The sequence below is a fragment of the Agromyces fucosus genome (assembly GCF_004134865.1).
Taxonomy (GTDB): Bacteria; Actinomycetota; Actinomycetes; order Actinomycetales; family Microbacteriaceae; genus Agromyces; species Agromyces fucosus.
The window spans coordinates 789,814-846,937 of the sequence record NZ_SDPO01000002.1 but is presented as its reverse complement, the minus strand read 5'-3'; the positions used below and the strand labels follow the sequence as shown (position 1 = coordinate 846,937).

The window sequence follows — 57,124 nt, the reverse complement described above, 5'->3', positions numbered from 1 at the left end:
GGTCGCGGGCCGCGGCAAGCAGATCACCCGGATGACCGAGCTGCCGGCGATCATCGACGCCGACACCGGCTTCGGCGAGCCGATGAACGTCGCCCGCACCGTGCAGGAGATGGAGGACGCCGGCCTCGCGGGCCTCCATATCGAGGACCAGGTGAATCCCAAGCGCTGCGGCCACCTCGACGGCAAGCAGGTCGTCGACGAGGCGACGGCGCTGCAGCGCATCCGCGCCGCCGTCGATGCCCGCCGAGACCCGAACTTCCTCGTCATGGCGCGAACCGACATCGCCGCGGTCGACGGGCTCGCCGCCGCGGTCGATCGCGCGAAGGCGCTCGTCGATGCCGGCGCCGATGCCATCTTCCCCGAGGCGATGCGGTCGCTCGCCGAGTTCGAGGCGGTCCGCGCCGCGGTCGATGTGCCGCTGCTCGCCAACATGACCGAGTTCGGCAAGAGCGAGCTCTTCACGGTGCGCCAGCTCGCCGACGTCGGCATGAACATCGTCATCTGGCCGGTGTCGCTGCTGCGCCTCGCGATGGGTTCCGCCGTGCGCGGCCTCGACGAGATCGAGGCGACGGGCTCGCTCGTCGGCAAGCTCGACGAGATGCAGCACCGCGCCGATCTCTACGAACTCATCGACTATGAGGGCTACAACCGCTTCGATACGAGTATCTTCAACTTCACGGTCAGCAAGACGCCGGTCGAGTAGGCGCGCCAGCGCCGTATCGAGACCACGCCAACGCAAGGGAGCACACATTGGCTGAGCACGAGATCGCAGTACCGCCCGAGATCTACAAGGGCCTGGCCGGCGTCCCGGTCGACTACACCGCGATCTCGAAGGTGAACCCCGAGTCGAACTCCCTGCTCTACCGCGGCTACCCGGTGCAGGAACTCGCGGCGTCGTCGACGTTCGAGGAGGTCGCCTACCTGCTGTGGAACGGCGAGCTGCCGGATGACGCGCAGCTGGCCGAGTTCGAGGAGCGCGAGCGCTCGCTCCGCGGCCTCGACCACGAGGTGAAGCGCATCATCGACGAGCTGCCGCTCACCGCCCACCCCATGGACGTCGTGCGCACCGCGGTCTCGGTGATCGGCGCGAGCGACCCCGCGACCCCCGACGACAGCGTCGAGGCCAACCTCGACAAGTCGATCCGCCTGCTCGCGAAGCTGCCGTCGATCGTCTCGTACGACCAGCGGCGCCGGCACGAACTCGAGTTCGTCGAGCCGCGCGGCGACCTCGGCTTCTCGGCGAACTTCCTCTGGCAGACGTTCGGCGAGCTTCCCGAGCTGCCCGTCGTGAGCGCCTTCGACGTGTCGATGATCCTCTACGCCGAGCACTCGTTCAACGCCTCGACGTTCACCGCCCGCGTCATCACCTCGACGCTCGCCGACCTCTACTCCGCGGTCACCGGTGCGATCGGCGCACTCAAGGGCGCGCTGCACGGCGGCGCCAACGAGGCCGTCATGCACACCTTCGAGGAGATCGGGGCAGGCCCCGGCGGCGCCGAGCGCGCGGTCGCCTGGCTCGACACCGCACTCGCCGAGAAGCGCAAGATCATGGGCTTCGGCCACCGGGTCTACAAGAACGGCGACTCCCGCGTGCCGACGATGCGCGATGCCATGGAGCGCATGGTCGAGTACTACGAGCGGCCCGACCTGCTCGAGCTGTACGTCGCCCTCGAGCAGGCGATGGGCGAGCGCAAGGGCATCAAGCCGAACCTCGACTACCCGGCCGGCCCGGCCTACCACCTCATGGGCTTCGACACCCTGACCTTCACGCCGCTGTTCGTCGCGAGCCGCATCACGGGCTGGACGGCCCACATCATGGAGCAGGCGGCGTCCAACGCCCTCATCCGCCCGCTGTCGGTCTACAACGGCGTCGACGAGCGACACGTGCCCGTCAAGGGCTGATCCCCGTGTCCCACGTCTTCCTCGAGATGACGATGACCGTCGACGGATTCACCGCGGCGGTGGGCGTGAGTCTCGAGCATCCGTTCGGGCTCGAGGGGGAGCGGGTGCACTCGTGGATGCGCGACTCGGTGTTCGCCGGTTCGCCCGGCGATGACGACCGCGACGGCCTGATCGACGACTCGGCTGAAGAGGTCGATCGCGACGCCGTCGCGCACCTCTACGAGTCGACCGGCGCCTTCGTGCTCGGCCGACGCACGCTCGACGTCCGGGAGGCCGTCTGGGGCGACGAGCCCGTGTTCCAGGGACGCCCGTGCTTCGTCGTCACCAGTCGACCCCACGAGCCGTACTCTCGAGGCGGTTCGCGCTACGAGTTCGTCACCGGTGGAGTGGGCGAAGCGATCGCCCGTGCCGGCGCGGCTGCGAGCGCGGCATCCGTCTGCGTCATCGGCGGTGCGGATGTCGCGAGGCAGGCCCTCGCCCTCGGACTCGTCGACGAGGCGCGTCTCCACATCGTTCCGGTGCTGCTCGGCGGCGGCGACCGGCTCTTCCCCGACGCGGCTCCGCATCGGGTGGAGCTCGAGCCGATCTCCGCAGTTCAGGGAGCACGGGCGACGCACCTGCGCTACCGCGTGCCGACCGTCGCCGAGTAGTCGTCGCGGGCTCGCACAACGAGAGCCGCGGCATCCGGTCGCGCGACTGTGGCTTCCGCCAATGTCGGATGATCCACCATGAATTCGTCATACAGTCGTGGATCATGCACATGTTCTTCCGCACCCTGCTCCACGTGCTGTTCCTGTCTCGGCGCAAGCCCGACCTCGGGCACTGGGATGTCGCCCGCACGAACTTCATCACCCTGCCGACCGACCTCGACATCAACCGGCACATGAACAACGGCGTCTACTTCTCGATCATGGATGTCGCGCGCTTCGACATGCTCGTGCGCAACGGCGTCTGGGCCATGATGCGCGAGAAGAACTGGTACCCCGTCGTCGCGAGCGAGACGGTCACGTTCCGCAAGTCCCTGCAGTTGTGGCAGCGCTTCACGATCGAGTCGCGGCTCGTCGGCCACGACGACAAGGCCGTCTACATGGAGCAGCGCTATGTGCGGCCCGGCGCCGACGGCGAGCCCGAGATCTACGCGCAGGGGTTCATCCGCGCGCGGTTCCTCAAGAAGGGCGGCGGCACGGTGCCGATGTCCGACATCGTCGAGGCGCTCGGTGTCTCGGACGCCGACGACATCCCCGATTGGATGGAGCGATGGGGCACGGATGTCGCGCTGCCCGCCACTCGCGCGGCGGCGCCGTCGATCTGGAACTGACCGCTAGCTACGCGCCTTCTTCGGCACGACGACCTCTTTGATGATGAGCAGGATGCCGGCGGCGACGGGGATCGCGACGAGCGCACCGGGCAGCCCGCCGAGCGTGCCGCCCGCGAGCGCGGCGATGAGCACGATCGAGCCGGGCACCTGCACGGCCTTGCTCATGACCTTCGGCGTGAGGATGTAGGCCTCGACCTGCATGTAGATGAGCATGAAGACGAGCACGATGAGGGCCGCCACCGGCGAGACGAACAGGGCGATCACCGTCATGACCGCCGTCGTCAGCACCGTTCCGATGAGCGGGATGAGCGTGATGAAGAATGCCGCCACCGCGATCACGAGCGCGAACGGCACTCCCACGAGCAGCAGCAGGATGAAGCTGTAGACCGCGTTGAAGAACGCGAGCACGACCATGCCGCTGAGGTAGCGGCCGACGTTCTGCATGATGCGCTCGGCGTAGCCGACGACGCGCTCGCGGTGCGACGCCGAGATGAGTGTGTAGATCGCCCGCTTCGACGAGTCGAGGGTCGCCGTGAAGTAGATCGTCAGGATGAAGATGAAGAACGCGCTCGAGAGGCCGCCGATGATCGCGAAGCCGACGTTCAGTGCGCCGCCGCCGATGGTCGCCCAGAAGTTCGGGTCGCTGATGGTGTCGACGACCCACTTGTAGACGGAGCCGAGCACGCCGCCCGAGCCGGCCTGCGCGTCCTGGAACCAGTCCTGCGTCTGCAGGTCCTTGTACATGGCGGGAAGGCTGTTGATGAATGCGCTCGCCTGGGTGATGACGATGGGCAGCACGAGCCAGAGCATGCCGGCGATCACGACGATGAACAGGATGATGACGGTGACGATGGCGGCGCCGCGCTTCAGGCCGCGGCGCTCGAACCAGCGCACGAGCGGGTCGAGCCCGAGCGTGACGAACGCGGCGGCGAGCACCGAGAAGACGACGCTCGAGATGCTCGCGAACGCGGCGGCGATGCCGAGCGCGACCACGACGCCGAGGGTCGCGACGAACGCCCACTGGAACGGCTTGTCGGCCATCAGGTTCGCGTTGCGTGCGCGCCAGCCCGCGGTTTCCGTGGACTCGCGGGCCTGGCGTTCGATGCTCTTCACGGCGTCAGTCTAGGGCGGGGCCGTTCCGCCGCCGGGGAGCGCGCCGGAGCGTGCTTCAGCACGGCGTCGGTCGAGGGCGGCGCGGCTCCGCCGCAGGGGAGCGCGCCGAGGCGTGCTTCAGCTGTTCGCGGCGGTCGGAACCTGGAGCTCCCGGTAGTGCCGGGCGAACGCCGGGTAGTAGGTCTCCCATGCGGGCTGCGGCATGCCGGCGCGGGCGGCCGCGAGTCGGTCGAGGTAGTAGTCCCACCCGGGGCCCATGTCGGCCGATTCGGCGGGGTCGCGCAGGCGCTGACCGAGCGTGAGCGTCGTCATGCCCCCGCCCTCGACGAGATGGCAGAAGACTCGGATGCCCGTCGGGCCGGGGCCCGAGTCGGCGGTGAACCGGTGCGGCGCCGCGCACTCGAGGATCGTGACATTCTGCCACTCGCCCTCGCCTTCGGCCTCCATGCGGAACCGCACGCCGCCGGTCGCCGGGCTGCCGGTGTACGTGCCGATCCAGGCGCGCATGGCGTTCGGATTCGTGAGGCTGAACCAGACGTCTTCGATGGGAGCGTGGAAGAGGCGGTCGAACTGCAGGTACAGGCCGTCGTCTTTCAGCACGTAGTGCCCGGTCGGTCTCGCGGTCATCTCGGCCCCCCGTTCGCTCGTTCCCTCAGGCTAATCCCGCTGCGCGCCAACCGCCAGAGCGGCCCGCCGCCCACTAGAGTGTGGCCATGGGATCGAGTGGGGGACGCAAGCGTGCGTCGAGTGGGCAGACATCATCGGGCGTGAAGACGTCGTCGAGCGGGCGGTCGGCGAGTAGAGAAGAGACGCTCGACATCGACCCCGAGAACAACAAGGCCGGCCTCTGGGGCGCACTCGCCGGTCTGGTCGTGTTCGCATTCATCGCCATTCCGCTGTCGGCCGCGTTCACGTTCGCGACGACGCCGCACTCCCAGCAGCTTTTCGCCGGTCGACTCTCCGAGGCGACCCAGGGCGGCTACCAGTTCTTCTGGTGGACCGTGACGATCTTCCTGTTCGCGCTGCCGTTCCTCGTCGGCTACCTCGTCGCGAAGCTCTCGGTGAAGTCGCTGGCGGTCGTGGGCGCCATCATCGCGCTCTTCATCATCGCCATCATGGTGCTCGGCCAGGTCTTCGTCTTCTAGGTCACCGAACTCAACTGGTTGAGCCTGTCGAAACCCGGTTTCGACAGGCTCGACCCACAGAACAGGCTCAACCCGGTTTCGACAGGCTCGACCGAGAGCACCGCGTTACGCACCTCGTGGTGCGTCACGCACGGTGAAGTGCGTGGCCTCCATGCGTTAGTGTCACCGTTCGTGCGTTACGCACGAACAGTAACCAACACTTGGAGAGACCTTGCTCATCGCACTCTGGATCGTCACCGGCCTGCTCGCCCTCCTGTTCGGCATGGCCGGCACCATGAAGGCGACCAAGTCGCGCGAGGCCGTGCTCGCGAACATGCCCTGGGTCGAAGACGTGAGCGCCGGCCAGCTCAAGACCATCGGCCTGGTCGAGGTGCTGGGAGCGATCGGCCTCGTGCTGCCCGCCGCCACCGGCATCCTGCCGTGGCTCACGCCCGTTGCGGCGTTCGCGCTCGCGATCACGATGGTGTTCGCCGTCGCCCTGCACGTGAAGCGCAAGGAGGCGTTCGTTCCGAGCCTCGTGCTCGGCATCGTCGCGGTGGTCGTGGGCGTCGGCTGGGTCGCGCTCGGCTGATCAGCCGGCGGATGCCTCGAGCACCGCCATCGCCGCGTTGTGGCCGCCGATGCCGCTCACGGCCCCGCCGCGCACGGCACCCGATCCGCAGAGCAGGATGCCGGGATGCGCCGTCGCGACGCCCCAGCGCTCTGCCGGCGTCGAGAGGGCGGCGCCCGGCTCCGCCCACGGCCAGGACAGCCCGCCGTGGAAGATGTTGCCGCCCGGCATCGCGAGCGCCTCCTCAAGGTCGAGGGTCGTCTTCGTCTCGATGCAGGGGTTGCCGGCGGCATCCGTCGCGATGACGCCCTCGATCGGCTCCGCGAGCACCGAGTTCAGCGAGGCGAGCACCGCCGCCTGCAGTCGCGCCCGCAGCTCGTCGTTGCCGAAGCGCTCGAGCAGCCGGTGCGGCACGTGCAGGCCGAAGACGGTCAGGGTGTGGGCGCCGGATGCCGCGAGCTCGGGCGAGAGGATCGACGGGTCGCTCAGGGTGTGGCAGTAGATCTCGCACGGCAGCTGCGAGGGAATGCGACCGCGGGCCGCCTCGCCGTAGGCGGTCTCGAGCTGCGACGCGAGTTCGTTGATGTGGAACGTGCCCGCGAACGCGGCCTCTGGGGCGACGGTCGAGTCGCGCAGTTCCGGCAGCCGGGTGAGCAGCAGGTTCACCTTCACCTGCGCGCCCTCTGGCGCGTTCAGGTGGCGCAGGCGTTCGCGCACGACGGAGGGCACCCCGGTCGTCGTCGCCGAAGCGGGTGAGGCCTGCGCACCCGCTTCGAGCAGCCGGTCGAGCACCGCGGGCGCGACGTTCGCGAGGATGACGCGCGCCTCCGACATCCGCTCGCCCGGTTCGTCTCCGGGTCGCCAGCGCACCTCGCCCGACGGATCGACCGCGACGACCTCTGCGCCCGTCACGAGCTCGGCGCCGGCCTCGCGGGCCGCGCGCGCGAGTTCGCCGGTGACGGCGCCCATGCCGCCGACCGGCACGTCCCAGTCGCCGGTGCCGCCGCCGATCACGTGATACAGGAAGCAGCGGTTCGCGTCGAGCGACGGGTCGTCGAGCTCGGTGAACGTGCCGATGAGCCCGTCGGTCGCGACGACGCCGCGCACGAGGTCGCTCGTGAACCGGGCGTCGATCACCTCGCCGAGCGGCCGCTCGACGAACTCGCGCCAGAGCCGCTCGTCGCCGAGCAGCGCGCGCGCCTCGTCGCGGGTCGGCAGGGGTTCGGTGAGCGTCGGGAAGAGGCGCTCGGCCAACCGGGCCGTGTCGGCGTAGAACGCCTGCCACGCGGCCGCGTCGGGTTCGGCGTCGACCCGGGCGAAGGCGGCCGCCGTGCTCCCTGAGCCTGTCGAAGGGGCCTCGGCGTCGACGAGCAGGCCGCGCGACGGGTCGGCGGGGTCGGGAGTGTACGACGAGAAGCGCCGGCGCACGAGGCGCACGTCGAGGCCGAGGTCGTCGATGATGCGCTGCGGCAGCAGGCTCACGAGGTACGAGTAGCGCGAGAGGCGCGCGTCGACGCCCTCGAACGCGTCGGCCGAGACGGCGGCGCCGCCGAGGTGGTCGCTGCGCTCGAGCAGCAGCACGCGCTTGCCCGCTCGGGCGAGGTAGGCGGCGGCGGTGAGGCCGTTGTGGCCACCGCCGAGGATCACGACGTCGTGGGGCATCCCACGAGCGTACGCGACGGCGACGGCGCGGCCCCCGGCCCCGGAAATCGGGCGATCCCGGGGCTGCATCGCCGAACGCTATGGCGCCGATAGCGCCGATCTGGGTTCCCGCATCGCACGTCGGTGATCAGAGTGGACTCAGCCCGAGCACAGCGAGGAAAGAGAGAACCGTGACCGCCGAGACCTTCACCGTCAACGACCGCACCTACACGACCCCGGAGGCACCGGTCGTGGTCATCTGCATCGACGGCAGCGAGCCCGACTACCACCTCGAGGCGATCAAGGCCGGCCGCATGCCCTGGCTCGCGCAGTCGCTCGAGTCGAACACCAGCTCGTGGGAGGCGCACTGCGCCATGCCCGCGCTGACGAACCCCAACAACATCTCGATCGCGACGGGTCAGCCGCCGGCCGTGCACGGCATCAGCGGCAACTACATCTTCGACACCACGACGGGTGAGGAGGTGCTCATGAACGACAAGAAGTTCCTGCGGGCCCCCACCATCTTCGGTGCCGCGAACGACGCCGGGCTCGACGTGGTCATCGTCACCGCGAAGGACAAGCTCCGCCGCCTCCTCGGCGCGGGCGTCGTCGAAGCGGGGCCCAGCCTCGACGGCAGCGGCGAGTTCGTCGAGCCGCGGCGCACCGGGATCTGCTTCTCGGCTGAGAAGGCCGATCAGGTCACCCTCGAAGACAACGGCATCGAGAACGTGCTCGAACTCGTCGGCAAGCCGCTCGCGAGCGTCTACTCGGCCGAGCTGTCGATCTTCGCGCTCGCCGCCGGCGTCGAGATCCTGCGCAGCCGGCACGTCGACCTCATGTACCTGTCGCTGACCGACTACATCCAGCACAAGAACGCACCGGGCACCGAGCCTGCCAACGACCTCTACGCCGAGATCGACCGCTACGCGTCGGAGCTCGAGGCGCTCGGGGCGATCGTGGTGCTGACCGCCGACCACGGCATGAGCGCGAAGACGGATGCCTCGGGCAAGGCCAACGTGCTCTTCGTCGAAGACGAGGTGCGCACGATCCTCGGCAGTTCCGACGTCGAGCCGGGCACCGACGGGCTGCGGGTCATCCTGCCGATCACCGATCCCTACACCGTGCACCACGGCGCGCTGGGCTCGTTCGCGTCGGTCTACCTCCCCGAGGGCGCCGACCGCGACGCGACGATCGAGGCGCTGCGCCTCATCCCCGGCGTGCAGGTCGCGCTGACCCGCGAGGAGGCCGCAGAGACGTTCTCGATGCCGGCCGACCGCATCGGCGACATCATCGTGCTCGGCGAGGAGGGCACGGCCGTCGGCCGCTACGCCGCGTGGCACGACCTGAGCGGCCTCGACGCGCCGCTCCGTTCGCACGGGGCGCTCGGCGAACTGCAGATCCCGTTCATCATCAACCGGCAGCTGCCCCACCCGGAACAGCTCGACGAGCCGTGGGGCCGCCCCGCCTACATCCACAACTACGACGCGTACTGGGTTGCGACCACCCTGGTCTCCCAGCACGAGCACACGGCACTGACCGCCGTGTGACTCTCTCCCCCCACCCCCTGAAACCCGCAGGCTGACTGCGACTTGGAGATTGGTAACCATGTCAAGCACCATCGACCGGCCAATGGCGACCGGTAAGCAGCTCGACGCACCGACGTTCCGCAAGATGGCGTGGCGAATGCTGCTGGCGTCCATGTTCATGTACCTGTTCTTCTATACCGGGCGCCAGGCCTTCGGCTTCGCGATCCCCGGCATCCAGGAGGAGTTCGGCTGGACCAAGGCGACGATCGGCGCCATCAGCGGCATCGCGCTCTGGTCGTACGCCGTCGGCCAGCTCATCAACGGCAACCTCTCCGACAAGTTCGGCGGCCGTCGCATGGCCACGGTCGGCTCGATCGCCTCGACCGCGTTCTGCGTCGGCGCCAGCTTCACGGGAACACCGGTCGGCATGGGCGCCATGCTCGGTGCGAACGGGGTCGCGCAGTCGATGGGCTGGTCGGCCGGCGGCCGGGTGATCTCCAACTGGTGGAGCCACTCCGAGCGCGGCAAGACGTTCGGGTTCTACACGCTCGCGGCGGGCTGCTCCTCGGTGCTCGTGTTCGCGACGTCGACGCTCGTGGTCGACACGTTCGACCTCGAGTGGCAGTGGCTGTTCCGCCTGCCCGTGCTGCTCATGCTCGTCGGCGGCATCACCTTCTACCTCATCGCTCGCGACACCCCCAAGTCGGCCGGCGTCATCCCCCCGGAGTCCTTCACGAAGGACGCCGACCACGCCGAGAAGACGATCGCCACGACGACGTCGTCGGTCGGCGCGCTCGACGTCGCCGAGGCGGAGGCCCCGGTGAAGTCGATCACCCGTTACAAGACGGTGCTCGGCATCCCGAAGATCTGGCTCACGGGCATCGCGATCGGCTTCCAGAACTCGGCCCGCTACGGCATGCTCATCTGGGTTCCGGTGTTCTTCCTCGGCGACGAATGGAAGGCGACCCCGGGCGGCCTCTGGATCTCGCTCTCGCTTCCCGTCGGCATGGCCGTCGGCGCACTGGTCAACGGCCAGCTCTCCGACCGGCTCTTCGGATCCCGCCGCGACCGCCCCATCATGCTCTTCATGTCGCTCGGCGCACTGTCGGCGATGGCGATGTGGCTGCTCAACCCCGGCCCCGCACTCGGCATCGTGCTGCTGTTCCTCTGCGGCTTCTTCATCTACGGCCCGCAGTCGTCATTCTGGGCGCTCTGCCCCGACCTCGCCGGCAAGGTCATGGCCGGCACGGCGATCGGAGCGGTGAACTTCTTCTCCTACCTGTTCGCGGGTGCCGCCGAGCCGATCATCGGGCACATTATGGACGCCAACGGCGGTGACGCCAGCCTGATCTTCCCGATCGTGGCGGTCTGCTGCGCCTGCAGCGCGCTCGTCGCCTCGACGATCAGGCGCTGACCTCCACCCGGCGCTGACCTCCACCAGGCGCTGACGCGCTTCACTGCACCCGGCGAAACGGGACCGCCCCGGTCCCATCCGGTACCCGACGAGGAGTAGGACAATGACGACCATGGCCAATGACGTGACGAAGACGTCGACGACCACCGTCGCAACGGCAGCGGTGTGGTCGGGCGTCGACGAGGGATTCTCCGTCGACCCCCAGCCGCTGCCCGAGCTCCGCGTCGGGGAGGTGCTGGTGGCGATCGAGCTCGCGACGATCTGCGGGAGCGATCTGCACACCATCGCCGGTGACCGGCCGACACCGCTCCCCACCGTGCTCGGGCACGAGGCGGTCGGCCATGTCGTCGCCATCGGGGGCGACGCGCTGGGCCCCGACGGTCGCGCCCTGGCCGTCGGGGACCGGGTCACCTGGACCATCGGCACCTCGTGCGGCACCTGTCGCCGTTGTCGCCGGGGGATCCCGCAGAAGTGCACGACCCTGCGCAAGTACGGCCACGAGGCGATGGACGAGCACTGGAAGCTCAACGGCGGCTTCGCCTCGCACTGCCACCTGATCTCGGGCACCGGACTGGTGCCGGTGCCCGATGATCTGCCCGCGGCCATCGCCGCACCCGCGAACTGCGCCACCGCCACCGTCACGTGCGCGGCCCGGCGCGTCGAGCTCGACGCCGGCGACGTGGTCGTCGTGCTCGGATGCGGCATGCTCGGCCTGACGGCCGTGGCGTACGCCAAGGACCGCGGCGTCGAGACGGTGATCGCGGTGGACATCGATCCCGCCCGACGGGCGCTCGCCCTGGAGTTCGGCGCCACCTTCGCCGTCGCGCCCGAAGACCTCGCCGCGACGGCGAAGGAGCACGGCGCCGACGTCGTCTTCGAGCTCTCCGGCAACAGCCGCGCGGTGCAGTCGGCCTTCGACATCGTCGACATGGGCGGCCGGATCGCGCTCGTCGGCTCCGTCTCGCCGGCGCCCGAGATCAGTTTCGAGCCGAGCGGCTACGTCAAGAACCTGACGACCGTCGTCGGCAGCCACAACTACCGCATCGACGACCTCGTCGAGGCGATCGACTTCCTCCGCCGCACGCCGGCGCAGCAACTGTTCGTCGACCTCATCCCCGACGCATTCGACCTTGCAGACATCGACGACGCCGTCGCCTTCGCGCGCACCGGTGCCGCGCCGCGCATCGCCGTTCGCCCCAACTGACCGAGGAGCCCTCTCGTGACCGATCTCCACCCCCCGCTGACCCTCGACCCGACCCGTGCCGAAGGAGCCGACGTGACGCCTCAGCCCCAGTCCGATCACCTCCTGAACCACATCGACGGGGTCTGGACCGCCAGCGCGAGCGGCGACACCCGCGACAACCGCAATCCGGCGAACACCGATGACGTGATCGGCGCGTTCACGGAGTCGATCACCGCCGACGTCACCGCCGCCGTCGACGCGGCCGAGGCCGCGCAGCCCGCATGGGACGCGATCGGCCCGATCGAGCGGGCGAAGGTGCTCACTCGCGCCGCCCGCCTCATCGAGGAGCGCATCGACCTCTTCGCCGCGGCGATCACCCGCGAGCAGGGCAAGCGCCTCTCGGAGGCTCGCGGCGAGGTCACCCGCTCCCTCGCGATCCTCGAGTTCACGATCGGCGAGGCGCGACGCATCAACGGCGTCACCACCCCGGCTGAAGAGCCCCGCACCGTCGTGATGACCTTCCGGCGTCCCCTCGGCGTCGTCGGCCTGATCACGCCCTGGAACTTTCCGGTGGCCATCCCCATGTGGAAGGTCGCGCCCGCGCTCCTCGCCGGCTGCGGCGCGGTGCTGAAGCCGTCGCCCCTGACCCCGTGGACCTCGGCGCTGCTGGTGCAGGCGTTCGCCGACGCCGGCCTGCCCGACGGCGTGCTCAACCTGATCCAGGGCGACCGCGAGGCGGGCGAGGCGATCGTGAACGACCCGAGGGTCGCCGGCATCTCGTTCACCGGGTCGCTGCCCGTCGGGCAGGCGATCAACCGCGCCGGCGCGAACCGCCTCATGCGCACCCAGCTCGAGCTCGGCGGCAAGAACGCGCTGATCGTGCTCGCCGACGCCGACCTCGACGCCGCGACCGACGCGATCATCCATGGCGCGTTCGGCCAGAGCGGGCAGCGCTGCAGCGCGACCAGCCGGGTGATCGTCGACGCGGCGGTGCACGACGAGCTGCTCTCCCGCCTCGTTCCGCGGGTGCAGGCGATGCGGATCGGCGCAGGCGACCAGGACTGGGCCGACATCGGACCGGTCGTCAACGAGGAGCGCCAGGTCGCCTGCCTCACCGCGATCGAGCGCGCGGTCGCCGATGGTGCCGAGGTCGCCGTCGGCGGAGGCGCTGCGGAACTCGAGACGCCCGGCTACTTCGTGCAGCCGACGGTGCTCGACCAGGTGGCGTGGGACTCGCACCTCGCCCAGGAGGAGGTCTTCGGTCCCGTGCTCTCGGTGATCACGTGCGAGGGCTACGACGACGCGATGCGCATCAGCAACTCGGTCAAGTACGGCATGTCGGGCACGATCTTCACGCAGGACCCCGCCCGCATCTTCCAGGCGCTGCAGGACTTCCAGGCGGGCATGCTGCACGTCAACCGTCCCGGCGTGGGCGCCTATTCGCACCTGCCGCACATGGGCGCGAAGGCGTCGCAGCTCGGCGCACCCGAGTGCTCGCCCGACGTGTGGAACTTCTACACCGACCTGCGGTCGGCCTGCATCAGGTACTGACCGCTCAGCGCTGCCCGCGGCGGTCGCCGTGGGCGGGTGGTGTCCGCCTGCCCCACCCGTCCACCGTGACCGCCGCGGGTTCTTCCGCCCGCCTCCCACGCGGGCGCCGAGCGCTGCCTCAGCTGGGCCAGACGGCGATCGCGCGCAGCTGGGTCACGAACGCCTCTTCGGGCGGCGTCAGCACACGGTCGGCCCGGCGGATGAGCGAGACGGTGCGGCTCGGCGGTGCCGGGTCGACCTCGAGGGCGACGAGGTGGCCCATCGAGCGCTCCCGGGCGATCGCATGCTCGGAGAGCAGGGCGACGCCGAGCCCCTGGTAGGCGGCCTCCTTCAGGGTGTCCGGCCCCCACATCTCCCACCGCTCGGCGGACTCGAGGCCCCATTGCAGCAGGATGTCCTCCTGCTGGCGCCGGGTGGCCGATCCCTTCTCGCGCACCAGGAAGCGCTGGCCGGCCAGGTCGCCGGGCACGAGCCGCTTGCCGACGAGCGGCGAGTCGGATGCCGCGACCAGCACCATCTCCTCAGTGAGCAGCGCCTCGGAGTCGAGCGGCTCCTTGGGCTCGCCGATACACAGCCCGAGGGCGACCTCGCCGCGGATCACCCACCCCTCGACGGCCTCCTCGTTGCCGACGCGGATCTGGCAGTCGATCTTCGGGGCACGGGCGGTGAAGTCGGCGACGAGGCGGGGCAGCAGGTAGGTGCCGAGGGTCGTGGTGCCGGCAACCGTGAGTCGCCCGGCCTCGAGGCCCTGGAAGCCCGCGATGCTGTGCTCGAGGGACTCGAGCTGCGCGAAGATCCTGCGCGCGTGGTCGACGACGACGTCGCCGGCCGGTGTGGGCCGGGCCCCCTGGGTCGTGCGCTCGACGAGGTGCACCCCGAGGGAGAGCTCGAGGTTGCGCACGTGGTTCGACACCGAGGGTTGGCTCATGTAGAGCCGCTTCGCCGCGCCCGAGAACCCGCCGGCCTCGACGACGGCGACGAGCACCTCGAGCTGGTTCAAGCTGACCATGATCCGTCCTCACCGACACGCCAACGTCCTCGACGAATCGTAGTCCGTCGAGGACGAGGCGGTGCAGCCGGTGCGCCGGCTCAGCGGGCCCGCTTCATCGCCCGCACACCGACCACGACGCCGATCGCGCAGGTCACCGCGGCGGCGATGACGCCGCCGATGACGGCGGGAGCGCCGAAGTCGCCCGCGAGGAGCGCTCGCTCGGCACCGACGATGTAGCTCAGCGGATTGATCGCCGCGGCGACCTGCATCCACGCGGGGCCGTCCTCGAGCGGCAGCAGCATGCCCGAGAGGATCATGAGCGGGAAGAGCAGCGTCTGGTGCACCATCCAGAACATCCAGTCGCGGTTGCGGCAGGCGAGGGCGAGCGTGTAGCTGAGCGCGCCGAACCCGATGCCGAAGACGGCGAGCACCGCGAGGCCGGCGACGAGCCCGGGCACGTCGAGCGAGAAGCCGAACGGCACGGCGACGAGCACCACGATCGTGCCCTGGATCACGAGGGGCACGACCTCCTTGAGGGCGCGGCCGACGAGCAGTGCGCTCCGCGAGAGCGGGGCGACGAGCGTGCGCTCGTGCGATCCCGTCTGCATCTCGAAGAGCAGGTTGGCGCCCGTCGAGGCCGTGCCGAACAGCGCGACCATCACGAGGATGCCTGGCACGAACCACTGCAGCGTGCCCGCGGCGTCCCCGCCGGAGGCGCCGATCAGCAGCGGGCCGAACAGCCCGAGGAAGACGAGCGGCTGCACGAGCGAGAAGATCACGCTGAACGGGTCGCGGACGAGCGGGCGCGACTCTCGGACGAAGACCGAGGCGGTGTCTCGGAGGAAGCCCGTCGGGCGGGCGGTGGCGTCGATGGTGGTCATGAGTTGCTCCTTCATGTTCGTCGGGGGTGGATCAGGCGAGGGCCGGCTCGGCGGATGCCTCGGCGTGCGCGGCCTCCTCGCGAAGGGTGCGGCCCGTGAGGGCGAGGAACACGTCGTCGAGGGTCGGCTGCCGGTGGGTGGCGGCGGTGACATCGAGTCCGGCGTCGCCGAGCGAGCGGATGTATCGGGGCAGCGCCCGATCGCCGCCGGGCGCCGTCACCGTGACGACCTGCCCGGAGGCCGCGCCGCCGATGCGGGCCGCGGCGGCCGCGGCATCCGCTGCCGTCTCGAAGGTGAGGCTCACGCGGTCGCCCGCGAGCGATTCCTTGAGCGCCCAGGCGGTGTCGTCCGCGATGACCTGTCCGTGATCCATCACCATCACGCGCTCGGCGAGCTGGTCGGCCTCGTCGAGGTAGTGCGTCGTCAGGAAGATCGTCGTGCCCGTCTCGCGGCGGAGGTCGACGATGTGCTCCCAGAGGTTCGCGCGGCTGTGCGGGTCGAGGCCCGTCGACGGCTCGTCGAGGAAGAGCAGCTCGGGCCGGTGGATGAGGCCGAGCGCGATGTCGAGCCGGCGCTTCTGGCCGCCCGAGAGCGACTGCACCTGCCGGCCGGCGACCTGGCCGAGCTCGAGCGACTCGATGAGCTCGGCGGCGCGCGCCCGGGTCTCGCGGCGGCCCATGCCGTAGAAGGAGCCCTGTGCGTGCAGCTCGTCGCGCACGCGCTGGGTGTGCCCGCCGGAGCTGCCCTGCCCGACGTAGCCGATGCGGCGGCGCACGCCGGCCGGGTCGCGGCGGATGTCGGAGCCGGCGACGATGGCGTCGCCGCTCGTCGGGGGCAACAGGGTGGTGAGCATGCGAAGCGTCGTCGACTTGCCGGCGCCGTTCGGGCCGAGGAAGGCGACGAGCTCGCCGGCGCCGACCTCGAGGTCGACGGAACGGACGGCCTCGACGACCTTCCCCTTGGCGGGGAACGTCTTCGTGAGGCCCTGAGCGGAGATCATCTGGTTCGTCATACCTGCAGTCTTCCGAGCCATCCGGTCAGTTTCCGTCCGCATGGATGGGAAACTTGGAGCATGGCCGCAACGACCTCGCGAACCCTCGAACTGCTCTCCCTGCTGCAGAGCCACCGGCACTGGTCGGCGCGCGAACTCGTCGACCGGCTCGGCGTCTCCGACCGAACCCTGCGACGCGACGTCGACCGACTTCGCGAGCTCGGTTACGGCATCGAGTCGGCGCGCGGCTCGACCGGCGGCTACCGGCTCGAGGCCGGCACCGGGCTGCCGCCCCTGCTGCTGAGCGACGACGAGGGCGTCGCGATCGCCGTCGGCCTGCGCTCGCAGGCGACCGCCGGGCTCCGCGGCGCTGAGCACACGACGCTCAGCGCCCTCGCGAAGATCGAGCAGGTGCTGCCGCCCGCCCTGCGTCGCCGCATCGAGGCGCTGCAATCCCACGCCGCGACCGGAGCCGGCGGGCCCGGATCCGCGCGCTCGGGCCGCCCGACCCCCGAGGTCGACGCCGAACTGCTCGGCCTCCTCGCGCTCGGCTGCCGCGACTCCGAGCGGCTGCGGTTCACCTACACGGATGCCGCGGGCGAGGCGTCGGCCCGCGTCGTCGAGCCGTACCGGCTCGTGCCCGTCGCCCGGCGCTGGTACCTGCTCGCGTGGGATCGCCAGCGCGAGGACTGGCGCACCTTCCGGCTCGACCGCATGAGCGACGTCTTCCCGACCCGGGTGCGGTTCGAACCCCGGCCGATGAGTGACGACGACGCCCGGGCGCGCGTCGAGGCGGCGGTGCGCTGGCGCGACCGGAGCGTGAAGGCCCGCGTCGTCGCCGAGCTGCCGCAGGCGGAGCTCGTCGAGCACCTCGGCTGGTACGGGCGCGACGTCGTGGCGATCGACGGCGGGCACTGCGCGTGGCCGCTCGAGGCCGACTCGGTCGAGAACCTCTCGATGGCGCTCATGTGGATGCCGCGCGGCGTGCGCTACCGGGTCGAGGGGCCCGCCGAGGTGCTCGACTTCCTCGCGATGCAGGCCGAGCGCTTCGCGGAGGCATCCGCTCGGGCGTGACCGTTACTCGGTGCGCGCCAGCGTGCCGATCTCGTCGCCCGACTCGTCGAGGACGGTGAGCGTGTCGCCGGCGATCGTGCCCGTCGCGAGCGCCGAGAGCCACGTGTCGACACCCTCGCAGGCCATGCGCGTCGAGGCGACGTCGACGAACGTCACGGTGTCGGCCTCGGCGGTCCAGCTGCCGACCAGGCGGTTGCAGCCGTCGGTGCCGGTGAGCGAGCCGTCGTCACCGAGCACGAGCGATGGCTCGTCGGTGGCGGCGACATCTCCCCAGGTGCCGACGGGGTCGACGGCCTCGGCGGAATCGGTGCCGGCGGTGCCGGCATTGCCGGCGCAGGCGGTCAGCAGCGTCGCTGCGAGCAGGATGGTGCCGGACAGGGCGAGGCGCTGCAGCGTTCGTGACATGGGCACAGCGTAGCGACCGGAGGCCTCAGCGGGCCGAAGGCGTCGCCGTCGCTCGCGCGGCCCGGGCGAGCGCGTCTCGGCAGGCGACGACGGCCGGTCGGGCGGCCGCCGCGAGCCGGGTGGAGGTGAACACCTCGCGCTCGGGATGTCCCGGCAGGTCCACGAGGGTCACGCTCGGCGCTTCGCCGGCCCACACGAGGTCGGGCAGGAGCCCGACGGCGTTGCCCGAGCGGATCAGGCGGATGTGCGCCATGAGGTCGGCAGTCTCGAACCGCACGTCGGGCTCGAAGCCGGCCTCGCGGCAGAGCTGCTCGGCCCAGTCGCGCGAGGCCGTGCCCTCGGGCTCGAGCACCCAGGGCATCGTCGCGGCGGCGAGCAGCGATGGTTCCGCAGGGCCGGTGCCCCGTCGAGAGGACGCATGTGGTCGCTCTGCGTCGGACATTCCGACACGTCGCGTCCTCCCGCGCGGCGGATGCGGCGGGAGTGCGAGCCGGATGGTGTCGGCGACGAGGTGCACGCGGTCGAGCTCCTCGCGGTGGGCTCGCGTGTGGCCCGGGTACTGCTCGGCGATCACGAGGTCGAAGTCGCGCGCCGACACCTCGAAGAGGCCGACGTCGGGCTCGCGCTCGGTGACCTCGACGCGCAGGGCGGGGTGCTCGGCGCGCAGCAGGGTCAGCGCCTGCGGCACCACGGCGTGCGCCGCTGACTGGAACACGGCGATGCGCACCGTGCCGCCGACGGCGGTGAGCGAGCGGGCGACCTCGGACTCCGCCTCCTCGAGCCGGTCGAGCACGGCGCGGGCGTGCCCGACGAGCACCTCGGCCTGCGGGGTCAGCTGCACCCGGCGACCGACTTGCACGAGCAACGGCACGCCGGCCTCGCGCTCGAGCTGGCTGAGCTGCTGCGAGACCGACGAGGGGCTGTACGAGAGCGCTTCGGCGACCGCGGAGAGCGTGCCTCGGTCGCTGAGTTCCACGAGCAGTCGCAGGCGTCGCACGTCGAGCATGGGCACCTCCGGGGCATCCGCTGATCTTTCGGTTCTTCCGAACAGTATCGTTCAGATTCATTCGCTTTACCGAACGGATGTCCCGGCGCATACTGAACCCGACAGGCGCGCGACCCCCGGCGCGCTCGAAGCAAAGGACAGTACCCTCGTGACCATGTCGAACGCCGCCACGGACGCCCGGCCGAACACCGATCACGTCGTCGCCCTCGTGCGACGCTGGCTCGCCGAGAGCGCGGAGCACCCCGCCGATCCGGCCGCCGAACGCCTCGCCGGCGTGCTGAAGGATCCGCGCGGCCTCGACTTCACGGTCGGCTTCGTCGACGGCGTCATGCGCCCCGAAGACCTCGGCGTCGCGGGCCGCAACCTCGAACAGGTCGCGAAGCTCACGCCGAAGTTCCTGCCCTGGTACCTGAAGGCCGCGATCCGCGTCGGCGGGGTCGTCGCCCCCGTGCTGCCGTGGATCGTCATCCCGATCGCCCGCCGGGTGCTGCGCGCCATGGTCGGCCACCTCGTGCTCGACGCCACGCCCGACAAGCTCGGCCCGGCCATCGCGACCCTGCGCGAGTCGGGCAACCGCCTGAACCTGAACCTCCTCGGCGAGGCCGTGCTCGGTGAAGAGGAAGCGGACCGTCGCCTCTCCGGCACCTACGAGTTCCTCGCCCGCGACGACGTCGACTACGTGTCGATCAAGGTGTCGAGCGTCGTCAGCCAGCTCTCGATGTGGTCGTTCGACGAGGCCGTGGCCAAGGTCGTCGCGAAGCTCACCCCGTTGTACGAGCTCGCGGCCAAGAGCCGCACGCCGAAGTTCATCAACCTCGACATGGAGGAGTACCGCGACCTCGACCTGACGATCGCGGTCTTCACGACCCTGCTCGACCAGCCGCAGCTGCGGGGGCTCGAGGCCGGCATCGTGCTGCAGACCTACCTGCCCGACGCGCTCGGCGCGATGCAGGAGCTCACCGCGTGGGCGAAGAACCGTCGCGCGCAGGGCGGTGCCCCCATCAAGGTGCGCATCGTGAAGGGCGCGAACCTCGCCATGGAACACGTCGACGCCGCCGTGCACGACTGGCCGCTCGCCACCTACGACTCCAAGCAGGACTCCGACACCAACTACAAGCGCGTGCTCGACTGGTCGATGACTCCCGAGCGCACCGACGCGGTCAAGCTCGGCGTCGCCGGCCACAACCTCTTCGATGTCGCCCACGCCTGGCTCACCGCCCGCGAGCGCGGCGTCGACTCGCGCGTCGAGTTCGAGATGCTGCTCGGCATGGCGACCGGCCAGGCCGAGGCCGTGCGCCGCGACGTCGGCAACCTGCTGCTCTACACACCCGTCGTGAACCCGAGCGAGTTCGACGTCGCCATCGCCTACCTGATCCGCCGCCTCGAAGAGAACGCGAGCCAGGAGAACTTCATGTCGGCCGTGTTCGAGCTGAGCACGAGCGAGCCGCTGTTCCAGCGCGAGCAGGCGCGCTACCTCGCCTCGCTGGCGGCCCTCGAGCCGACGGTCGTGACGGCGCCTGCGCCGAACCGCACCCAGAACCGCCACACCGAGTGGACCGACGAGACGCTCGCAGCCGCGATGACGGTTCCGGATGCCCCGGCGCCCGGCACCGAGCACGACGACGACCCCTCGCTCACGAGCGTGGTGCTCGGCATCACCCGCGGGTCGTCGGGCATGGACGGCGCAGAGCTGGCGGATGCCGCGGCATCCGCCTTCCCTGCCGGCTCCGGCGTGACGCCGGGCTTCCGAAACGAGCCCGACACCGACCCGGCCCTCGCCGCGAACCGCGAGTGGGGTCGCCGCATCCTCGAGCGCGTGCCCGGCTCGACGCTCGGCGTCGCCACGATCGCAGCCGGCCGCGTCGACGATGCGGCCACACTCGAGCGCATCATCCAGACGGTCGCCGCCCGCGGCCGGGCCTGGGGCGAACTGCCCGGTGCCGAGCGCGCCGCCGTGCTGCACCGCGCCGGCTACGCGCTCGCCGCGAACCGCGACCGGCTGATCGAGGTCATGGCCGCCGAGACCGGCAAGACCATCGCCGAGGCCGACCCCGAGATCAGCGAGGCGATCGACTTCGCGCACTACTACGCCGAGCGCGCCCGCGAGCTCGACCACGTGCAGGGTGCCGTCTTCGTGCCGTCGAAGCTCACGGTCATCACGCCCCCGTGGAACTTCCCCGTTGCGATCCCGGCCGGCGGCGTGCTCTCCGCGCTCGCCGCGGGCTCCGGCGTCATCATCAAGCCCGCGAAGCTCGCCCAGCGTTCGGGCGCGGTCATGGTCGAGGCGCTGTGGGAGGCCGGCATCCCGCGGGAGCTCCTCACGCTCGTCGACATCGGGGAGCGGGAGCTCGGCAAGGAGCTCGTCTCCCACCCCGCGGTCGATCGGGTCATCCTCACGGGCGCCTACGAGACGGCGCAGCTCTTCCGCTCGTTCCGCAAGGACCTGCCGCTGCTCGCCGAGACGAGCGGCAAGAACGCGATCATCGTGACGCCGTCGGCCGACCTCGACCTCGCGGCATCCGACGTCGTCAAGAGCGCCTTCGGCCACGCCGGCCAGAAGTGCTCGGCCGCTTCGCTCGTGATCCTCGTCGGCTCGGTCGCGAAGTCCGAGCGGTTCCGCCGCCAGCTCGTCGACGCCACCCGCTCGCTTCGAGTCGGATGGCCCGAGCATGCGACGAGCCAGATGGGCCCGATCGTCGAGCCCGCGAACGGCAAGCTGCTGCACGCGCTCACCCAGCTCGGCATCGGCGAGGAATGGCTCGTCGAGCCGCAGCAGCTCGACGACACCGGCCGGCTCTGGTCGCCGGGCATCCGCACGGGCGTCGCGCCCGGCTCGTACTTCCACCTCACCGAGTTCTTCGGCCCCGTGCTCGGCATCATGCACGCGAAGGACCTCGACGAGGCGATCCGCCTGCAGAACGCCGTCGACTACGGCCTGACCGCCGGCCTGCACTCGCTCGACGCGAACGAGCTCGGCACCTGGTTCGACCGGGTCGAGGCCGGCAACCTCTACGTCAACCGCGGCATCACCGGCGCGATCGTGCAGCGCCAGCCCTTCGGCGGATGGAAGCGCTCCGCCGTCGGCGCCGGCGCCAAGGCCGGCGGACCGAACTACCTGTTCGGCCTCGGCGAGTGGCTGCCGCAGCACGGCGCCTCCTCGAGCACCCTGCACCTGCGCGGGCTCGAGAAGCGCGTCGCCGAGCTGATCGAGGCCTCGCAGTCGGCACTCGACTACGACTCGTTCGACGTGCTGCGCCGTTCGGCGCTCTCCGACGAGCTCGCCTGGGCCGAGGAGTACGGCGTCGTGAAGGATGTCTCGGGGGTCGGCGTCGAGCGCAACCTCTTCCGCTACCGGCCGCTGCCCGTGACGGTGCGCATCGGCGAGCAGGCGAGCCTCGCCGAGGGTCTCCGCGTCATCGCGGCCGGCCTGCTCGCGAAGTCGCCCCTCTCGGTCTCGACCGCGGTCGAGCTGCCGAAGGGCGTGCGCACGCTGCTCTCGGCGCGGGACTTCCGGGTCGTGCGCGAGGGCGACGCAGCGTGGCTCGGCCGTGCAGCCAAGGGCGGCATCACGACGCCGCGCGTGCGTCTCGTCGGCGGCGGCGCCTCCGCTCTGGCCGAGGCGCTCGACGGCACTCCGGATGTCGCGGTGTGGTCGCACCCCGTCACGCCCTCGGGCCGCGTCGAGCTGCTGCCGTTCCTGCACGAGCAGGCGATCTCGATCACGAACCACCGCTTCGGCAACCCGACGACGATCTCCGACGGCGTGATCTGATTCGGCGGGAGGCTGCCGGGGTCACGCCCCGGCAGCCGACGGGAGCTCCACCGCGCCGAGTTCTTCGGTGAGGATGCGATCCCATGCGTCGTCGGCTGCGGTCGAGCATGCACCGCGAACGACGGTGTCCTCGGCGAACGGCGAGATCCTGACGCCGATCGGAACCAGGGTCTTGCCGTGCAACCGGCGTTCGAGCGCGCCGGCGAGCACCGCGCCTCCGCGCGCGATTCCGCCGGTGACGTAGATGCAGTTCAGGTCGAGTGCGAGAGCGATCGGGGCGATCGCACCGATCGCGACGTCGGCGACCTCGTCGATGATGAGCTCGGCAGTGCGATTGCCCTCGGCTGCCTTCCGGAACACGTACTCGGTCGGGTCGGCGTCATCGACTCCTGCCGCGAACGATCCATCCGGGTCGCGCGCTGCGAACAGGCGCGCGACTTCTCCGATCCGCTTCGAACCGATCACCTGCTCGAGGCTGGCCCATTCGGCCGCCCACGGATCGCGCACCGGCAACGAGCCGATCTCCCCGGCGGCCGAGTTCCCGCCCCGGAACAGGCGTCGATCCAGCACGAGACCCGCGCCGACCCGCTCTCCCCATTGGATCGTCATGAACGATGCGGGCGTCTCCTCGAGGGAGAGCATCGCGCGCGCTGCGAGGTTCGCATCGTTGTCGACCCTGACGGCGCATCCGAGTGCGGCGCCGAGCTCGGCGCCGATATCGATCTGCTCCCACCCGTCGATCTCGCGAACGACGTGGATGCGGCCGCTTGTCCGGTCGACGACGCCGATGCTTGCGACGCAGGCGGCCGCGAGGTCGTTCGAGGCGATTCCGGCGGACTCGATGGCCTCTGCCGTGACCTTCAGTGCGAGATCGAGGAGGAGGTGTCCGTCGCGGACGTCGTGCCGCAGCTCCGTGCCGCCGAGGAGCTGCCCGAACCCGTCGCGAACCTGAGCGACGATGCGATGCGGACCGACGTCGAGTCCGAGGGAGGCCACTCGCCTGACGTTGAGCGAGACCCGGACGGCGGGGCGACCGACGGTTTCGAGGCTGCCGTGCACGTGAAGCCAGCCGGTCGTGACGAGTTCGTCGACGATCTGGGCGACGGTCGGTCGGGCGAGTCCGGTGGCCTCGGCGATCTCGATGATGCGCGCCGGAGCATCTCGCCGGCGGAGGTCTGCCAGCACCCGCCCGGTATTGACCCGCTTGACGATCGATGTGCCGCCCGTTCTGACGACTGTCATGGCCGCGCCCTCCAGGTCCTGCGAGCAGCATATCGCATCGTCAATTTGAAATTGTCCTTGCGTTATTCGAGGTCAACTGGTTCCATTGCGACGTACAACCCCGTCGTCGGCTTCCCAAGCGATCTCTCGAAAGGGCCGTATCCATGATCCCCACTCCTCAACGTCGAGTGAGTCTGGTCGCCGTGCTGGCAGCTGCGTTGCTCGCGGCTCCACTCGGCGCCGGACCTGCGTTCGCGGCGTCCACGAGCGTCCACGTCCGAGCAGCGACGACGGCCGGCGTGGTCGTCACCGATGACGGCTTCGGTCCCGCTCGTGACGCCGCGGCCCGCCTGATCGGCACTGGCGCCGATGGCATCGACTTCGCCTCGCTCGAACCGGTGGGCGGGGCCGACCGCTACGAGGTGACCGCCGTCGACGGACGGATCCGCATCGCCGCGACGACACCGGGCACCGCGCTCGCCGGCCTGAACGCGTACCTCGGCAGCATCGGCCAGAACATCTCCTGGAACGTCCGCAACGTCGACCGCGATGCCGCGCTGCCGCTCCCGGACCGGCCCATCTCGTCGACCGCGAACGTCAGCCACCGGTTCTACGGCAACGACACCGAGGACGGCTACACCGGGGCGTACCGCAGCTGGGAGCAGTGGGAGCGAGAGATCGACGAGCTCGCCGCGCTCGGCTTCAACGAGGTCTTCATGCCGGTCGGCTCCGAGGCGGTGTACTTCGAGGTGCTGCAGCAGTTCGGCTACTCGGCCGAGGAGGCGCGGGCGTGGATCCCGCTGCCCGCGCACCAGCCGTGGTGGCTGCTGCAGAACATGGCGAGCTACCCGGCCGGCACGAGTGACGCACTGCTCGAGCAGCGCACCGAGCTCGGGCGCAAGATCGCCGACCGACTCCGCGAGCTCGACATCACACCGGTGCTCCCCGGTTACTTCGGCACGGTGCCGACCGACTTCGCCGCCCGCAACGCCGGTTCGCGGGTCGAGCCGCAGGGCGGCTGGGTCGGCTTCCAGCGCCCGGGCTGGCTCGACCCGAACTCGGCGGTGTTCCCGGCCGTGGCCGACGCGTTCTACGACGTCTCCGAGCGCCTGCTCGGCGCATCGACCGCCTACAAGATGGACGTCCTGCACGAGGGCGGGCAGCGCGGCCAAGTGGACGTGCCCGCCGCCTCGCGTGCCATCGAGACGGCGCTGCAGACCGCGCAGCCCGGTGCGACGTGGGTGTTGCTCGGCTGGCAGAGCAATCCGCCCGCCGATGTCGCCGCCGCAGTCGACCCCGAGACGACGTTCATCGTCGACGGGCTCTCCGACCGATACGGGATCCGCGACAAGCTCGAGTCGCAGTGGAGCGGTATCCCGTACGCCTTCGGCACGATCTGGAACTACGGCGGCCACACCACCATGGGTGCGGAGGTGAAGGTCTGGAACGAGCGGTTCACGCAGTTGCGCACCAAGGCGGGCAGCAAGCTCGACGGCATCGCCGCGCTTCCCGAGGGCGGGCTCAACAATCCCGTCGCGATCGAGTTCTTCGCCGGCATGGCCTGGCGCGATGACCCGGTCGACGTGAACGCCTGGTTCGATGACTGGACCGAGCGTCGCTACGGCACGGACGACCCGGAGCTGAAGGCCGCGTGGCGCATCCTCGCCGAGACGGCGTACGCGCTGCCCACGAACGACAGCTTCGCCGAGGCGCAGGACAGCCTGTACGCCGACCAGCCCTCGCTCTCGGCCTCGGCTGCGGCGTCGTGGTCGCCGACCGGTTTCGCCTACGACTCCGAGCGGTTCGCCGTGGCGCTCGACCATCTGCTCGCCGCAGCGCCCGCCGCATCGGATCTCCCGAGCTACCGGTACGACCTGATGGATGTGGCGCGTCAGGTGACCGCCAACACCTCGCGAACCCTGCTTCCGCAGCTGCAGCAGGCCTACGGCAACCTCGATCGCACCGCATTCACCCAGTTGAGCGAGGAATGGCTCGCGAACATGGAGCTCCTCGACGAGATCTCTGGCACCCAGCCGCAGATGCTGTTCGGGCGCTGGATCGCGGATGCCCGTGCTGCTGCCGCCGATGAGGCCGAGGCCGATCGGCTCGAGTTCGATGCTCGCGCCGTGGTCACCACATGGGGCGATCGAAGCGCCGTGAACGCGGGGCTGAACGACTACGCGAACCGCGAGTGGCAAGGCCTCGTCGGCACCTACTACACGGATCGCTGGGAGCGCTTCTTCCAGAGCATCCAGACGTCCTTCGACACCGGGAAGGCCCCGCAGGGCATCGACTGGTATGCCGTCGGCGCCGAGTTCAGCGGCTCGACCGACACGTCGGAATTCCTGACCGAGCCCGAGGGCGACATCGTCGCACTCGCGGGGCGGGCGCAGGCTGCACACGACGCTGCCGCCGCCGAGCTTCCCGATCCGCCCGCCGCAGGCACGCACTTCCTGTCGGACCTGCCCTTCGCCTCGGTGAAGCTCAACTCGGCGTACGGACCGATCGAACGGGATACCGAGATCGGCGAGCCCGCCGCCGGCGACGGGCAGCCGATCCGGCTCGCCGGTACCCAGTACGCGAAAGGCCTCGGCGTGAACTCGCCGACGACGATCGCGTTCAATCTCGGCGGGCGATGCACCGCGTTCAACGCCGTCGTCGGCATCGACGACATCATGAACAAGGCCGGTGCGAACCCGAACGTGATCTTCCGGGTCACGGTCGACGGTACGGTGCTCTTCGACAGCGGCGCGATGCTGAAGGGACAGGCGAAGCCCGTCAGCGTCGACACGACGGGGGTCGAGATCCTCACGCTGGAGGTCGACCCCAACGCCGCCGCCTCGCCCGCCGGTGCGGCCGAGTGGTGGGACCGCGCGGACTGGGCCGATGCCGAGGTCGACTGCGGCGAGCCGGAGCCCGTGCTCGCGGTCCAGACCGTCGTCGAGACCCGCTGCATCGCGTCGAAGGTGTACGTGTCGGTGCGAGCCACGAACGGCGAGTCCACGCCGGTCTCGATCGTCGTCCGCTCCGCCTATGGAGACAAGGAGTTCGCGAGCATCGCGACCGGCAGGAACGCGACCACGGCATTCAACGCTCGCGCCGCCGAGGTGCCGGCGGGCACGGTCACCGTCGAGGCGAAACGCCTCTCCGACGGCGTGACCGCGACGAGCACCGTCGCCTACGAGGCGCGCAGCTGCGGCTGACCGTGCCTCGGGTCGGACCCGGCGCGTCGGCTCAGCCGGCGCGCCGGAACGTCAGGACCTCGCCCCGCCGCGAGCGCTCGAGCGTGAACCCCTCGTCCTGCAACCGGCCGAGCACGCGCCGGGGCAGGGCCGGGAGTTCGGCGGTGGTGCCGGGCACCGGCTTCGCGATGCCCGTGACGAGTGAGACGTCGAGTCCCGCACCGCGCACCTCGATGCGGGCGTAGTCGCTCCTGCATCGCCAGACGAGACGCTCGAGATCGTGGAACGGGACGATCGTGGTCGTCGACCCGGTGCTGAGCCACAGCCGATCGTTCCCGAAGCCGATGACACCGGCGACGGTTCGTCGTCGCACCACCGCGAGCACGGCGAGGTACGGCGGCAGGGCGAAGACGACCCCGATGACGATGACCGTGAACCGGGGGCCGAAGGCGTAGACGAGGTCGCCCGCCGCGACGAGTGCTGCTGCGGCGAGCCCGCCCATCACGACCACGATCACGACGATGGCGGTCGTGAGTGCCCGCATCGTGATCGGCACCGCCGAGAAGCGCACCTCGGAGCCGTGGCCGTGCTCAGCGCGGACCCATTCGGGCGTGGTCAGCGCCGCCTTCGCCTTCGACGTGCCCACGATCGAGGAGACACGGGAGATCAGGCCGAGCCAGATCCAGCCCGCCGCGGGGATCGCCGCGAACTGCATGATGAGGAACGAGATCCGCACGAGCTCCGGGGTGGTCGCGACCACCGCACCGCCGAACTCGACGGCCGTCACCACGAACGCCGCCGACACGATCGCGCCGATCACGTGCACGATGACCCCCCGGCGCACGGGCGTCATGCGGAACGTCGCGTTGACGAACGAGAACCCGCACAGCCAGCCCCCGACGAGCATCAGCAGATACGGGATCAACTCGGTCGCCTGGCCGGCGAGGCCCCACGGAACGACCAGCGCGAGGCAGATCGCCGCCCAAACGAGCGGGCTGCCGACGAGTCGGCGTCGGCGCGGCGCGGGCGCGCCGACGGTCGCCGCAGGTGACGCGGTCACTGGTCAGGCGTGGGCGGTGGTGCGTCCGCGATTGCGGCGACGGATGCCGCGGGGCGCGCGCCCACCGACGAAGGACCGGGCCGAGTCGACGATGAAGCCCTGTCGCAGCGCCTCGCGGCCGATGAGCATGCGGAAGCCCATCTCGTCGCGATTGGTGAGCGTCACCTCGGCGGTCATCGTGCGGCCCATGAGCACGACGTCCATGAGCACGACGATGCGCTCCTCGGTGTGACCGGAGGAGCTTCGCACCGAGCGGCGGTCGTGCACCGGGCACTCGACGACGACGGCGTCTTCATCGGAGTTCTGCCACGGATGCACGCCGAATCGGACGATCGACTGGGCGCCGCGCTGCACCTCTTCGAGGTCGAAGGCGTGCAGCGACGAGGTGCGCGCACCCGTGTCGAGCTTCGCCTTGATCCACGGAACTCCGGCTCCGGGCAGGCTCACCCATTCGCGCCATCCCGCGATGGTGTTTGAATAGACGGGCTCTTCCACTCCACCATCTTCGCAGGGGCACACGATGAAACTGGCGATCCTCTCGCGCGCCCCGCAGGCGTATTCCACACAACGGCTCCGCACGGCCGCCCAACAGCGCGGTCACGAGGTCAAGGTGCTCGACACCCTGCGCTTCGCGATCGACCTGTCGGGGCCGGAGCCCGACCTGCAGTACCGCGGGCGCCGGCTCTCCGACTACGACGCCGTGCTGCCGCGTATCGGCAATTCGGTCACCTACTTCGGCACCGCCGTGGTGCGTCAGTTCGAGCAGATGGACGTCTACACGCCGAACACCGCGAACGGCATCACGAACTCGCGCGACAAACTGCGCGCGAACCAGATCCTCTCGCGCCACAACATCGGCATGCCCGCGACGGCGTTCGTGCGCAACCGCGCCGACGTGCGGCCGGCGATCGAACGCGTCGGGGGAGCGCCCGTCGTCATCAAGCTGCTCGAGGGCACGCAGGGCATCGGCGTCATCCTGGCACCCGAGGTCAAGGTCGCCGAGGCGATCATCGAGACGCTGCACTCGACGAAGCAGAACGTGTTGATCCAGCGCTTCATCAAGGAGAGCAGGGGCCGCGACATCCGTGCCCTCGTCGTCGGCGACCGCGTGGTCGCGGCCATGCGTCGCAGCGCGAGCGGCGACGAGTTCCGTTCGAACGTGCACCGCGGCGGCACCGTCGAGGCCGTCGAACTGACGCCCGAGTACGAGCAGGCGGCCGTGCGCTCGGCGCAGATCATGGGCCTGCGCGTCGCGGGCGTCGACATGCTCGAGGGCGACGACGGCCCGCTCGTCATGGAGGTCAACTCCTCGCCGGGCCTCGAGGGCATCGAGACGGCCACGAAGCTCGACGTGGCCGGCGCGATCATCGACCACATCGCGAACCAGGTCGCCTTCCCCGAGATCGACGTGCGCCAGCGGCTCACCGTCTCGACCGGCTACGGCGTCGCCGAGCTGATGGTGCACGGCGGGGCCGACCTCGTCGGCACGACGCTCGGGGAGTCGGGCCTCTGGGAGCGCGACATCACCGTGCTCACGCTGCACCGAGGCACGACCGTCATCCCCAACCCGCGCAAGGGCGTCGTGCTCGAGGGCGAAGACCGCCTGCTGTGCTTCGGCAAGCTCGAGGAGATGCGCTCGATGATCCCCGAGCGCCGTCGTCGCCGGTCGAAGGTGCGCAAGCTCCCGAAGCAGCCGATCCCCGAGGAGTGAGCCCGGTCGCTCATTGCGGCGATCGGTGATTCGAGCGGATGCCGCGGCGGCGATCGTGAGCGCGTCGCGAGATGTGCCGCAGATCGCTCATGTGAAGCTCGCCTCATGTGAGGCGAGCTTCACATGAGGCCGACGGGAACGCTCAGCGTTCGGCGTCGAGGGCCGACCCGATCAGGGCCAGGGCAGTTTCACGGTCGATGCCGAGACGGTGCACCCGGTCGGCGAATGCGATGGCCGCGACCTGCGCCTCACGCGTGACCGGGTCGCCGGTCTCGGAGACGAAGGAGCCTGCACGTCCGCGCCCCTCGATCACGTGGTCGTCTTCGAGTGCGCGGTACGCCTTGGCGACGGTGTTCACCGCGAGTCCGAGTTCGGCCGCGAGGGCGCGAACCGTCGGCAGCCGAGTGCCCGGCGCGAGCGAACCGCTCGCGACGGCATCGATCACCTGTCGGCGCAGCTGCTCGAACGGCGGCGCAGAGGCGCCGGGGTCGATCGACAGCTTCATGCCCGCTGCTCCGTGCCCGAGGCATCCGTCATCGTCAGTCCCGGTTGCGGTTGACGAGACGCGACAGCACGATCGCGCTACGGGTGTGGTCGACGTTCGGCGCGATGCGCACCCGCTCGAGCGCCTCTTCGAGTGAGGCGATGTCGCGGGCGCGCATGTGCACGATCGCGTCGGCGCTCCCGGTCACGGTGCCTGCGTAGACGACCTCTGGCACGCCCTGCAGGATGCGCTGGAGCTCGTCGGGCGCGACGGTACCGCGGCAGAAGAGCTCGACGTAGGCTTCGGTCGACATGCCGTCGACGGTCGGGTCGACCTGGATGGTGAACGAGCGGATGACCCCGTCGGCGACGAGCCGGTCGACGCGGCGCTTCACGGCGGAGGCCGAGAGGCCCACCGACGATCCGATGTCGCCGTATCCTGCCCGGGAGTTCTGCCGCAGCAGATCGAGGATGGCGCGATCGAGGTTGTCCATTCTCGGATTGTATGTCGATCCTTTGCGTTCCTGCAGAAGATGGCGCACATTTCCTGCGCCCTGCGCGGATTCCCGGCCTAGGCTGGTGGGATGCCCATCGATTCCCCCGTGCGTCTGGCCGTGCAGGTGCAGCCGCAGCACGCCGAGTACCCCGCCATCCGCGACACCGTCATGCGCCTCGAGGAACTCGGCGTCGACGTGGTCTTCAACTGGGACCACTTCTTCCCCCTGACCGGGGATCGCGACGGCCTGCACTTCGAGGCGTGGACCATGCTCGGCGCGTGGGCCGAGCAGACCGAGCGCATCGAGTTCGGCACCCTCGTGAACTGCAACTCGTACCGCGGCGCCGACCTGCAGGCCGACATGGCCCGCACCCTCGACCACATCAGCGCGAAGGGCGGCACCGGCCGGTTCATCTTCGGCACCGGATCCGGCTGGTTCGAGCGCGACTACGACGAGTACGGCTACGAATTCGGCACCCGCGGCTCGCGGCTGAACGCGCTCGCGGATGCCATGCCCCGCATCGAGGCCCGGTGGGCGAAGCTGAACCCGCCGCCGACCCGGCGGATCCCCGTGATGATCGGCGGCAAGGGCGAGCAGAAGACGCTGCGCATCGTCGCCCGGCACGCCGACATCTGGCACTCCTTCGTCGCGCCCGACGAGCTGCGGCACAAGCTCGACGTGCTCGCCCGCTGGGGCGACGAGGTGGGGCGGGATGTCTCGGAGATCACCGTCTCGAACGAACTCGATCGAGCGGGCCACGACGTCGAGCACGCCGAGGCGCTCTTCGACGCCGGCGTGCGGCTCTTCACGATCGGCATCGGCGGCCCGGCGTACGACCTCGACCCGGTTCGGCGCTGGCTCGCCTGGCGCGACGCGAAGAACGGCTGAACCGTCGCGGCGCCCTGCCGCCGACTAACGGGCCGTCGACACGGTCAGCGATCCATCCGGCTGCCAGGTCACGTCGAGGCTCGGCACTGCGCCGGAGCTCGACCAGCCGACGCTCAGCCCCTCGTGTGGGAACCGGCCATCGATCGTGCAGGTCGCCGCCCCACCCAGGTCGTTGCCCATGGTGAGGACGAGGCAGAACTCGCTGTCGTCGCGCCCAGCGAAAACGAGTGAGCCGTCGGCGCGCGTCGCGAGCAAGCGGGTCTCCATTGGTCCGTTGCCGAAGTCGGGAACCATGCTGGCCGGAGGCACGTCGGCGTCGGTCGCGGGCCGAACGAACACCGCAGCCGCGGCTGACCCAGCTGCAGCCGGCTGGGATGCGAGAAACTCGGCCTGCGTTCGCGGGCCCGGGAACACCGACTCGGCAGCGGCGGCGAGCTCCGCCTGCTGCTCGGCCTCTCGGGCGCCGAGCTGCCAGCCGGCGAGCACGCCGACGACGAGGGCCGCGGTCGCGGCGATGATCACGCGTCGCACTCGGCGCCGGGGGTCGGCAGCGGTGGCAGCGGCCGGCGGCATGTCGACGGCAAGGCCGTCGGCTCCGGTCGCATCGATGTCGGACGGTCCAGTCGGAGCAGGTGTCGCGTCGGCGCCGGCAGAGGCACTCTCGTGAATTGCCGAGGCCCGAAGTTCGAGCAGTTCGCGCGCGGCCGCTTCCCGCTCGTCGTCGCTCGCGCCGGAGCCGTAGACGAGCCGCTCGAGATCGGCGATGCGGTCGGTCGTCACTCCGTGCCCCCTTCGTCCTCTTCGGCGACCACGGGCTCGGCGGCCGGTTCGCCCGCCGGAGTGAGTTCCACGGCGCCGTCGCGTCGCCAGAGCACCGTCGTCGCCGTCGTCGCCGACGTCCCGTTCACGACGGTCGTGCGCAGGCCCTCGCCGTTCACGATCTGAGCGGTGGTGCAGGCCGGTGCGCCGTCCTCCGCGCCCGCCGTCCAGCTCGCGATGAGGCAGAGCTCGCCGTCGCGGACCGCCGAGTAGACCACGAGCCCGTCGGGCCGACTGAGCAGACGTCGGGCGCTCTCGCCGTCGAGCAGGTAGCTCTGCACGAACTCCGGGTCGAGGAGATCGGACTCCGCCTGCGGTCGGTCGAGTCCGCCGACCATCGACGTCTCGCCGAGCGGAACGGTGGCGGGTGCGGTCGGCACGGCGATCGAGGCATCCGGGCCCGCCGTCGACATGGGCTCCGAGGGCGGCACCGAACGGCCGCCGAGCTGCCACCCGATGCCCAGCCCGAGTGCGAGCGCGACGGCGCCGGCCGCGATCGCCCAGCGGATGCCGCGGGCATCCGTCGGCGCCGAGGCGGGCAGCGGCTCGAACGGCGACGCGGATCCGGGCTCGGCCTCGGTCGGCTCGCCAGGCCGTTCTCCGGCCGTGCGGTGGGCAGCGAGGGTCGACCGGGCTTGGCGTTCCGCCGCGGCATCCGCTTCGGCTCGGCGCAGTTCCTCCAGCTCGGCGGCGGCCGAGTGCCGCTCCGGCTCCGAGGCGTCGGCGCCGAACACGATGCGCTGCAGCTCGGCGGTGCGGGCGGCAGCGGCAGCTGCAGGGTCGGTCCCGGCGTCGCCACCGGGGTCGGGGGAGTCGGCGCGGGACCGGTCGTCCACGTCAGTCATGCCGGTCTCCGTCGCTCCGCCCGGGGGTGGCACGTCGGGTCGCGCAGGTCCGGGTCGCTTCAGCATGCCTCAGGGTCGCGCCGACGGCAAGCGAGGAAGAAACGCGTCAGACGCCTCATCCGTTCACGCGCTCACGCACGGATGCGGCGCCAGATCGTCGAACGGGCACGAATCTTGCGCAGCACGCCACCAACCACGCCGCGAATACACCCACACTTGAAGCAGGCGACCCGACGGCGGCGAAACCCGAACGCTGCCGTCGGACTCGCGAACAGCGAGTCGGTGCGCCGACGTTGCACGGAGCGGATGCCGCAGGCCCCCAAGCGGCATCCGCTCCCCCTTCGAAGGAGCGAGATGTCGACGATGATCGCGACCGGCGGCCAGCCCGGCGAGCGACCCGCTGCGCAGGCGGCACGCCCCGAACGCCGGCCCACCGCGCGCAGCGTGCTCATGTGCCGCCCCGAGCACTTCACCGTCGTCTACCGCATCAACCCGTGGATGAATCCGGCCGAGCCGACCGACACGTCCCTCGCGCTCGCGCAGTGGCAGGTGTTGCACGACACCTTCGTCGGGCTCGGCTACGACGTGCAGCTCATCGAGCCGATCGAGGGCCTGCCCGACATGGTCTACGCCGCGAACGGCGGGTTCGTGATCGACGGCATCGCCTACGGGGCCAAGTTCACCTACGCCGAGCGCCAGCCCGAGGGTCCGGCCTACATGGAGTGGTTCCGCGAGGCTGGATTCGACGTGCGGGAGCCGGTGGAGATCAACGAGGGCGAGGGCGACTTCCTGCTCGTCGGCGACGCGATCCTCGCGGGCACCGGGTTCCGCAGCGACTCTCGCTCGCACGAGGAGCTCGCCGCGATCTTCGGCCGCGAGGTCGTGACGCTGCGGCTCGTGGACCCGAGCTTCTACCACCTCGACACGGCGGTCGCCGTGCTCGACCCGACGCCCGGCCAGGAGCACATCGCCTACCTGCCGAGCGCGTTCGACGAGGCATCCGTCGCCCTGCTGCAGGCGCGCTTCCCCGACGCGATCATCGTGAACGAGACGGATGCCGCAGTGCTCGGCCTCAACTCGTTCAGCGACGGCTACCACGTGGTCATCGCCTCACGGGCGACCGACTTCGAACGACAACTCCGCGAACACGGATACCACCCGATCGGCGTCGACCTCTCCGAGCTGCTGCTCGGCGGGGGCGGCGTCAAATGCTGCACCCTGGAGCTGCGCCGATGACCCTGAACCGACCCGCCACGACCACCGACCGCACCGCCGATGCGATCCTGCTCGAAGACGAGCACGCGGCGCACAACTACCATCCGCTGCCGGTCGTCGTCGCCTCAGGCGAGGGCGCCTGGGTGACGGATGTCGAGGGGCGTCGCTACCTCGATTGCCTCGCTGCCTACTCGGCAGTGAACTTCGGTCACGGCAATCCCCAGCTCGTCGAGGCCGCCCGCGAGCAGCTCGGCCGCATCACGCTCACCAGCCGCGCGTTCCACAACGACCGGCTCGGCCCGTTCGTCACCGAGCTCGCGGCACTCTGCGGCAAGGACATGGTGCTGCCCATGAACACGGGCGCCGAGGCCGTCGAATCGGCCGTCAAGGTCGCGCGCGCCTGGGGCTACCGGGTGAAGGGCGTGGCAGACGACGCCGCGAACATCGTCGTGATGGCCGGCAACTTCCACGGCCGCACGACGACGATCATCTCGTTCAGCGACGACCCCGACGCGCGCGACGACTTCGGGCCGTACACGCCGGGCTTCCGCGCAGTGCCGTACGGGGACGCCGCCGCGGTCGCCGCCGCGATCGACGAGAACACCGTTGCCGTGCTCGTCGAGCCGATCCAGGGGGAGGCCGGCATCGTCGTGCCCCCCGCCGACTTCCTGCCGTCGCTGCGTGCGCTCTGCACGGAGCGCCGGGTACTGCTCATCGCCGACGAGATCCAATCGGGGCTCGGTCGTGTGGGCGCGACGTTCGCGTGCGACCTCGTCGGCGTCGTTCCCGACCTGTACCTGCTCGGCAAGGCGCTCGGCGGCGGTATCGTGCCGGTCTCCGCGGTCGTCGGCGACCGGGAGGTGCTCGGGGTGCTCCGCCCCGGCGAGCACGGATCGACCTTCGGGGGCAATCCGCTCGCGGCATCCGTCGGCCTCGAAGTCGTGCGCATGCTCGCGAGCGGCCGGCCGCAGGAGCGCGCGCGGGAGCTCGGCGCCCATCTGCAGTCCCGCCTGAGCGCCCTCGTCGGGCACGGCGTCGTGGAGGTGCGCGGCGCGGGCCTCTGGGCCGGCGTCGACATCGACCCGGCGCTCGCGACCGGTCGCGAGGTCTGCGAGGCGCTCATGCGACGCGGAGTGCTCGCGAAGGACACGCACGGGTCGACCATCCGGCTGGCGCCGCCGATCGTGGTCGAGCAGGCCGACCTCGACTGGGCCGTCGACCAGCTCGCCGACGTGCTCGAGGAGCTCGCGGTCAGCGACCGGTGACGCGGATCGCCCCGTTCGAGGTGGCGAGGTCGAGTTCGAACTCGCCGTCGGAGTCCTCGTCGATGTCGATGTCGACCGCTCCGTTCGACGTGTCGGTCGTGACGCGGTAGCCGGCGCTGTCGGGCGGCACTGCGAGGTCGATCGCACCGTTGGAGGTGCGCGCCTCGACGTCTTGCGCGGCGCTGAGCCGCAGTTCGATCCCGCCGTTCGAAGTCGATGCCCGCACGCCGCTGCCGGCGAGGCCGCGACCCTCGATGCGCCCGTTGCTCGTCTCCACCTCGATCGAGCCGGTGACGTCGTCGAGTTCGATGCGCCCGTTGTTCGTCGCCACGTCGACCTCGTTCACCTTGGTGAGCTCGATCGCGCCGTTCGACGTGGCGCCGCGCACGTCGACGCCCGGCGGGAGCGAGATCGAGTACTCGACCGTGCAGCGGCGACCGCACCCGCTGAGCACGAGCACGCCGTCGTCGACCTCGAACGTCGACCCGACCTCGCGGTCGCCGTGGTACGAGACGGTTCGCGAGACCTCGATCTCCGTGGCCTCGTCGTCACCCTCCACCGTGACGCCGCCGGCGGGCTGGTCGATCTCGATCGTGTGGACCTGCTCGTCGAGGGTCGACTCGTCGCTGAACCGCTCGGGCGGGGTGAGGAGGCCGCATCCGCTCAAGAGCAGTGCCGCTGCCGTGGCGGCGGTGCCGATCGCGATCGAGCGTGCTGTGCGATTCATGGTCTCTCCCTCGGGCGCTCGTGTCCGCCCCTCCTGCGACCATAACGAGGCCGGTGGCCTGCCCGCACGGGGGCATGCCCCCGGAACCCCCGTGCGGGTTCGGCCGCGCTACTTCGCGAGGAAGGCGAGCAGCGCCTCGGGGCCGCGGCAACGCGGAGACCAACCCGTCTCAAGCTCATTCACGCGGACGAAACAGTCGCCGCGACGCCCCGAAACACGGTCTTCCTAGGGTCGCCGTGTTCGCAAGCGCGAACGACAGTGTCCAGGAGGTTCGATGCAATCACCACCGAGCAACACCCGCACGAGACGGCTGCCGTACGCGATCCTGGGGGGCGGCGTCGTCGCCGCGGCCGCGATCGTGGGCGGATTCATGGCGATCCCGGCGGTCAGCGGCGCGAACGGCGCCGAGAGCTCCGAGGCGAGGGCCCTCGACGAGGTCACCTCGAAGCCCGAGCTCGGGTCGCCGCGCGACCCGCTCAGTCCGGCCGAGCTCAGCTACGCCATCCACCTCGCGAGCACCGACGCGAGCGTGCCCGACGACGTCACCTCCGTCGACGGTTCGGCCGCGCCGCAGGTGCTCTCGGTCGACATCCCGACGCGGAACGTCGATTCGCCCGACCGGCTCGTCGACGTCTTCCTGTTCGACTACACCTCGAACCAGACCTTCCTGCAGACGGTCGACCTCACCGCCGGCAGCGTCGAGAGCACGGCGAGGCAGGGGGTGCAGCCGCCGCCCAGCCCCGACGAGGTCGACTACGCGTTCGGCGTCTTCCTCGGCGACCCAGCGGCCAGCGCGGCCGTCCGCGCCGAGTACGCGGCCGTCGCGGGTGAGGAGCTCGAGTCGATCGACCAGCTCGCCGTGACCGGAGGCGCGTTCGTGCCGGATGCCGGGACCCTCGGCGCCGACGCCTGCAGTATCGACCGTTGCGTCGAGATGCAGTTCCGCGTGCCGGGCGGCGGTTACCTCGACACGACCGGGTTCGTCGTCGACCTGTCCACCGAGTCCGTGATCGGCATCAAGTGAAAGGCGCAGTGATGAAGAGGATGTCCCGGGCGATCGCCCTCGCTGCGGCCGCCGTCGCGGTCGCCGCAGGCCTCGCCGTCGTGCCGGTGTCCGCGGCCACCGCCGCCGCACCGACCGTCAACTGCTCGGGCGACGCGCGCATCGAGAAGTCGTTCGAGAACGGCACCGAATGGCAGATGTGCTGGCGCATCGACAGCAAGCACGGCCTCGTGCTCGAGCAGGTCGCCGTCAAGGCGCCCGGCGAGGACTCGTACCGCCGTGTGCTCGACTCCGTCAGCCTCGGCCAGCTCAACGTGCCGTACGACACGGGCAAGAACGTCTGGAACGACATCACGTCGTACGGCTTCGGCAACCAGTACCTGCAGAAGCTCAGCGCGGCCGAGTGCACCACCGGCACGCTCCGCGACTACGGGCAGGCCTGGAGCATCACCCGACGCGGTGAGACGACGAACTACCTGCGCACGATCCCGTCGCTGTGCATCACCGACACGACCCGGGACCTCGCATACCGCTCGCACGAGCAGACCTGGGGCTCGATCGAGGACGCCCCGCTGTTCACCGCGACCGGGCAGGCGTTCGACCTCACGATCGTCTCGAAGGTCGACTGGTACGAGTACGCCACGAAGGTCGAGTTCACCGACGAGGGCGCGATCTCGTTCAACCTGGGCGCGACCGGCGACGTCTCGTACGAGGACTTCGACGCCGACGCCACCACGGGCTGGCCGATCGGCACGGATGCCGCGGACTACGCGGCCTCGCACTGGCACAACGCGTTCTGGCGGCTCGACTTCGGGCTCGACGGCCAGGCGTTGCAGCAGGTCGAGCAGTACGACTCGACGCTCGGCGAGCCGGGTGAGCAGGCGCCGCTCATGCACACGACCGGCGCGACCGTCGAGCACCCGGCCAATCTCGTGCCCGCGGCCGACACCACCTGGTGGCGGGTCGTGGCACCCGAGAGCCGCAACGCCGACAACCACGCCAGGTCGTACGAGTTCGTGTTCCCCGGTTCGCAGCTCTACCAGGGCAACCCGATCACGCAGCCGCTCATCAGCGTCACGAACTACGCCGACTGCGAGCAGTTCGCGAGCAACAACCTCAACCCGGCCTGCCCGAACCTGAGCGTGCTCGACTACGTCGCGAACAGTGCGGATGCGGCGCTGACCGATCCGGTCGCGTGGGTCAACAGCGGGTTCCACCACGTCGTGCGCGACGAGGACCAGAGCCCGATGCAGACGCACTGGCAGTCGTTCTCGATCATGCCGCGAGACTGGACGGCGCAGTCGATGAGCACGCCCGACGGGCGCTCGTGCATCGACGGCGATCCGGGCGGCGAGATCCACAGCGACGAGTCGCCGTGCGAGGCCGTCGAGCCGACGACCCCGCCCGAGACGACGCCGCCGACGGAGACCCCGACGGAGACGCCGACGCCGACGCCGACCGAGGGCGAGGATGCCCCGAGCCTCTCGATCTCGTCGACGGAGCTCTCGCCCGGCGAGAGCTTCGAGCTCGAGGGTGCGGGCTTCGCCGCCGATGAGGCCGTCGAGGTCGTGCTGCACTCCGAGCCGATCACGGTGGGAACCCTCACCGCCGACGCGGAAGGCGTGATCGCCGGGACGCTCGAGCTGCCCGCGGCGGCCGCCGCCGGTGAGCACACGATCGTCGTGACCGGAGCCGAGTCGGGTCTGACCGCGGAGGTCGCCGTCACGGTCGCGTCCGCGCCGACGGGCGCCGCGGCGGCCGGCGGCGGCTCGGGCGCCGGCATGCTCGCGTTCACCGGCACGGCGCTCCCGATCGCCGCGGCATCGGCTGCGGTCGTGCTACTCGCGGCCGGCGGCCTGCTGCTGCTGCTTCGGCGACGCCGCCGGTCGGCGATCACGTCGGCCTGATCCAGCTGGCGGCGGTCCGGCATCGGCCGAACCGCCGCCTCCGATCCACCGAAGGAGCACCATGCGGCGTCCCATCGCCACGACCGTCGCCCTCGTCGTGATCCTCGTCGCCGGCGCATCCGCCGTCGGCCCGTGGCTCGCGGCATCCGATGCAGCCAGGGCCGCCGAGCTCGTCGACGCCGCACCGGGCCGCACCGTGATCGCGGCATCCCAACGTGACGAAGCGATCGCCGCCGTGCCGGCTGAGGCGACCGTGGGTGTGGAGGATCCGCCGAACGACGCGGACATGACGTTCGCGATGATGATGATCCCGCATCACGAGCAGGCGATCGAGCTGTCGCGGATCCTCGCGGCGACACCGGGCATCGATGAGTTCTCGCGCTCGCTCGCGGCCTTCATCGAGACGGACCAGACGAACGAGATCGCGGCGATGCGGGCCTGGACCGAGGCCTGGCACGGGGTCGGCGTCATGAACCACAGCGGCGGCATCATGTCCGGTATGGCGACGCCCGAGCAGGTCGCGGCGTTCGACGCGCTCTCGGGCGGGCAGGCCGAGGCGCGTTTCCTCGACCTGATGATCGCCCACCACCGGGGCGCGCTCACGATGGCCGACGAGGCGATCGCCGAGGGCTCCAACAGCTACATCCGCTCGCTCGCCAAGCACATCGCGGCCGAGCAGGAACGCGAGATCGAGGCGATGATCCTGCGACGGGCCGAGCTGTGAGCCGCCGCCGCGCCGTCGCCTGGATCGTGGTCGTCACGCTCGCCGTCTGTGCCGCATCGGCGCTGACCACGGAGACAGTGTTCCGGGCGGACTCGGACTCCATGTCGCCCACGATCGAGGTCGGGGACGTCCTGGTCGCCGCACGCCATCGTGGCGGGGGACCGGGGCGGGGCGACGTCGTCGTCTTCACGGATCCCGGCGGCTGGGGCGAGCGTGTCGCCGGGCTGCTCGGCCGCGAGGACACGCCCTCGACCTTCGTGAAACGCGTGATCGGGCTGCCGGGTGAACGAGTCGCCTGCTGCACGGCGGGCGGCGCGCTGACGGTCGACGGCGAACCGCTCGCCGAGGACTACCGAGAGGCGGGCGACGAGCTCGCAAGCGTGCTCGCGTTCGACAGGACCGTGCCGGCAGGCTCGGTCTTCGTGCTCGGTGATGCACGGGCCGCGTCGATCGACTCCCGGTACCTCGGGTCGGTTCCGATCACTTCCCTGATCGGCACGCTGCAGTTCGTGGTCCCGCTCGGCGGTTGAGCCCGGCGCACGTGTCCGCCCGCGGCATCCGCTTGTTCGCTCAGGCCGTCGCCGAACCCATCGAATAGGACGCGTGCGCGAGTTCCTCGACCGCGGCGGTCACCGCGCCGAGATGGCGGACGGCGGCCGCGAGATCCACGCCCGGGACCGTCAGCGCGACGGCCGCTGCGAGGTCTCCCTCGGGCGAGCGCACCGGCACAGCGATGCATACGCGGGCGTCGGGGCCCGGCTCGATGCAGTTCGCATAGCCCAGCCGGGACACGTCGACGGCGATGCGCCGACGCTCCTCGATCGAGATGCCCGCTGCATGCGCAGATACCGCTACTGCCTTCGCCGCTCCAGGATCGGTGGTCGCCTCGAGGGGCGGATACTCGGCGATGAGCAGCCGTCCGACCGCCGTCGCTCCGAGCTGGCGGCGCGTTCGGTCGATCGAGAGAAGGGGGAGGTCGGGGTCCTCGTCGACGACCAGAACCCGCCCGCCTGTGTACCGTACGAAATGCACCGCCTCGCCGGTTCGCCTGCGGAGGCCGGCGATGAGATCGGGCACCGGGTCGGCGCGGCGCGGCGCGATCAGGTGCGCGAGCTCGACCACTCGCACGCCGAGCACGAAGCCGTCGAGACTCGGATGCCGCAGCAGATACTCCTCGCTCGTGAGCGAGTTGATCAGACGGTAGGCGCTGGCACGCGGCATCCCGAGCAACTGGGCGATGCGGTTCGCGGAGAGCGTGGGGCCGCCGCGCGCGACCTCTTCGAGCACCGCGAGGGCGAGGGCGACACCACCGGCGCCCGACGGGCCGCTCATGAGCGAGTGGGTGGAGCGCCCGGGAACGAGATGGCGTCGGACGCCACTGGCGTGTCGTAGGCACCGACTCGCCTCGCGAGGCCGGAGCCGGAACGGACCCGCAGCAGATGGGCGACCGTCGTGACCGCGATGATCGCCACGAGGACGGCGAGCGCTGTCGGGTCGTCGCCGGCTTCGGCGAGTGTCTCGGTGACCGCGACGCCTGCGAGCACCAGGGTGCCGAGGAGTGCGGGCCACGCCTCGCGGAGGCTGAACTCCTCGATGCGAACGAGGTAGGGGGTCGCCGCCGCGCAGACCGCGAGGTAGGCGATGATGAACGCCATGCTCGCGGCCAGGTGCACGACGTCGCGGTAGAGCGAGGTCCGCCCCGCCCCGGCCAGGAGCAGCGTGCCGACGATGAGCGAGGCGCCGACGACGACGGCGGCCACGTGCGGTGTCGCGTACCGGATCGACGTGCGACCGAGCGCCCTCGGTAGCACGCCTTCGCGGGCCATCGTGAACACGAGGCGCACGAGCGCGTTGGTGAACGCGAGGGTGCACGCGATCCAGGAGGCGGCCACGACCGCATGGATCAGAGGGTCCAACCACGGGCTCGCGGCGAGGTCGGCATCCGTGAGCAGCCGTGCCGACCCGCCGTCGGCCACCGCGGAGAGTTGGGCCATCATCCCGAACAGGTACACCGCGGCGACGGCGGCGACGGTCCAGACGAGCGCCCGCGGCACGCTCGCGAGCGGTCGACGGCTCTCGGGGCCGAGCGCTGCACCGCTCTCGAAGCCGACGAAGCAGATCAACGCGAACCCGATGCCCTCGGCGAAGGAGGGGAGCGACGGTGCGGCGTCGATGTCGGGCAGGATGCCCGAGAGATTCCACCCCGAAGCGGCGAACACCGTGATCGAGAGTGCGACGAGGGCCGTGACCGCGACCGCCTCGACGACCAGCATGACCCGTGTCGACATCTTCGGGCCGAGGGCGATGACCGCCGTGATCGCCGCACCGATGCCGACGGTGAGCAGGGTGGGCACCAGCCCTCCAGCTGCCCATCGTTCGGTGCCGCCGAATGCCGCGTCGAGACGGTGGACCGCACTGCGGAGGGTGTCGATCGAGACGCCCCCGTAACCGAGCAGGAGGGCGACGCCGGTGACGATCCCCGCGGTCGGGCCGATGCCCTTGGTGACGAAGGTGTAGATACCGCCGGCGGCCGAGATGCGGCGCGCGAAGATCGAGGTGGCCAACGCCACGAGGATCACGGCTGCCGCGGTCAGCAACAGGGTCGCGAAGGCGAACGAACCCGTGCGGGTGATGAGGCCGCCCGTCAGGATGAGGAGGCCACCGGCTGGGGCAACGGCGGCGACGGACTGCGCCACCAAGTCGATGGTGCGCACCGACCCGCGCCGGAGTCCGTGCAGTGGCGACACCGACCCGAGGCTCGCATCGGGCAGTCCCCTCGTGATCGCGTCGCTCAGTGAGCTCATGTCTCTGCCTCCTCGGATGCCGGAAGCGTATTCGTCGCGGGTTTCGCCGCGGTCAGCGACGTGTTTCGGGTCGGTGACACGAGACGGGACACGGCGAACGACGCTCGCGGCATCCTGACCGGCGCCGACGCTGTGGCGACGGGTCCGAGCAAAGCCGTTGGCGCGCCCGCACGGGGGTTCCGGGCATGCCCCCGGAACCCCCGTGCGGGTTCGGCCGCCCTACTTCGCGAGGAAGGCGAGCAGCGCCTCGTTGACCTCGGCGCCGTGGGTCCAGAGCAGGCCGTGCGGCGCACCCTCGATCTCGACGTAATCGGCGGCGGGCAGGCGCTTCGTGAATTCGCGGGCGGTCGCGTCGATCGGCAGGATGCGGTCGGCGGTGCCGTGCAGGATGAGCGACGGGACGTCGACCTTCTCGATGTCGCCGCGGAAGTCCGTGAGCCACGACTGCACGACCGCCGAGGAGGCGAACCACGAGGAGCCGGCTGCGACGTTCCAGCTGCCGCGCAACGCGCCTTCGCTGATGCGCGATCCGAGGGTCTCGTCGAGGTTGTAGAAGTCCTGGAAGAACCCGTCGAACCAGGCGTAGCGGTCGGACTTCGCCGTCTGCTCGATGCCCTCGAACACCGAGGCGGGCACGCCCGTGGGGTTGTCGTCGGTCTGGAGGAGGAACGGTTCGAGCGAGGCGAGGAACGCCGCCTTCGCCACGCGCTCGCTGCCGTAGGTGCTCAGGTAGCGAGCGACCTCGCCGGTGCCCATCGAGAAGCCGACCAGCACGGCATCGCGCACATCGAGCGTCTCGAGCACCGTGTTCAGGTCGGCGGCGAAGGTGTCGTAGTCGTACCCGGTGGTCGGCTGGCTCGAGAGTCCGAAGCCGCGGCGGTCGTAGGTGATGACCCGGTAGCCGGCGTCGAGGAGCGCGGCCGACTGCTTCTCCCATGAGCGGCCGTTGAGCGGGTAGCCGTGGATCAGCACGACCGGCTGCCCGGTGCCGTGGTCTTCGTAGTACAGCTCGATGGGGGTGCTGTTCTCGGTTCCGACGGTGATGGTCGACATGTCGTGCTCCTCGTGACTGATACCTAACCGGTTTGGTTCGGTGTGTTGGTTATAACGAAACCATAGCGCGATCCTTCCAACCTGTCTACCGCGTTATGATGGTTATAATCTTCTGTTCAGAATCGAGACCCGATGTCCGCCTCCCTCTTGCTCGACCTCGTGAACTCGCGGCTCGTGATCGGCGAGCAGGTGCACGACGAACTCGGCGAGGACGCAGCCGCCGCCGCTTGGCTTCGCGTGCACGGGGCGCTCGGCTCGCCGGCCGAGGTCGCCGACGCCCGGGCGGCGCGCGCCGCGCTCGTGCCCTTCCTCAGAGGTGAAGCGGATGCCTCGGCGCTCGAGCCGTGGGCCGACGCGATGCGCAAGCGCGCCCGCGTCGGCGCCAGCGGGCTCGAGTGGATCGACGAGATCGACCCCGAACGGGCCATCGGGGCGAGGGCCGTGGGCGAGTGGGCGACGCTGCAGGGCGAGCAGGGCTCGCGCATCCGGCCGTGCGCAGCACACGACTGCCAGCATTTCCTCATCGATGAGAGCCGTGCGAACGCCCGCAAGTGGCACTCGATGGAGACGTGCGGCAACCGGGCGAAGGCCCGCAGGCACTACGCGAAGTCGAAGCTCGCAGTGCTGCCCGGAAGCACCGAGGAGTAGTCTGACCGGCATGGGCAGCGTCACAGAACCTGCCCCGGGGGAGTACGGGCCGCCCGAGCCGAGGGGAACCGGCGAAGGCGACTCGTCACGCGACACTCGGGGCGACCACGGCTTCTTCGGGCAGCCGAGATCGCTCGCGAACATCTTCGGCGTCGAGATGTGGGAGCGGTTCAGCTTCTACGGCATGCAGGGGATCCTGCTGATCTACCTGTACTACTCGGTCGCCGAGGGCGGCCTCGGCATGGAGGAGACGGCGGCGGCCGGCATCGTCGGCGCCTACGGCGGCGGGGTCTACCTCTCGACCATCCTCGGGGCATGGCTCGCCGATCGCGTGCTCGGCAGCGAGAAGGTGCTCTTCTACAGCGCCATCGTCATCATGGCCGGTCACATCGCGCTCGCGCTCCTGCCGGGGTTCGTCGGCGTCGGCGTCGGCCTGGTCCTCGTCGCCTTCGGCTCCGGCGGCCTCAAGGCGAACGCCACGAGCGTCGTCGGCACGCTCTACTCCGAGCACGACCCGCGCCGCGACGCCGGGTTCTCGATCTTCTACCTCGGCATCAACCTCGGTGCGTTCTTCGGCCCGATCCTCACGGGCCTCCTCGCGTCGACGCTCGGCTTCCACTGGGGCTTCGCGCTCGCCGCGGTCGGCATGGCGATCGGGCTCACCCAGTACTCGTTCGGGCGCAAGCGCCTGCCGGCCGAGGCATCCGTCGTCCCGAACCCTCTCCCACGTGACCGCATCGGCCTCGTCATCGGCATCGCCGTCGCTGCGGTCGTCGCCGTCGTGGTGCTCGTCGTCACGGGCCTCATCACCGCGACGAACCTCGTCACCTGGGTCATCGGTTCCGTGATCGTGGCCGCGGTGGGGTACTTCGCGGTGATCCTGTCGAGCAAGCGCATCACGACCGTCGAGCGCAGCCGGGTGTTCGGCTTCATCCCGCTGTTCGTCGCGAGCGTCGCCTTCTGGTCGCTGTACCAGCAGCAGTTCACGGTGCTCACGATCTACTCCGACAAGCAGCTGAACCGCGATCTCTTCGGCTGGGAGATGCCCGTCTCGTGGGTGCAGTCGATCAACCCGATCTTCATCATCATCCTGTCGGGTGTCTTCGCGGCCATCTGGACGAAGCTCGGCGACCGCCAGCCGTCGACGCCGATCAAGTTCGCGCTCGGCACGGCGATCATGGGTGTGGCGTTCCTGCTCTTCATCCCGTTCGCCGGCGGCGCGGCGAACTCGACCCCGCTGCTTGCGATCATCGGCATCCTGTTCGTGTTCACCGTGGCCGAGCTCCTGCTGTCGCCGGTCGGCCTCTCGGTGACGACGAAGCTGGCTCCGAAGGTGTTCCACACGCAGATGGTGGCGCTGTTCTTCCTGTCGGTCGCGCTCGGCACGGCGATCTCGGGCCAGCTCGCGACCTTCTACTCGGCCGACAACGAGGTGGTCTACTTCGGCGTGCTCGGCGGCATCGCGATCGCGCTCGGCGCTGCGCTCGCCGTCGGCAGCCGCGGGGTCCTGAAGCTCATGGCGGGCGTGCGCTGATCCAGGCGGGCCCGGCCACCGGCGGCCGACCCGCTGACGCGGGGCATGCCCGCGGGCGACTACGATTCGAGTGATGACCCGAGCCCTGGTGGTGATTCCCACCTACAACGAGCGCGAGAACATCGCTGCGATCGTCTCCCGTGTGCGCACCGCCGTGCCCGCGGCATCCGTGCTCGTGGTCGACGACTCCTCGCCCGACGGCACCGGCGTGATCGCCGACGAGCTGGCGGCGGCGGATGCCTCGGTGCACGTGCTGCACCGCACCGAGAAGAACGGCCTCGGGGCGGCCTACCTCGACGCCTTCGCCTGGGCGCTCGCCGAGGGGTTCGACCCCATCGTGCAGATGGACGCCGACGGATCGCACCAGCCGGAGCAGCTCACGCGGTTGCTCGACGCGCTCGCCACCGAGCCCCCGGTCGACCTCGTGATCGGCTCGCGCTGGATCGACGGCGGCTCGATCGAGAACTGGCCGCGCCGCCGCCAGTGGCTCTCGCGGGGCGGCAGCGCCTACGCGCGCTGGGTGCTTCGCCTCCCGACGAGGGATGCCACGGCGGGGTATCGGGCGTTCCGGGCCGACGCGCTGCGGCGTATCCGGCTCGACGACGTGCACACGCGCGGCTACGGGTTCCAGGTCGACATGCTCTGGCACGCGCGCGAGGCCGGGCTCGTCGTGGTCGAGGTTCCTGTCACCTTCGTCGAGCGCGAGCGCGGGCGGTCGAAGATGAGCGCCGGCATCGTGATCGAGGCGATGATGCGCGTCACCGGCTGGGGTATCCGCAGTCGGCTCGGCCGCGGACTGCCTCAGCCCGCGAGCAGCAACGGCTCGGAGACCAAGCGCTCGCGAGCCTGACGCCGGGCGCCGGCGACCGCGGTTTCGCCGCCGTGCTGCGACGCCGCAATTGGACGATCCGTCGGGTACCGCCGACGAACGGTCGGGCGCCGGCGCGGTCGTTCCGAGAGGGTGGAGATCCACCTGAAGGAGCGACATGTCGACGAATACCGCGAGCACCAGTGCGATCCCGCTCCCAACGGCCGAGGCGGCGCCGGACGCGGATGCACCGGGCCCCCGCAAGGCCGCATGGGCCGGGGTCGTCTCGCTCGGCCTCGGCATCTTCACGCTCGTGGCAAGCGAGTTCCTGCCCGCGAGCCTGCTCTCGCCGATCGCGGCCGACCTCGGCATCACCGAGGGGGTCGCCGGACAGCTCGTGACCGCCACGAGCATCATCGGCATCGTCGGCGGCCCCCTCGTCGTGTCGGCACTGCCGCGGGTCGACCGCCGCACGGTCATGGTGGGCCTCACCACGCTCGCCGTCATCTCGAACGTGCTCGTCGCCATCGCTCCCGTATTCGGACTCATGATGGCTTCCCGTTTGCTGCTGGGCCTCGCGATCTCGGGATTCTGGGCCATGTCCCTCGCCGTGACCTCGCAGCTCGTGCCGGCGGATCGGCTGGGCCGCGCGATGACGATCGTGAATACGGGGCTCTCGCTCGCGACTATCGCCGCGGTGCCCGCGGGCGCCGTCCTCGGTGACTTCGTCGGCTGGCGCACGGTATTCCTCGGCGCCGCCGCGGTGGGGGTCGTCGCACTCACGGTGCAGATGGTGACGCTGCCGTCGGTGCCGCCGACCGGGGCGCCCGGCTTCCGCACGCTCGTGCGGACGGCGGTGCGGCCGGTCGTCGCGCTCGGGATCCTCTCGGTCGTGCTCATCGCGGGCGGCCACTTCGCCGGCTTCACCTACCTGCGCCCGGCCTTCGAGTCGATCGGCGCGGTCACGCCGTCGACGCTCGCGCTGCTGCTTGCGGTCTTCGGGCTCGCCTCGTTCGCAGGGAACCTGGCAGCCGGCCCGCTGGCCGATCGGCGCCTGGGCACGCTTCTCGTGGCGGCACCGGCTGCCATCGGTGCCTCGATGGTGCTGTACGCAGCATGGGGCGCGAACCCGGTCGTTGCGGTCGTCGTGGTGAGCGTGTGGGGTGCCGGGTTCGGGGCCGTTCCGACGATGATCCAGACCTGGATGGCACGCGTCGCCCCCGACCGGCTCGAGAGCGCGGGCGGACTCATCGTGGCCGCCTTCCAGACTGCGATCACGATCGGTGCGGCCGTCGGCGGCCTGCTCGTGGATTCGGTCGGCGTGCAGGTCGCGTTCCTCGGCGGCGGAATCTCCGCGGTGCTCGGCGGCATGGTGCTTGCCACGGCGCGGCGCCGGTGACGGCAGCCCAAGCGTACGCCGCGGCTGTCGCGGCGCATCCACGGGTCGAGCGGATGCTGCTAGCTTCGCAAGACGAGCCGCGACGGTCGGTCGCAACCGTGAACCCGAGGAGAACGCCCGTGCAATCCGACGCAGTGGCAGAAGCGGCATCCGATGCGGTCTCCGCGCCTGCGAAGGTGCTCGTGTACGGGGCATACGGGCACACGGGCCGCTTCGTCGTCATCGAGCTGCTCCGACGCGGCCTCGTCCCGGTGCTCTCCGGCCGGAACGGTTCGGCCTTGGAGGTGATGGCCGCAGAACTCGGGCTGGATGCTCGCCGCGCGGACGTCACGGACGCCGAGGCGATCGACGAGGCGATGCGGGATGCCGCGGCCGTCGTCAACTGCGCCGGCCCGTTCGCCCACACGACGGGTCCGTTGCTGGATGCGGCGAACCGCCGGCGGGTGCCCTACGTCGACGTCGCCGCCGAGATCGAGGCGAACGAGGACACCTTCACCCGCATCCGGGAGCGCGCCGGTGCCGAAGGGGAGATCGTCGTCCCGGCGATGGCCTTCTTCGGCGGCCTGGGAGACCTGCTCGCGACCGCCGCGATGGGCGACTGGGCCGACGCCGACGAGGTGCACGTCGCGTACGGGCTGAGCAGCTGGCATCCCACTCCAGGCACTCGCGCCGCCGGGACCGTCTCGCGTGAACGGCGCGATGGCCGACACGTCACGTTCCGCGACGGCAGCCTGCAGTACGGCGAGGACGAGTCCCAGCTGACGACGTGGTCCTTTCCCGAGCCCCTCGGCGTCAGGCAGGTTCGAAGCAAGTTCTCGATGGCCGACATCGTCACGATCCCCAAGCACTTGCGGGTTCGCGACGTCGACTGCTACATGACCGTCGAAGCGATCGCGGAGCTCTCATCGTCGGACACGCCCGCGCCGGTTCCGGTCGATGAGAACGGCCGATCCGAGCAGACCTTCGTCGTCGATGTCATGGTTCGCAGGGGTGCGGAGCAGCGACGCGCATCCGCTTCCGGGCAGGACATCTACGCGATCACCGGTCCGCTCGCAGCCGAAGCGGTCGACCGCATCCTCTCGGGGCGAACGCGGACGACCGGGGTCGCGTCGGCCGGCGCGATGTTCGATCCGGCGGACTTCCTCGACGCGCTGCACGAGGAGCTGAGCTGGACGAGCGAGCTCGCCGAGCCGCTCGGATCCGACCGGTCGTAATCCGGGTCAGGCGACGGGCTGCAGGACGCTCCGTCGCCAGCGGCTCGGTGCCACGCCGGCGTGACGGCGGAACGCGCGGCTGAACCCGTCCTCACTGTCGTAGCCGAGGCGATACGCGATGCCCGCCACCGCGTCGCCGTTGCGGAGCATCCGCTCGGCCTGCGCCATCCGGACCCGGGTGACGTACTTCGCAGGGGTGTCGCCGACCGTCTCGCGGAACTGCTCGGAGAACTGCGAGCGGGACGCGCGCGCGATGCGAGCGAGGGCTGCGACGGTCCATGGCGAACCTGGGCTCTCGTGGATCGCCGCGAGGGCGTCGCCGACGTTCGGGTCCTGTGCCGCGGCAAGCCAGGCGCGCGCCGTGCCGCAGCCGTGTTCGAGCCAGAAGCGCACCGCCGCCGAGATGACCACGTCGGTGAGTCCGGCCAGCACGGTGACCGCGCCCGGACGGGCGTCGGATGCCTCGCGGTGCATCGTGTCGAGCAGGCTCGAGAACCCGGGCTCCTTCCGACCGAACCCGCGGGCGGCCAGCACGGGCGGCATCGCCCGAGTCATCGTCGGATGGGGCTCCACCAGCGCGATCGTCGCGCTCAGCAGGCGTGCGTCGGCGGAGGCGGTCAGTCGTGTCGGTCCGCCCTGCGGCAGGAGCGCGACGTCCCCGCGGTCGAGTTCGACCAGGTCGTCTCCCCGCTCGAGTTCGATGGTCCCGGAGAGGACGACATGGAGCCGTGTCGTGTCCTGCCGGTCGTGCCGGGTCGCGCCCGCGGCGAGATCGTGTCGAGAGGTCTCGCTCACCGACCACCTGAGGTGTTCGAGGAACCGACCGATCGTGGCGTCGTCGTCGACCCGGATCATGGCCGGTGGCGACGACGTGATCATACGCATGTGAGGTGCAATCGCCTCGAGGCGCCGATCATTCCCCGACGCCGGCGCGCGACCTCAGCCCGCGAGCAGCAACGGCTCGGAGACCAAGCGCTCGCGAGCCTGACGGCGGGCACCGGCGACCGCGGCTTCGCCGCCATGTTGCGAGGCGATGATCGTGGGGATCGACTCGAGGGCACCGCCGCCGACGGTCGGGCGATTGTCGCGGAACGCGGTCTCGATGTCGCCGACCAGTGCCGCCCAGTACCCGCCCACGACGATGTACGCGGGGTCGAGGGTCGGGGCGACCAATTGGAGCGATCGGCCGATCCACAGGGCTGCGTCGAGCCATGACCAGCGGGCGCGGTCGTCGGCGGCGTCGACCAGGGCGACGAGCTCCTCGAGCGCGGCGCGACGACCGTTGGCGGCCGCGAACCCGGTGAGGCCCGCCCGCTTGAGCACGATCTCGGGGGAGGCGACGGTGGCGAGGCATCCGCGCTGTCCGCAGGCGCATCGCACGCCGCCGGGCACGATCGGCAGGTGCGCGAACGTCGCGGCGAGTCCGTGGGCGCCGCGCATCGGTCGGCCGTCGACGACGGCGGCGGCGACGATGCCGGTATCGCCGGCGAGGTAGAACAGGTCGCGTGAGACCAGGCCCCCCAGCTCGACGGATGCCGCGGCCACCGCCGCCGGTACGAGCGCGATGGGCACGGGGAGCTCGCCTTCGATCTCGGCCAGCCCAGGCGTGCGGGCGCGGAGTTCGCCGAGCACGTCGACGGGCTCGACGCCGAGCCGATCGTCGGTGAGCACGATCGAGGGGGTTCCGGCGACGGCGCCGTCGACGAGCACGGTGACGTCGGCGATCCGCCGTTCGGCGCGCTCGGCCCTGGCGATGGCCCGGCCCAGCACGACCGCGAGCAGTTCGAGCGGGCTCGGGTCGGCGACCGGCGTGTCGGCGAGGGAGGGATCGGGGCGGAGCGGTGCGGTGAAGCGGGCCAGCTCGTCGCCGCCGAGCGATGCGATGGTGGCGACGGCGTCGTCGGGCCCCAGATGGGCGGTGACGAGCACGTGGTCGGCGGCGGCGAGGGTGAGCGGTGCGGTGCGGTGGTCGCCCGCGGCGTCCGCCGCCTCGGGTCGCAGCACGCCGGCGTCGAGCAGCCGCGAGGTGAGCCCGGCGATCGCCCCGCGGCCGAGGCCCGTCGCGGCGGCGAGCTCGCTGCGGGTCGCCGGGCCATGATCGACCAGGTGGTCGACGAGGCGTGCGGACTGCTCGCGATGCACCTCGTCGAGCGGGCCGGTGGTGGTGGGAACTGAGGTCTCGCCGGCCGTTGTCATGTGAGAAGCATGCGTGCAACGGGGCCTCCGGGTCACGTACCCCGTTCGGGGTACACGACCCGAAGGCCCCGGCGCGCGACCGGATCAGCCGGCGAGCAGCGGACGCACGCTGGCGTAGCCGTCGGCCACCACGGTCGACGGGGTGTCGTAGACGCGCGTCGTCCGCTCGGCCTCCGAGTACCGCGGCCAGCCCGGATCGCCCGTCGTGATGAACGCCACGGCGCCGCCGTGGACCTCGTCGGCGAGGCGCTGCGGTGGGTTCGGCCCCGCGAGCGGCTCCATCGCGATGGAGTCGAGGCAGTCGAAGAAGAACGGCACGTCGAGGCAGTGCTCGGCGAAGCCGAACGTGCCCGACGGCCATGAGAACCGGTACACCCACGTCGGTGCGTCGCCGCGCAGCGCGACGATCTTGATCAGTGCGGTGCGGAACATCTGGTCGGTGAGGAACCGGCCCGCGATGCGCGCCGTGCCCTTGCCGGCGACCTCGGCGTTCGCCGCGAGGTAGGGCTTCAGCTTCGCCTTCGGCATGCCGAGCTTCTTCAGCATCAGCGACTTCGGGATCCAGCGGAGCTTCTTCTCGGCCTCGGCGAAGGCCATCGTGAACTCATCGTCGGTGGCGCCGATGACGAGGGGCTTGTCGGAGCCGACCCCCGCCGCGAGCGAGTCCTTCGTCGAGCGGGTGAGCAGCTCGCCGTCGATCGCCGGGCCGAGGCCCAGCCCCTCGTCGATCATGCTCTGCAGGGAGTCGGGGCCGAGTTCGGTCGCCTTCTTCTGCAGCTCGAGGATGCGGTCTTCGGAGAGGCTCGAGAACCCGGCGACCGTCGGCTCGACGCCGCCGGCCGCTGCGAGCTCACGGCCGAACTTCTCGCCACGCGCCGGCGTGACGTCGGCGAGGGCGCCGGAGATCGCGTAGACCCCCTGGAAGAGGTGCTGCGCCGACTCCATGCCGAGCAGGGTGAGCACGGCGCCGCCGCCGGCCGATTGGCCGGCGATGGTCACGCGCGACGGGTCGCCGCCGAAGGACGCGATGTTCTCCTGCACCCACTGGAGGGCGAGGAGCCAGTCGCGGACGCCGCGGTTCGACGGGGCATCGGAGATCCAGCCGAAGCCGTCGAACCCGAGGCGGTACGAGATCGTCACGGTCACGACGCCGTCGCGGTTGAAGCGCCCGCCGTCGTACCAGAGGCTCGCGGGCGAACCGGCGAAGAAGCCGCCGCCGTGGATCCAGACCAGCACCGGCAGCGCCGCGTCGGTCGACGGTGCCGGAGTGAAGACGTTCACGTTGAGCGTCGAGTCGCCGGGCACGCTGGGCTCGGGGATGAGCGTCACGCCGGGGTCGCCGCGCTGCGCGGTTGCGCCGAACTCGAGCGCGTCGCGCACGCCCTCCCACGGCGCCTTCGGCACCGGGGCGGCGAAGCGCAGGTCGCCGACGGGCGCCTCGGCGAAGGGGATGCCGAGGAATGCGGCCGAAGCGGATGCCTCGCCGGCCTCTCCGCGCCAGGCGCCGCGAACGCGGCCCGCGGTGGTGTCGACCTCGACGAAGGTACCGGTGCTGGTCTGGGTCATGGGGTGGTGCTCCTAACGAACGCTCTTGATGGGGATGACTGCCAGAGCCGCGATGATGACGAAGACGCCGCCGAAGACGAACAGCATCGGATATCCGCCGAGCGTACCGATGATGATGCCGGCGATCGCGGCGCTCATGGCCTGGGGGATGTTGGTGGCGATGTTCAGGATGCCGAGGTCCTTGGCGGCCGCGGAACCTCCGCCGGGCAGGACCTCGGTCATGAGTGCGGTGTCGACGGACATGTAGAGACCGAAGCCGATGCCGTTGATCACGCTCATCGCGATCATGCCGGTCATGTCCGGCATGAGGAGCGGCATGATGAAGCCCACGACCATGACGGCCGACGCCACGTAGATGAAGACCTTGCGCCGGCCGGCCTTGTCGCTCCACCAGCCCGAGACCGCGATGGCGACGAGCGTCGGCACGAGCGCCACGAGCGTCAGGGTGACGACGGCCCCGGTCGCGTCCACGAGCTCCATGCCGATGTAGTCGGTCAGGATGTAGAACTGGAACGCAGCCACGACGAAGTAGCCGAGCATGAGCAGGAATCGGGCCGTGAACGCCCAGAAGAAGTCGGGGTTCGTACGCGGGTCGATCCAGAAGCCGCCGAAGAACGCCTTCCAGCTCCACGGCTCGACGGCGGCCTCCTTCGACGACCAGTCGCGGTCGATCACGACGTACGCCACGGTGACGACGATGATGGCGATGCCGAAGACGGCGTAGCCCATGCCGAAGTTCGCGGCGAACTGCCCGGCGACCATGATGCCGAGGGTCATGCCGACCTGCATGCCGATGCCGAACATGGCACTCGCGGCGCCGCGCTTGTCGCGCGGGAACCGGTCGGGCGTGATCGCCGAGAGCGGCCCCTGGATGGCATTCAGCGAAACCTGGATGAGCACCCAGAAGATCGCGATCCAGACGATCGAGTCGAGGAAGCCCATGCCCAGCAGGAGCACGCCGCCGATGAGCGACCCGCCGACCATCCACGGTGCGCGGCGCCCGAAGCGCGAGCGTGTGCGGTCGCTGATCGCTCCGACGATCGGCTGGGCGAAGAGCGTGAACACGAACGAGATCGTCGAGACGAAGGCGAGGTTCGCGACCTTGTTCGCCTCGTCGATGATCGCGACCTGGAGGGGAAGGAGGATCGCGATCAGGCCGCCGTAGGTGCCGAAGAGCGTGAGGGCGACGAGCAGGATGCCGGGGAGCGTGCGCTTGGTGGGCGGCGGGCTCGCCGGTGCTTCGCCGGGGAGCGGTTCGGTCGACGAGATGGCCCCGGTGGGGGCGAGGAGGGCGGCGGGGTCGCCCGGGGCTGGGGGTTGGATGGACAAGGGTGGCTCCTCTTCATTGAGAACTGCCTGCTGGGGGCGCGCTCATCCGAGCGAAAACCGAATGGCGCTCGGCAATGAGTATGCGCCGAATCCCGTTGGAATTCAACCGTTGAACTAAAAGCGTGGACAGGCGTCCCCGCATCGCCCCGGTCCCGGCCCGGGGTGGTGTCAGACGCCGAGGCGGCCCGGATCGGCGAGCACCGCGTCGCGAGCCGCCCACACGGCACCGAACAGCGCGGCATCCGCGCCGAGCCGGCCGGCCACCACTGCGGGAATCGCGGGAGCGCCCGCACGTGGTCCGGCGAGCGTCGGCCGATTCGCCCGGAACGCCTGCTCGATCGATGCGGTGTGCGCTGCCCAGAAGCCGCCGATGACGATGGCGTCGGGGTCGGTCGCCATCGAGAGCACCTGGAGTGAACGCGCGATCCACGGCAGGGCGTCGTCCCATGCCGCGGCGGCGGGCGTCGCTCCGGCAGCGATCTGCGACGAGAGCTCGTCGATCGCCGTGGCGAGGCCGCGCTCGGCCACGAGACCGGCGAGGCCCGCCCGCTCGAGCAGCACGTCGGGGCCGGCGACGGTCACGAGGCATCCGCTCTGGCCGCACTCGCAGGGCTCGCCGTCGGGCACGATGACGATGTGGCCGAGCGCCCCGCCCACTCCGTGTGCACCTTCGACGAGTCGCCCCTCCAGGAGGATGGCGCCTCCGATGCCCGAGTTGCTCTTGATGTAGAGCATGCTCTCGGTGCTCTCGAGCACCGAGCGTTCTGCGAGTGCGGCGAGCCAGGCGTCGGACTCGAGGCTCATCGTCGCGGGAAGCGACGGAAGGCGCGAGCGTAATCCGCCGATGACATCGACCTCGCCCCACCCGAGGTCGGTGTCGGCCAGTACGACGGGCGGTTCGCCGCCGACCGGGGCGAAGACGACGACCGGCATCTCGACCACTCGGCGACCGAGCCCGGAAGCGACGCCGAGCGCCTCGGCGACCACCGAGGCGAGCACGTCGAGCACGGCGTCGGGCTCGCCCATCGGGCGGCCGTGCCGCGCGGAGACCCGGAACAGCTCGTCACCGGCGAGGGTGGTCAGCAGTGCGGTGGCGGTGTCGGCGTCGACCTGCGCGACGAGCACGGCGAGGTCGGATGCCGCGAGCTCGAGCCTCGTGATCGGGCGGCCCTTGCCGCTCGCGACCGGATCGGTCTCACGGAGCACGCCCGCTTCGGTGAGCGCAGCCGCGAGCGCGGTCACGGCACCGCGGGTGAGCCCCGTCGCCTCGGCGATCTCGCTGCGCGCGCTCGGGCCGGAGCGCACGATGTGCTCGAGCACGAGCGTCAGGTTGTGCCGGCGCACGTCGCCGGAGACGAGCGATCGCGGGAGGCGAGGCATCCGCTCAGGCCTTGCGGGTGATGAGGTGCCAGAGATAGGCGACGTGCTCGGCCATGTCGATCGAGGGGTCGAGCATCCACTGCGTCTGCAGGCCGTCGGCGGCCGCGAGGAAGAGGTTGCCGATGCGGTCGAGGTCGAGATCGGGGTCGAGGCGGCCCGCCGCCTGCTCACTGCGCAGCATGTCGCCGAAGACGGCGCGGAACGCGTCGTAGCGCTTGACGAAGAACTCGTGAGCCGGGTGGTCGGCGTCGCAGGCCTCGGTCGACAACTGGGCGTAGAGCTGCACGAGGCCCGGCACCTCGGAGTTGTGCCGGATCACCTGGAAGAACACCTCGATCGACTGATTCGTCTGGAAGTCGATGCCCTCGGTGTCGACCTCGTCGCGCTTGCGGAGGATCTCCTGGAAGAGCTCCTCCTTCGACGAGAAGTAGTGGAGCAGGCCGGCCTGGCTGAGGCCGACCGCGTCGGCGAGCTCGCGCACGCTCGTGCGACGGTAGCCGTTGCGTGCGATGACGTCGAGCGCCGTGGTGAGGATCTCCTCGCGCTTCGCGACGCCTTTCGCGTATGAACCTCTGCGTGCCATACCTGAATGGTAGTCGCTTGCGGTTGAAAACCGAGCGATGTATGGTTTTGCCACCCCGCCTCGCTGTCGAGGCTCTGAAAGGACCGCACATGACAACGGCGTCGACCCCCCAGCCTGCAGCCGACCCACGCCTCGACGAACCCGAGGAGGCCCTCGCCTTCTTCGAAGAGGCCGCCGGCAATGAAGACCCGCCCACCCCGATCAAGGGCGTTCGCCGCCTGATGGGCTGGATCATCCCCGCGAACCTCGGCATCTTCCTCATCTGGGGCGCCGTTCCCGGCATCCTGTTGCCCGCCCAGATCGCCGCGCAGTTCGGCGAGGCCGACAAGATCGCGAATCTCGCCATCGTGATGACGATCGGCGCGTTCTTCTCGATGCTCGCCCAGCCGATCGCCGGCCAGATCTCCGACCGCACGCGCTCGCGATTCGGCCGTCGCGCCCCGTGGATCTTCATGGGTGCGCTCGCGGGTGGCCTCGCCCTCGTCGGCCTCGCCTTCGCGGACAGCCTCGTCGGCGTCGTCATCGCCTGGACCCTCGTGCAGATCACCTACAACTTCGCGCAGGGCCCACTCAGTGCGGTCATGCCCGACCGGGTGCCGG

52 protein-coding genes (2 of these 52 running past the window's edge) are annotated in these 57,124 nt (G+C 70.4%); 27 read left to right on the top strand and 25 right to left on the bottom strand.

What is annotated here, in order from left to right; all coding sequences use genetic code 11:
• The 4 genes from prpB to ESP57_RS09645 form a co-directional block, all read left to right on the top strand.
• Positions 1-703: the 3' portion of a methylisocitrate lyase gene (gene prpB, locus ESP57_RS09660; protein ID WP_129231364.1), read on the top strand. The gene continues 209 nt to the left of window position 1, outside the view; the window shows 703 of its 912 coding nt (coding positions 210-912); the start codon falls outside the window, past its left edge; it ends in the stop codon at positions 701-703.
• A 47-nt stretch (positions 704-750) separates the two neighbouring features.
• Complete coding sequence (locus tag ESP57_RS09655) at positions 751-1,902, top strand: bifunctional 2-methylcitrate synthase/citrate synthase (RefSeq protein WP_243648473.1); 1,152 nt, start codon at positions 751-753, stop codon at positions 1,900-1,902.
• Positions 1,903-1,907: 5 nt separating this feature from the next.
• Positions 1,908-2,552: a dihydrofolate reductase family protein gene (locus ESP57_RS09650; RefSeq protein ID WP_056006518.1), complete on the top strand. Its 645-nt coding sequence runs from the start codon at positions 1,908-1,910 to the stop codon at positions 2,550-2,552.
• Between the two features lie 104 nt (positions 2,553-2,656).
• A complete protein-coding gene (locus ESP57_RS09645) occupies positions 2,657-3,220 on the top strand; it encodes an acyl-CoA thioesterase (protein ID WP_129231363.1) in 564 nt (187 codons plus the stop codon).
• Positions 3,221-3,223: 3 nt separating this feature from the next.
• On the opposite strand, the gene ESP57_RS09640 is transcribed toward ESP57_RS09645, so the two are convergent.
• Together ESP57_RS09640 and ESP57_RS09635 are read right to left on the bottom strand one after the other, a co-directional pair.
• On the bottom strand, positions 3,224-4,333 hold the full coding sequence (locus ESP57_RS09640) for an AI-2E family transporter (protein ID WP_056006512.1): 1,110 nt from the start codon (positions 4,331-4,333) through the stop codon (positions 3,224-3,226).
• 117 nt (positions 4,334-4,450) lie between these two features.
• Positions 4,451-4,960 carry an SRPBCC domain-containing protein gene (locus ESP57_RS09635; protein WP_056006510.1) on the bottom strand — a complete coding sequence of 170 codons (510 nt, stop codon included), beginning with the start codon at positions 4,958-4,960 and terminating at the stop codon, positions 4,451-4,453.
• 86 nt (positions 4,961-5,046) lie between these two features.
• Between ESP57_RS09635 and ESP57_RS09630 the strand changes: the two genes are divergently transcribed.
• Both ESP57_RS09630 and ESP57_RS09625 read left to right on the top strand, forming a co-directional pair.
• Positions 5,047-5,478, top strand: coding sequence for a hypothetical protein (locus ESP57_RS09630; protein ID WP_235507619.1), 432 nt, complete (start codon positions 5,047-5,049; stop codon positions 5,476-5,478).
• 211 nt (positions 5,479-5,689) lie between these two features.
• Entirely contained in the window at positions 5,690-6,049 is a 360-nt protein-coding gene (locus ESP57_RS09625; protein ID WP_056006501.1) for a DoxX family protein, read from the top strand.
• On the opposite strand, the gene ESP57_RS09620 is transcribed toward ESP57_RS09625, so the two are convergent.
• Positions 6,050-7,690 carry a phytoene desaturase family protein gene (locus ESP57_RS09620; RefSeq protein WP_129231362.1) on the bottom strand — a complete coding sequence of 547 codons (1,641 nt, stop codon included), beginning with the start codon at positions 7,688-7,690 and terminating at the stop codon, positions 6,050-6,052. It lies immediately after the preceding gene.
• A gap of 170 nt (positions 7,691-7,860) precedes the next feature.
• Between ESP57_RS09620 and phnA the strand changes: the two genes are divergently transcribed.
• The 4 genes from phnA (at position 7,861) to ESP57_RS09600 (ending at position 13,343) form a co-directional block, all read left to right on the top strand.
• Positions 7,861-9,216 carry a phosphonoacetate hydrolase gene (phnA, locus tag ESP57_RS09615; protein WP_129231361.1) on the top strand — a complete coding sequence of 452 codons (1,356 nt, stop codon included), beginning with the start codon at positions 7,861-7,863 and terminating at the stop codon, positions 9,214-9,216.
• Between the two features lie 58 nt (positions 9,217-9,274).
• Positions 9,275-10,609: an MFS transporter gene (locus tag ESP57_RS09610; RefSeq protein WP_129231360.1), complete on the top strand. Its 1,335-nt coding sequence runs from the start codon at positions 9,275-9,277 to the stop codon at positions 10,607-10,609.
• 112 nt (positions 10,610-10,721) lie between these two features.
• Positions 10,722-11,813, top strand: coding sequence for a zinc-binding dehydrogenase (locus ESP57_RS09605; RefSeq protein ID WP_207904520.1), 1,092 nt, complete (start codon positions 10,722-10,724; stop codon positions 11,811-11,813).
• A gap of 15 nt (positions 11,814-11,828) precedes the next feature.
• A complete protein-coding gene (locus ESP57_RS09600) occupies positions 11,829-13,343 on the top strand; it encodes an aldehyde dehydrogenase family protein (RefSeq protein WP_200941672.1) in 1,515 nt (504 codons plus the stop codon).
• A gap of 118 nt (positions 13,344-13,461) precedes the next feature.
• On the opposite strand, the gene ESP57_RS09595 is transcribed toward ESP57_RS09600, so the two are convergent.
• From ESP57_RS09595 to ESP57_RS09585, 3 genes are all read right to left on the bottom strand, one after another.
• Entirely contained in the window at positions 13,462-14,352 is an 891-nt protein-coding gene (locus ESP57_RS09595) for a LysR family transcriptional regulator (protein ID WP_056006486.1), read from the bottom strand.
• A gap of 80 nt (positions 14,353-14,432) precedes the next feature.
• Complete coding sequence (locus tag ESP57_RS09590; RefSeq protein ID WP_129231358.1) at positions 14,433-15,215, bottom strand: ABC transporter permease; 783 nt, start codon at positions 15,213-15,215, stop codon at positions 14,433-14,435.
• A gap of 31 nt (positions 15,216-15,246) precedes the next feature.
• Positions 15,247-16,227: an ATP-binding cassette domain-containing protein gene (locus ESP57_RS09585; protein WP_207904519.1), complete on the bottom strand. Its 981-nt coding sequence runs from the start codon at positions 16,225-16,227 to the stop codon at positions 15,247-15,249.
• Positions 16,228-16,287: 60 nt separating this feature from the next.
• Here ESP57_RS09585 and ESP57_RS09580 point away from each other — a divergent pair, with 60 nt between their 5' ends.
• The gene (locus ESP57_RS09580) at positions 16,288-17,280 is read left to right on the top strand and encodes a helix-turn-helix transcriptional regulator (RefSeq protein WP_129231357.1); all 993 of its coding nucleotides are present in this window, start codon (positions 16,288-16,290) and stop codon (positions 17,278-17,280) included.
• Positions 17,281-17,283: 3 nt separating this feature from the next.
• On the opposite strand, the gene ESP57_RS09575 is transcribed toward ESP57_RS09580, so the two are convergent.
• The gene (locus tag ESP57_RS09575) at positions 17,284-17,685 is read right to left on the bottom strand and encodes an META domain-containing protein (protein ID WP_165877429.1); all 402 of its coding nucleotides are present in this window, start codon (positions 17,683-17,685) and stop codon (positions 17,284-17,286) included.
• A 25-nt stretch (positions 17,686-17,710) separates the two neighbouring features.
• Positions 17,711-18,691 (bottom strand): LysR family transcriptional regulator, encoded by a 981-nt coding sequence (locus tag ESP57_RS09570; RefSeq protein WP_129231355.1) that lies wholly within the window; start codon positions 18,689-18,691, stop codon positions 17,711-17,713.
• A gap of 154 nt (positions 18,692-18,845) precedes the next feature.
• Between ESP57_RS09570 and ESP57_RS09565 the strand changes: the two genes are divergently transcribed.
• Positions 18,846-22,463, top strand: a complete 3,618-nt coding sequence (locus ESP57_RS09565) for a proline dehydrogenase family protein (protein ID WP_129231354.1) — start codon at positions 18,846-18,848, stop codon at positions 22,461-22,463.
• 21 nt (positions 22,464-22,484) lie between these two features.
• Here ESP57_RS09565 and ESP57_RS09560 read toward each other — a convergent pair whose 3' ends face one another.
• The gene (locus tag ESP57_RS09560; RefSeq protein WP_115959190.1) at positions 22,485-23,705 is read right to left on the bottom strand and encodes an ROK family transcriptional regulator; all 1,221 of its coding nucleotides are present in this window, start codon (positions 23,703-23,705) and stop codon (positions 22,485-22,487) included.
• A gap of 143 nt (positions 23,706-23,848) precedes the next feature.
• On the opposite strand from ESP57_RS09560, the gene ESP57_RS09555 reads away from it, so the two are divergent.
• On the top strand, positions 23,849-26,887 hold the full coding sequence (locus ESP57_RS09555; RefSeq protein ID WP_115959188.1) for an alpha-N-acetylglucosaminidase TIM-barrel domain-containing protein: 3,039 nt from the start codon (positions 23,849-23,851) through the stop codon (positions 26,885-26,887).
• Between the two features lie 31 nt (positions 26,888-26,918).
• Here the strand turns inward: ESP57_RS09555 and ESP57_RS09550 are convergent, their stop codons facing one another.
• Positions 26,919-27,926 (bottom strand): hypothetical protein, encoded by a 1,008-nt coding sequence (locus tag ESP57_RS09550; protein ID WP_115959186.1) that lies wholly within the window; start codon positions 27,924-27,926, stop codon positions 26,919-26,921.
• Positions 27,927-27,929: 3 nt separating this feature from the next.
• On the bottom strand, positions 27,930-28,421 hold the full coding sequence (locus ESP57_RS09545) for an ATP-dependent zinc protease family protein (protein WP_056006456.1): 492 nt from the start codon (positions 28,419-28,421) through the stop codon (positions 27,930-27,932).
• A gap of 25 nt (positions 28,422-28,446) precedes the next feature.
• On the opposite strand from ESP57_RS09545, the gene rimK reads away from it, so the two are divergent.
• Positions 28,447-29,637, top strand: a complete 1,191-nt coding sequence (rimK, locus tag ESP57_RS09540) for a 30S ribosomal protein S6--L-glutamate ligase (protein WP_056006453.1) — start codon at positions 28,447-28,449, stop codon at positions 29,635-29,637.
• A gap of 142 nt (positions 29,638-29,779) precedes the next feature.
• Here rimK and ESP57_RS09535 read toward each other — a convergent pair whose 3' ends face one another.
• The gene (locus tag ESP57_RS09535; protein ID WP_129231353.1) at positions 29,780-30,142 is read right to left on the bottom strand and encodes a GntR family transcriptional regulator; all 363 of its coding nucleotides are present in this window, start codon (positions 30,140-30,142) and stop codon (positions 29,780-29,782) included.
• A gap of 34 nt (positions 30,143-30,176) precedes the next feature.
• Positions 30,177-30,614: an Lrp/AsnC family transcriptional regulator gene (locus ESP57_RS09530; protein ID WP_056006447.1), complete on the bottom strand. Its 438-nt coding sequence runs from the start codon at positions 30,612-30,614 to the stop codon at positions 30,177-30,179.
• Between the two features lie 90 nt (positions 30,615-30,704).
• On the opposite strand from ESP57_RS09530, the gene ESP57_RS09525 reads away from it, so the two are divergent.
• Entirely contained in the window at positions 30,705-31,505 is an 801-nt protein-coding gene (locus tag ESP57_RS09525) for an LLM class F420-dependent oxidoreductase (protein ID WP_056006444.1), read from the top strand.
• Between the two features lie 24 nt (positions 31,506-31,529).
• Here ESP57_RS09525 and ESP57_RS09520 read toward each other — a convergent pair whose 3' ends face one another.
• Both ESP57_RS09520 and ESP57_RS09515 read right to left on the bottom strand, forming a co-directional pair.
• A complete protein-coding gene (locus ESP57_RS09520; RefSeq protein WP_129231352.1) occupies positions 31,530-32,285 on the bottom strand; it encodes a hypothetical protein in 756 nt (251 codons plus the stop codon).
• On the bottom strand, positions 32,282-33,169 hold the full coding sequence (locus ESP57_RS09515) for a hypothetical protein (protein WP_129231351.1): 888 nt from the start codon (positions 33,167-33,169) through the stop codon (positions 32,282-32,284). Before ESP57_RS09515 ends, ESP57_RS09520 begins: the two co-directional genes overlap by 4 nt.
• Positions 33,170-33,532: 363 nt before the next feature.
• Between ESP57_RS09515 and ddaH the strand changes: the two genes are divergently transcribed.
• Positions 33,533-34,405, top strand: a complete 873-nt coding sequence (gene ddaH, locus ESP57_RS09510; protein ID WP_129231669.1) for a dimethylargininase — start codon at positions 33,533-33,535, stop codon at positions 34,403-34,405.
• On the top strand, positions 34,402-35,649 hold the full coding sequence (gene rocD, locus ESP57_RS09505) for an ornithine--oxo-acid transaminase (protein ID WP_207904518.1): 1,248 nt from the start codon (positions 34,402-34,404) through the stop codon (positions 35,647-35,649). The genes ddaH and rocD overlap by 4 nt, the downstream gene beginning before the upstream one ends.
• Here rocD and ESP57_RS09500 read toward each other — a convergent pair.
• Positions 35,636-36,376, bottom strand: a complete 741-nt coding sequence (locus ESP57_RS09500) for a DUF4097 family beta strand repeat-containing protein (RefSeq protein WP_129231349.1) — start codon at positions 36,374-36,376, stop codon at positions 35,636-35,638. The two genes, rocD and ESP57_RS09500, sit on opposite strands and share 14 nt — an antisense overlap.
• Positions 36,377-36,650: 274 nt before the next feature.
• On the opposite strand from ESP57_RS09500, the gene ESP57_RS09495 reads away from it, so the two are divergent.
• From ESP57_RS09495 to lepB, 4 genes are all read left to right on the top strand, one after another.
• The gene (locus ESP57_RS09495; RefSeq protein ID WP_129231348.1) at positions 36,651-37,400 is read left to right on the top strand and encodes a hypothetical protein; all 750 of its coding nucleotides are present in this window, start codon (positions 36,651-36,653) and stop codon (positions 37,398-37,400) included.
• A gap of 11 nt (positions 37,401-37,411) precedes the next feature.
• The gene (locus ESP57_RS09490) at positions 37,412-39,286 is read left to right on the top strand and encodes a copper amine oxidase (protein WP_129231347.1); all 1,875 of its coding nucleotides are present in this window, start codon (positions 37,412-37,414) and stop codon (positions 39,284-39,286) included.
• Between the two features lie 61 nt (positions 39,287-39,347).
• Positions 39,348-40,010: a DUF305 domain-containing protein gene (locus tag ESP57_RS09485; RefSeq protein WP_129231346.1), complete on the top strand. Its 663-nt coding sequence runs from the start codon at positions 39,348-39,350 to the stop codon at positions 40,008-40,010.
• Positions 40,007-40,540: a signal peptidase I gene (lepB, locus tag ESP57_RS09480; protein ID WP_129231345.1), complete on the top strand. Its 534-nt coding sequence runs from the start codon at positions 40,007-40,009 to the stop codon at positions 40,538-40,540. The genes ESP57_RS09485 and lepB overlap by 4 nt, the downstream gene beginning before the upstream one ends.
• Before the next feature lie 40 nt (positions 40,541-40,580).
• Here the strand turns inward: lepB and ESP57_RS09475 are convergent, their stop codons facing one another.
• The 3 genes from ESP57_RS09475 to ESP57_RS09465 all read right to left on the bottom strand — a co-directional run bounded on the left by ESP57_RS09475 (position 40,581) and on the right by ESP57_RS09465 (position 43,867).
• On the bottom strand, positions 40,581-41,342 hold the full coding sequence (locus ESP57_RS09475) for an IclR family transcriptional regulator (protein WP_129231344.1): 762 nt from the start codon (positions 41,340-41,342) through the stop codon (positions 40,581-40,583).
• Positions 41,339-42,814, bottom strand: coding sequence for an APC family permease (locus ESP57_RS09470; protein ID WP_129231343.1), 1,476 nt, complete (start codon positions 42,812-42,814; stop codon positions 41,339-41,341). The genes ESP57_RS09475 and ESP57_RS09470 overlap by 4 nt, the downstream gene beginning before the upstream one ends.
• A 219-nt stretch (positions 42,815-43,033) precedes the next feature.
• Positions 43,034-43,867, bottom strand: a complete 834-nt coding sequence (locus ESP57_RS09465) for an alpha/beta fold hydrolase (RefSeq protein ID WP_056006412.1) — start codon at positions 43,865-43,867, stop codon at positions 43,034-43,036.
• A 132-nt stretch (positions 43,868-43,999) separates the two neighbouring features.
• Here ESP57_RS09465 and ESP57_RS09460 point away from each other — a divergent pair, with 132 nt between their 5' ends.
• The 5 genes from ESP57_RS09460 (at position 44,000) to ESP57_RS09440 (ending at position 49,470) form a co-directional block, all read left to right on the top strand.
• A complete protein-coding gene (locus ESP57_RS09460; protein ID WP_129231342.1) occupies positions 44,000-44,515 on the top strand; it encodes a CGNR zinc finger domain-containing protein in 516 nt (171 codons plus the stop codon).
• A gap of 10 nt (positions 44,516-44,525) precedes the next feature.
• Complete coding sequence (locus tag ESP57_RS09455; protein ID WP_115959158.1) at positions 44,526-46,049, top strand: peptide MFS transporter; 1,524 nt, start codon at positions 44,526-44,528, stop codon at positions 46,047-46,049.
• A 73-nt stretch (positions 46,050-46,122) separates the two neighbouring features.
• Positions 46,123-46,899 (top strand): polyprenol monophosphomannose synthase, encoded by a 777-nt coding sequence (locus tag ESP57_RS09450; RefSeq protein ID WP_129231341.1) that lies wholly within the window; start codon positions 46,123-46,125, stop codon positions 46,897-46,899.
• 136 nt (positions 46,900-47,035) lie between these two features.
• A complete protein-coding gene (locus tag ESP57_RS09445) occupies positions 47,036-48,256 on the top strand; it encodes an MFS transporter (RefSeq protein ID WP_129231340.1) in 1,221 nt (406 codons plus the stop codon).
• 119 nt (positions 48,257-48,375) lie between these two features.
• Positions 48,376-49,470 (top strand): saccharopine dehydrogenase NADP-binding domain-containing protein, encoded by a 1,095-nt coding sequence (locus tag ESP57_RS09440; RefSeq protein WP_243648472.1) that lies wholly within the window; start codon positions 48,376-48,378, stop codon positions 49,468-49,470.
• Positions 49,471-49,476: 6 nt separating this feature from the next.
• Here the strand turns inward: ESP57_RS09440 and ESP57_RS09435 are convergent, their stop codons facing one another.
• The 6 genes from ESP57_RS09435 to ESP57_RS09410 all read right to left on the bottom strand — a co-directional run bounded on the left by ESP57_RS09435 (position 49,477) and on the right by ESP57_RS09410 (position 56,524).
• Positions 49,477-50,325 carry an AraC family transcriptional regulator gene (locus ESP57_RS09435; RefSeq protein ID WP_165877428.1) on the bottom strand — a complete coding sequence of 283 codons (849 nt, stop codon included), beginning with the start codon at positions 50,323-50,325 and terminating at the stop codon, positions 49,477-49,479.
• Positions 50,326-50,409: 84 nt separating this feature from the next.
• Positions 50,410-51,666, bottom strand: a complete 1,257-nt coding sequence (locus ESP57_RS09430) for an ROK family protein (RefSeq protein ID WP_129231338.1) — start codon at positions 51,664-51,666, stop codon at positions 50,410-50,412.
• 84 nt (positions 51,667-51,750) lie between these two features.
• Positions 51,751-53,232: a carboxylesterase/lipase family protein gene (locus ESP57_RS09425; RefSeq protein ID WP_129231337.1), complete on the bottom strand. Its 1,482-nt coding sequence runs from the start codon at positions 53,230-53,232 to the stop codon at positions 51,751-51,753.
• Between the two features lie 12 nt (positions 53,233-53,244).
• Entirely contained in the window at positions 53,245-54,561 is a 1,317-nt protein-coding gene (locus ESP57_RS09420) for an MFS transporter (RefSeq protein ID WP_243648471.1), read from the bottom strand.
• A 168-nt stretch (positions 54,562-54,729) separates the two neighbouring features.
• A complete protein-coding gene (locus tag ESP57_RS09415; RefSeq protein WP_115959148.1) occupies positions 54,730-55,941 on the bottom strand; it encodes an ROK family protein in 1,212 nt (403 codons plus the stop codon).
• Between the two features lie 4 nt (positions 55,942-55,945).
• On the bottom strand, positions 55,946-56,524 hold the full coding sequence (locus ESP57_RS09410; RefSeq protein WP_115959146.1) for a TetR/AcrR family transcriptional regulator: 579 nt from the start codon (positions 56,522-56,524) through the stop codon (positions 55,946-55,948).
• 89 nt (positions 56,525-56,613) lie between these two features.
• On the opposite strand from ESP57_RS09410, the gene ESP57_RS09405 reads away from it, so the two are divergent.
• Positions 56,614-57,124 carry the 5' end (the start) of an MFS transporter gene (locus tag ESP57_RS09405; RefSeq protein ID WP_115959144.1) on the top strand. The gene runs 806 nt beyond the window's last position, so 511 of the gene's 1,317 nt are visible here — the first part of the coding sequence; the start codon lies at positions 56,614-56,616; its stop codon lies off the right edge, out of view.

Coding starts and splice junctions, on each gene's coding strand:
- ESP57_RS09535 (WP_129231353.1), bottom strand. CDS start 30,142: ATGAAGCTGTCGATCGACCCCGGCGCCTCTGCGCCGCCGTTCGAGCAG.
- ESP57_RS09620 (WP_129231362.1), bottom strand. CDS start 7,690: ATGCCCCACGACGTCGTGATCCTCGGCGGTGGCCACAACGGCCTCACC.
- ESP57_RS09555 (WP_115959188.1), top strand. CDS start 23,849: ATGATCCCCACTCCTCAACGTCGAGTGAGTCTGGTCGCCGTGCTGGCA.
- ESP57_RS09525 (WP_056006444.1), top strand. CDS start 30,705: ATGCCCATCGATTCCCCCGTGCGTCTGGCCGTGCAGGTGCAGCCGCAG.
- ESP57_RS09490 (WP_129231347.1), top strand. CDS start 37,412: ATGAAGAGGATGTCCCGGGCGATCGCCCTCGCTGCGGCCGCCGTCGCG.
- ESP57_RS09500 (WP_129231349.1), bottom strand. CDS start 36,376: ATGAATCGCACAGCACGCTCGATCGCGATCGGCACCGCCGCCACGGCA.
- ESP57_RS09575 (WP_165877429.1), bottom strand. CDS start 17,685: ATGTCACGAACGCTGCAGCGCCTCGCCCTGTCCGGCACCATCCTGCTC.
- ESP57_RS09645 (WP_129231363.1), top strand. CDS start 2,657: ATGCACATGTTCTTCCGCACCCTGCTCCACGTGCTGTTCCTGTCTCGG.
- ESP57_RS09515 (WP_129231351.1), bottom strand. CDS start 33,169: ATGACTGACGTGGACGACCGGTCCCGCGCCGACTCCCCCGACCCCGGT.
- ESP57_RS09595 (WP_056006486.1), bottom strand. CDS start 14,352: ATGGTCAGCTTGAACCAGCTCGAGGTGCTCGTCGCCGTCGTCGAGGCC.
- ESP57_RS09430 (WP_129231338.1), bottom strand. CDS start 51,666: ATGACAACGGCCGGCGAGACCTCAGTTCCCACCACCACCGGCCCGCTC.
- ESP57_RS09530 (WP_056006447.1), bottom strand. CDS start 30,614: ATGGACAACCTCGATCGCGCCATCCTCGATCTGCTGCGGCAGAACTCC.
- ESP57_RS09475 (WP_129231344.1), bottom strand. CDS start 41,342: ATGAGCGGCCCGTCGGGCGCCGGTGGTGTCGCCCTCGCCCTCGCGGTG.
- ESP57_RS09455 (WP_115959158.1), top strand. CDS start 44,526: ATGGGCAGCGTCACAGAACCTGCCCCGGGGGAGTACGGGCCGCCCGAG.
- ESP57_RS09495 (WP_129231348.1), top strand. CDS start 36,651: ATGCAATCACCACCGAGCAACACCCGCACGAGACGGCTGCCGTACGCG.
- ESP57_RS09410 (WP_115959146.1), bottom strand. CDS start 56,524: ATGGCACGCAGAGGTTCATACGCGAAAGGCGTCGCGAAGCGCGAGGAG.
- ESP57_RS09610 (WP_129231360.1), top strand. CDS start 9,275: ATGTCAAGCACCATCGACCGGCCAATGGCGACCGGTAAGCAGCTCGAC.
- ESP57_RS09435 (WP_165877428.1), bottom strand. CDS start 50,325: ATGATCCGGGTCGACGACGACGCCACGATCGGTCGGTTCCTCGAACAC.
- ESP57_RS09630 (WP_235507619.1), top strand. CDS start 5,047: ATGGGATCGAGTGGGGGACGCAAGCGTGCGTCGAGTGGGCAGACATCA.
- ESP57_RS09565 (WP_129231354.1), top strand. CDS start 18,846: ATGTCGAACGCCGCCACGGACGCCCGGCCGAACACCGATCACGTCGTC.
- ESP57_RS09570 (WP_129231355.1), bottom strand. CDS start 18,691: ATGCTCGACGTGCGACGCCTGCGACTGCTCGTGGAACTCAGCGACCGA.
- ESP57_RS09560 (WP_115959190.1), bottom strand. CDS start 23,705: ATGACAGTCGTCAGAACGGGCGGCACATCGATCGTCAAGCGGGTCAAT.
- ESP57_RS09415 (WP_115959148.1), bottom strand. CDS start 55,941: ATGCCTCGCCTCCCGCGATCGCTCGTCTCCGGCGACGTGCGCCGGCAC.
- rimK (WP_056006453.1), top strand. CDS start 28,447: ATGAAACTGGCGATCCTCTCGCGCGCCCCGCAGGCGTATTCCACACAA.
- ESP57_RS09425 (WP_129231337.1), bottom strand. CDS start 53,232: ATGACCCAGACCAGCACCGGTACCTTCGTCGAGGTCGACACCACCGCG.
- ddaH (WP_129231669.1), top strand. CDS start 33,533: ATGATCGCGACCGGCGGCCAGCCCGGCGAGCGACCCGCTGCGCAGGCG.
- ESP57_RS09590 (WP_129231358.1), bottom strand. CDS start 15,215: ATGACCACCATCGACGCCACCGCCCGCCCGACGGGCTTCCTCCGAGAC.
- ESP57_RS09580 (WP_129231357.1), top strand. CDS start 16,288: ATGGCCGCAACGACCTCGCGAACCCTCGAACTGCTCTCCCTGCTGCAG.
- ESP57_RS09445 (WP_129231340.1), top strand. CDS start 47,036: ATGTCGACGAATACCGCGAGCACCAGTGCGATCCCGCTCCCAACGGCC.
- ESP57_RS09460 (WP_129231342.1), top strand. CDS start 44,000: ATGTCCGCCTCCCTCTTGCTCGACCTCGTGAACTCGCGGCTCGTGATC.
- ESP57_RS09450 (WP_129231341.1), top strand. CDS start 46,123: ATGACCCGAGCCCTGGTGGTGATTCCCACCTACAACGAGCGCGAGAAC.
- rocD (WP_207904518.1), top strand. CDS start 34,402: ATGACCCTGAACCGACCCGCCACGACCACCGACCGCACCGCCGATGCG.
- ESP57_RS09470 (WP_129231343.1), bottom strand. CDS start 42,814: ATGAGCTCACTGAGCGACGCGATCACGAGGGGACTGCCCGATGCGAGC.
- ESP57_RS09465 (WP_056006412.1), bottom strand. CDS start 43,867: ATGTCGACCATCACCGTCGGAACCGAGAACAGCACCCCCATCGAGCTG.
- ESP57_RS09605 (WP_207904520.1), top strand. CDS start 10,722: ATGGCCAATGACGTGACGAAGACGTCGACGACCACCGTCGCAACGGCA.
- ESP57_RS09585 (WP_207904519.1), bottom strand. CDS start 16,227: ATGACGAACCAGATGATCTCCGCTCAGGGCCTCACGAAGACGTTCCCC.
- ESP57_RS09635 (WP_056006510.1), bottom strand. CDS start 4,960: ATGACCGCGAGACCGACCGGGCACTACGTGCTGAAAGACGACGGCCTG.
- ESP57_RS09485 (WP_129231346.1), top strand. CDS start 39,348: ATGCGGCGTCCCATCGCCACGACCGTCGCCCTCGTCGTGATCCTCGTC.